The 54,280-nt window shown below is 62.1% G+C and carries 49 protein-coding genes and 1 pseudogene (1 of these 50 only partly in view); 13 read left to right on the top strand and 37 right to left on the bottom strand.

Features of this window, described 5'->3' with window-relative positions; all coding sequences use genetic code 11:
* The 3 genes and pseudogenes from AB4Y40_RS09590 to AB4Y40_RS09580 form a co-directional block, all read right to left on the bottom strand.
* A pseudogene (locus tag AB4Y40_RS09590) lies at positions 1–355 on the bottom strand (NAD(P)(+) transhydrogenase (Re/Si-specific) subunit alpha); the annotation flags it as partial.
* Between the two features lie 185 nt (positions 356–540).
* The gene (locus AB4Y40_RS09585; protein ID WP_368687471.1) at positions 541–1,782 is read right to left on the bottom strand and encodes a CaiB/BaiF CoA transferase family protein; all 1,242 of its coding nucleotides are present in this window, start codon (positions 1,780–1,782) and stop codon (positions 541–543) included.
* 48 nt (positions 1,783–1,830) lie between these two features.
* Positions 1,831–2,625, bottom strand: a complete 795-nt coding sequence (locus tag AB4Y40_RS09580) for a crotonase/enoyl-CoA hydratase family protein (protein WP_368687470.1) — start codon at positions 2,623–2,625, stop codon at positions 1,831–1,833.
* 220 nt (positions 2,626–2,845) lie between these two features.
* Between AB4Y40_RS09580 and AB4Y40_RS09575 the strand changes: the two genes are divergently transcribed.
* From AB4Y40_RS09575 to AB4Y40_RS09555, 5 genes are all read left to right on the top strand, one after another.
* The gene (locus tag AB4Y40_RS09575) at positions 2,846–3,622 is read left to right on the top strand and encodes an enoyl-CoA hydratase (protein ID WP_368687469.1); all 777 of its coding nucleotides are present in this window, start codon (positions 2,846–2,848) and stop codon (positions 3,620–3,622) included.
* A 107-nt stretch (positions 3,623–3,729) separates the two neighbouring features.
* Positions 3,730–4,716, top strand: a complete 987-nt coding sequence (locus AB4Y40_RS09570; protein WP_368687468.1) for an NAD(P)H-dependent flavin oxidoreductase — start codon at positions 3,730–3,732, stop codon at positions 4,714–4,716.
* Positions 4,713–5,906: a CaiB/BaiF CoA transferase family protein gene (locus AB4Y40_RS09565; RefSeq protein WP_368687467.1), complete on the top strand. Its 1,194-nt coding sequence runs from the start codon at positions 4,713–4,715 to the stop codon at positions 5,904–5,906. The genes AB4Y40_RS09570 and AB4Y40_RS09565 overlap by 4 nt, the downstream gene beginning before the upstream one ends.
* A 13-nt stretch (positions 5,907–5,919) precedes the next feature.
* A complete protein-coding gene (locus AB4Y40_RS09560; RefSeq protein ID WP_368687487.1) occupies positions 5,920–7,212 on the top strand; it encodes an acetyl-CoA hydrolase/transferase family protein in 1,293 nt (430 codons plus the stop codon).
* 50 nt (positions 7,213–7,262) lie between these two features.
* Entirely contained in the window at positions 7,263–8,459 is a 1,197-nt protein-coding gene (locus AB4Y40_RS09555; RefSeq protein ID WP_368687466.1) for an acetyl-CoA C-acetyltransferase, read from the top strand.
* Between the two features lie 49 nt (positions 8,460–8,508).
* On the opposite strand, the gene AB4Y40_RS09550 is transcribed toward AB4Y40_RS09555, so the two are convergent.
* Both AB4Y40_RS09550 and AB4Y40_RS09545 read right to left on the bottom strand, forming a co-directional pair.
* On the bottom strand, positions 8,509–8,679 hold the full coding sequence (locus AB4Y40_RS09550; RefSeq protein ID WP_008917747.1) for a rubredoxin: 171 nt from the start codon (positions 8,677–8,679) through the stop codon (positions 8,509–8,511).
* 32 nt (positions 8,680–8,711) lie between these two features.
* The gene (locus AB4Y40_RS09545) at positions 8,712–9,914 is read right to left on the bottom strand and encodes a cytochrome P450 (RefSeq protein ID WP_368687465.1); all 1,203 of its coding nucleotides are present in this window, start codon (positions 9,912–9,914) and stop codon (positions 8,712–8,714) included.
* 154 nt (positions 9,915–10,068) lie between these two features.
* Between AB4Y40_RS09545 and AB4Y40_RS09540 the strand changes: the two genes are divergently transcribed.
* Positions 10,069–10,974, top strand: a complete 906-nt coding sequence (locus AB4Y40_RS09540) for an SDR family NAD(P)-dependent oxidoreductase (protein ID WP_368687464.1) — start codon at positions 10,069–10,071, stop codon at positions 10,972–10,974.
* A 63-nt stretch (positions 10,975–11,037) separates the two neighbouring features.
* On the opposite strand, the gene AB4Y40_RS09535 is transcribed toward AB4Y40_RS09540, so the two are convergent.
* The 6 genes from AB4Y40_RS09535 to AB4Y40_RS09510 all read right to left on the bottom strand — a co-directional run bounded on the left by AB4Y40_RS09535 (position 11,038) and on the right by AB4Y40_RS09510 (position 17,724).
* Positions 11,038–11,868, bottom strand: coding sequence for a CoA ester lyase (locus AB4Y40_RS09535; protein WP_368687463.1), 831 nt, complete (start codon positions 11,866–11,868; stop codon positions 11,038–11,040).
* 64 nt (positions 11,869–11,932) lie between these two features.
* Complete coding sequence (locus AB4Y40_RS09530) at positions 11,933–12,790, bottom strand: MaoC family dehydratase N-terminal domain-containing protein (RefSeq protein WP_368687462.1); 858 nt, start codon at positions 12,788–12,790, stop codon at positions 11,933–11,935.
* An 8-nt stretch (positions 12,791–12,798) separates the two neighbouring features.
* Complete coding sequence (locus AB4Y40_RS09525; protein WP_368687461.1) at positions 12,799–13,965, bottom strand: serine hydrolase domain-containing protein; 1,167 nt, start codon at positions 13,963–13,965, stop codon at positions 12,799–12,801.
* A 38-nt stretch (positions 13,966–14,003) separates the two neighbouring features.
* Positions 14,004–14,774, bottom strand: a complete 771-nt coding sequence (locus AB4Y40_RS09520; protein ID WP_368687460.1) for an enoyl-CoA hydratase/isomerase family protein — start codon at positions 14,772–14,774, stop codon at positions 14,004–14,006.
* Positions 14,771–16,372, bottom strand: coding sequence for a GMC family oxidoreductase (locus tag AB4Y40_RS09515; RefSeq protein ID WP_368687459.1), 1,602 nt, complete (start codon positions 16,370–16,372; stop codon positions 14,771–14,773). The genes AB4Y40_RS09520 and AB4Y40_RS09515 overlap by 4 nt, the downstream gene beginning before the upstream one ends.
* Positions 16,373–16,479: 107 nt before the next feature.
* On the bottom strand, positions 16,480–17,724 hold the full coding sequence (locus AB4Y40_RS09510) for a cytochrome P450 (protein ID WP_368687458.1): 1,245 nt from the start codon (positions 17,722–17,724) through the stop codon (positions 16,480–16,482).
* Between the two features lie 163 nt (positions 17,725–17,887).
* On the opposite strand from AB4Y40_RS09510, the gene AB4Y40_RS09505 reads away from it, so the two are divergent.
* The 4 genes from AB4Y40_RS09505 (at position 17,888) to AB4Y40_RS09490 (ending at position 21,115) form a co-directional block, all read left to right on the top strand.
* Positions 17,888–18,637 (top strand): TetR/AcrR family transcriptional regulator, encoded by a 750-nt coding sequence (locus AB4Y40_RS09505; RefSeq protein WP_368687457.1) that lies wholly within the window; start codon positions 17,888–17,890, stop codon positions 18,635–18,637.
* Positions 18,638–18,728: 91 nt separating this feature from the next.
* On the top strand, positions 18,729–19,991 hold the full coding sequence (locus tag AB4Y40_RS09500) for an NAD(P)/FAD-dependent oxidoreductase (RefSeq protein WP_368687486.1): 1,263 nt from the start codon (positions 18,729–18,731) through the stop codon (positions 19,989–19,991).
* A gap of 21 nt (positions 19,992–20,012) precedes the next feature.
* Positions 20,013–20,333: a 2Fe-2S iron-sulfur cluster-binding protein gene (locus tag AB4Y40_RS09495; RefSeq protein ID WP_069268796.1), complete on the top strand. Its 321-nt coding sequence runs from the start codon at positions 20,013–20,015 to the stop codon at positions 20,331–20,333.
* A 5-nt stretch (positions 20,334–20,338) separates the two neighbouring features.
* A complete protein-coding gene (locus AB4Y40_RS09490) occupies positions 20,339–21,115 on the top strand; it encodes an SDR family NAD(P)-dependent oxidoreductase (protein WP_368687456.1) in 777 nt (258 codons plus the stop codon).
* A 50-nt stretch (positions 21,116–21,165) separates the two neighbouring features.
* On the opposite strand, the gene AB4Y40_RS09485 is transcribed toward AB4Y40_RS09490, so the two are convergent.
* The 15 genes from AB4Y40_RS09485 to AB4Y40_RS09415 all read right to left on the bottom strand — a co-directional run bounded on the left by AB4Y40_RS09485 (position 21,166) and on the right by AB4Y40_RS09415 (position 36,390).
* Positions 21,166–21,744, bottom strand: a complete 579-nt coding sequence (locus AB4Y40_RS09485; RefSeq protein ID WP_368687455.1) for a nuclear transport factor 2 family protein — start codon at positions 21,742–21,744, stop codon at positions 21,166–21,168.
* Positions 21,741–22,574, bottom strand: coding sequence for an SDR family oxidoreductase (locus AB4Y40_RS09480; protein ID WP_368687454.1), 834 nt, complete (start codon positions 22,572–22,574; stop codon positions 21,741–21,743). The genes AB4Y40_RS09485 and AB4Y40_RS09480 overlap by 4 nt, the downstream gene beginning before the upstream one ends.
* A gap of 17 nt (positions 22,575–22,591) precedes the next feature.
* Entirely contained in the window at positions 22,592–23,734 is a 1,143-nt protein-coding gene (locus tag AB4Y40_RS09475; RefSeq protein ID WP_368687453.1) for an acyl-CoA dehydrogenase family protein, read from the bottom strand.
* A gap of 2 nt (positions 23,735–23,736) precedes the next feature.
* Positions 23,737–24,939, bottom strand: coding sequence for an acyl-CoA dehydrogenase family protein (locus AB4Y40_RS09470; protein ID WP_368687452.1), 1,203 nt, complete (start codon positions 24,937–24,939; stop codon positions 23,737–23,739).
* A gap of 77 nt (positions 24,940–25,016) precedes the next feature.
* Positions 25,017–25,796, bottom strand: a complete 780-nt coding sequence (locus AB4Y40_RS09465) for an enoyl-CoA hydratase/isomerase family protein (protein ID WP_368687451.1) — start codon at positions 25,794–25,796, stop codon at positions 25,017–25,019.
* A gap of 31 nt (positions 25,797–25,827) precedes the next feature.
* Positions 25,828–26,721, bottom strand: coding sequence for a crotonase/enoyl-CoA hydratase family protein (locus tag AB4Y40_RS09460; protein WP_368687450.1), 894 nt, complete (start codon positions 26,719–26,721; stop codon positions 25,828–25,830).
* Positions 26,722–26,758: 37 nt separating this feature from the next.
* Entirely contained in the window at positions 26,759–28,288 is a 1,530-nt protein-coding gene (locus AB4Y40_RS09455) for a class I adenylate-forming enzyme family protein (protein ID WP_069268802.1), read from the bottom strand.
* Positions 28,289–28,321: 33 nt separating this feature from the next.
* Positions 28,322–29,143, bottom strand: a complete 822-nt coding sequence (locus AB4Y40_RS09450; protein WP_368687449.1) for a 2-oxo acid dehydrogenase subunit E2 — start codon at positions 29,141–29,143, stop codon at positions 28,322–28,324.
* 50 nt (positions 29,144–29,193) lie between these two features.
* The gene (locus AB4Y40_RS09445; protein WP_069268804.1) at positions 29,194–29,424 is read right to left on the bottom strand and encodes a biotin/lipoyl-containing protein; all 231 of its coding nucleotides are present in this window, start codon (positions 29,422–29,424) and stop codon (positions 29,194–29,196) included.
* A gap of 43 nt (positions 29,425–29,467) precedes the next feature.
* Positions 29,468–30,460 carry an alpha-ketoacid dehydrogenase subunit beta gene (locus AB4Y40_RS09440; RefSeq protein WP_342947379.1) on the bottom strand — a complete coding sequence of 331 codons (993 nt, stop codon included), beginning with the start codon at positions 30,458–30,460 and terminating at the stop codon, positions 29,468–29,470.
* Positions 30,457–31,443 (bottom strand): thiamine pyrophosphate-dependent dehydrogenase E1 component subunit alpha, encoded by a 987-nt coding sequence (locus tag AB4Y40_RS09435; protein WP_342947378.1) that lies wholly within the window; start codon positions 31,441–31,443, stop codon positions 30,457–30,459. Before AB4Y40_RS09435 ends, AB4Y40_RS09440 begins: the two co-directional genes overlap by 4 nt.
* A 16-nt stretch (positions 31,444–31,459) precedes the next feature.
* Positions 31,460–33,169, bottom strand: coding sequence for an FAD-binding protein (locus AB4Y40_RS09430; RefSeq protein ID WP_368687448.1), 1,710 nt, complete (start codon positions 33,167–33,169; stop codon positions 31,460–31,462).
* Positions 33,169–34,527: an SRPBCC family protein gene (locus AB4Y40_RS09425; RefSeq protein ID WP_069268808.1), complete on the bottom strand. Its 1,359-nt coding sequence runs from the start codon at positions 34,525–34,527 to the stop codon at positions 33,169–33,171. The genes AB4Y40_RS09430 and AB4Y40_RS09425 overlap by 1 nt, the downstream gene beginning before the upstream one ends.
* Before the next feature lie 178 nt (positions 34,528–34,705).
* A complete protein-coding gene (locus AB4Y40_RS09420; RefSeq protein WP_368687447.1) occupies positions 34,706–35,638 on the bottom strand; it encodes an electron transfer flavoprotein subunit alpha/FixB family protein in 933 nt (310 codons plus the stop codon).
* A 2-nt stretch (positions 35,639–35,640) separates the two neighbouring features.
* Positions 35,641–36,390, bottom strand: a complete 750-nt coding sequence (locus tag AB4Y40_RS09415; RefSeq protein ID WP_069268810.1) for an electron transfer flavoprotein subunit beta/FixA family protein — start codon at positions 36,388–36,390, stop codon at positions 35,641–35,643.
* A 137-nt stretch (positions 36,391–36,527) separates the two neighbouring features.
* Here AB4Y40_RS09415 and AB4Y40_RS09410 point away from each other — a divergent pair, with 137 nt between their 5' ends.
* Both AB4Y40_RS09410 and AB4Y40_RS09405 read left to right on the top strand, forming a co-directional pair.
* Complete coding sequence (locus AB4Y40_RS09410) at positions 36,528–37,553, top strand: NAD(P)-dependent alcohol dehydrogenase (protein ID WP_368687446.1); 1,026 nt, start codon at positions 36,528–36,530, stop codon at positions 37,551–37,553.
* Positions 37,554–37,570: 17 nt separating this feature from the next.
* Positions 37,571–38,353, top strand: a complete 783-nt coding sequence (locus tag AB4Y40_RS09405) for an SDR family oxidoreductase (protein WP_342947375.1) — start codon at positions 37,571–37,573, stop codon at positions 38,351–38,353.
* A 127-nt stretch (positions 38,354–38,480) separates the two neighbouring features.
* Here the strand turns inward: AB4Y40_RS09405 and AB4Y40_RS09400 are convergent, their stop codons facing one another.
* The 5 genes from AB4Y40_RS09400 to AB4Y40_RS09380 all read right to left on the bottom strand — a co-directional run bounded on the left by AB4Y40_RS09400 (position 38,481) and on the right by AB4Y40_RS09380 (position 46,728).
* Positions 38,481–40,964 (bottom strand): RND family transporter, encoded by a 2,484-nt coding sequence (locus AB4Y40_RS09400; RefSeq protein WP_368685191.1) that lies wholly within the window; start codon positions 40,962–40,964, stop codon positions 38,481–38,483.
* Positions 40,965–40,976: 12 nt separating this feature from the next.
* On the bottom strand, positions 40,977–42,041 hold the full coding sequence (locus AB4Y40_RS09395; RefSeq protein WP_368687445.1) for a WD40/YVTN/BNR-like repeat-containing protein: 1,065 nt from the start codon (positions 42,039–42,041) through the stop codon (positions 40,977–40,979).
* Positions 42,042–42,166: 125 nt separating this feature from the next.
* Entirely contained in the window at positions 42,167–43,528 is a 1,362-nt protein-coding gene (locus tag AB4Y40_RS09390; RefSeq protein ID WP_176732938.1) for a DUF1329 domain-containing protein, read from the bottom strand.
* Between the two features lie 144 nt (positions 43,529–43,672).
* Positions 43,673–45,022 (bottom strand): DUF1329 domain-containing protein, encoded by a 1,350-nt coding sequence (locus tag AB4Y40_RS09385; protein ID WP_069266532.1) that lies wholly within the window; start codon positions 45,020–45,022, stop codon positions 43,673–43,675.
* A 14-nt stretch (positions 45,023–45,036) separates the two neighbouring features.
* Entirely contained in the window at positions 45,037–46,728 is a 1,692-nt protein-coding gene (locus tag AB4Y40_RS09380; RefSeq protein WP_368610278.1) for a DUF1302 domain-containing protein, read from the bottom strand.
* 1,379 nt (positions 46,729–48,107) lie between these two features.
* On the opposite strand from AB4Y40_RS09380, the gene AB4Y40_RS09375 reads away from it, so the two are divergent.
* The gene (locus AB4Y40_RS09375) at positions 48,108–48,767 is read left to right on the top strand and encodes a TetR/AcrR family transcriptional regulator (RefSeq protein ID WP_069266531.1); all 660 of its coding nucleotides are present in this window, start codon (positions 48,108–48,110) and stop codon (positions 48,765–48,767) included.
* Between the two features lie 68 nt (positions 48,768–48,835).
* Here the strand turns inward: AB4Y40_RS09375 and AB4Y40_RS09370 are convergent, their stop codons facing one another.
* The 6 genes from AB4Y40_RS09370 to AB4Y40_RS09345 all read right to left on the bottom strand — a co-directional run.
* Complete coding sequence (locus AB4Y40_RS09370) at positions 48,836–50,065, bottom strand: cytochrome P450 (protein WP_368687444.1); 1,230 nt, start codon at positions 50,063–50,065, stop codon at positions 48,836–48,838.
* Between the two features lie 75 nt (positions 50,066–50,140).
* Entirely contained in the window at positions 50,141–51,274 is a 1,134-nt protein-coding gene (locus tag AB4Y40_RS09365; RefSeq protein WP_368687443.1) for an acyl-CoA dehydrogenase family protein, read from the bottom strand.
* A 9-nt stretch (positions 51,275–51,283) separates the two neighbouring features.
* Positions 51,284–52,492 (bottom strand): acyl-CoA dehydrogenase family protein, encoded by a 1,209-nt coding sequence (locus tag AB4Y40_RS09360; RefSeq protein WP_368687442.1) that lies wholly within the window; start codon positions 52,490–52,492, stop codon positions 51,284–51,286.
* Between the two features lie 54 nt (positions 52,493–52,546).
* Entirely contained in the window at positions 52,547–53,416 is an 870-nt protein-coding gene (locus AB4Y40_RS09355; protein WP_368602282.1) for a MaoC/PaaZ C-terminal domain-containing protein, read from the bottom strand.
* A 19-nt stretch (positions 53,417–53,435) separates the two neighbouring features.
* Positions 53,436–54,242, bottom strand: coding sequence for an enoyl-CoA hydratase (locus tag AB4Y40_RS09350; protein WP_368687441.1), 807 nt, complete (start codon positions 54,240–54,242; stop codon positions 53,436–53,438).
* Between the two features lie 18 nt (positions 54,243–54,260).
* Positions 54,261–54,280: the 3' portion of an acyl-CoA dehydrogenase family protein gene (locus tag AB4Y40_RS09345; protein ID WP_368687440.1), read on the bottom strand. 1,147 nt of this gene lie beyond the right edge of the window; 20 of the gene's 1,167 nt are visible here — the last part of the coding sequence; its start codon lies off the right edge, out of view; it ends in the stop codon at positions 54,261–54,263.

Here is a 54,280-nt window from a genome sequence, read left to right as displayed (position 1 = left end):
GCGGCGCGGCTTCGAGCGCGAACGCCGTCACGCCAGCCTCGGCGAGTTTCGCGGCGTTCTCCGCATTAAAGGGATCGAGCATGCCGACCAGCACTGCGCCGCGCTTCATGAACGGCAATTCGCTGACGGTGGGCGACTGGACCTTGAGCACGAGGTCCGCGCCGAAGGCCGTGGCCGCATCGGCGACCTGCGCGCCCACGGTCGTGTAGGCCTCGTCGGGATAGCTCGCGCCGACGCCGGCGCCCGCCTGGATCGTGACCGTGTGGCCCTGGGCGACGTATTTCCTGACTGTCTCCGGCGTCGCGGCCACGCGGGTTTCGTTCGCCCGGGTTTCTGCGGGTATTCCAATGTGCATCAAAGAACCCCTGATTGCAAAAGCGTGATACGAAACAAACCAGTTGGCTGCCGAGGGTGTTCGAGCAACCCCGCAACCATCCTCGAATGTCTCGCTACGACAGAGACATTCGTTGTCCTGATTGATATGGATAGTCCGCAAAAGAGCGCAGCCCCGAAGGGCTGCTCTTCGCAAAATCCTGCTTTCTAAAGTACCTTCTTTTCGCGCAAGGTATCGATATCGGATTGCGACATACCCAGCACATCACGCAGCACGGCGTCCGTGTGCTGCCCGAGCATCGGCGGCGCTCCGTACGAATCGATAGGCGTGCCCGACATCTTCACCGGATTGGCAACCATACGGACCGCCTCGTCGGTGAGCGGATGCGCGACTTCAACACACATCGCACGCGCCTGCACATGGGGATCGGCGAACACTTGTTCCAGATTGTTGATCGGCCCCGCCGGCACCCCAGCCGCGTCGAGAGCCGCCAGCAGTTCATCGCTTTGCCATTTGGCGATAAGCGGTTCGAACACTTCGCCAAGCGCGCGGCGATTCTTCACTCGCAGTGCAATCTCGCTGAATCGTGGGTCGCTGGCGAGTTCGGGATGCCCGAGGACCTGGCACATCCGCGCGTATTGTTCGTTGTTGCCAGCAACGATCATGATGTCGCGATCGGCACAGCGGAACATGCGCGACGGCATGCCGCCGTTTCCCTCCGTACCGCGCCGGATCGGAACCTGCCCCGAAACGAGGTACTGGCTCGCATAGTGCGATGTGGCGGCGATCATCGCGTCCAGCAGCGCCAGGTCGATGTACTGCCCCTCCCCACTGCCGCCTTGCGCCGCGTCGCGATGATAGAGCGCGGCGATGATCGCGGACGCCGCGTACTGTCCACAAAGGATGTCCGCGAGACTGGGCCCGGTTTTCATCGGTCCGCCGCCTGGCACGTCGTCGCCGTTGCCCGTGACGCTCATCAGACCGCCCATCGCCTGGAAAATCGAGTCATATCCGGGGCGGGGACTGTACGGCCCGGTTTGTCCGAACCCCGTTATCGAGCAGTAGATCAAGCGGGGATTGACGAGCTTGAGGCTCTCATAGTCGAGCCCGTAGCGTTTCAGGTCGCCAACCTTATAGTTCTCGAGCAGCACGTCGCAATGCGCAGCCAGCGAGCGGATCAGCGTCTGCCCGTCGGGCGTCGAAATATCGCACGTGATCGACTTCTTGCCGCGGTTCGCGCTAATAAAGAACGTCGATTCGCGCGTGACCTTGCCCTCCCGATCCATGAGAAACGGAGGGCCGAACTGCCGCGAATCGTCCCCTTTGCCCGGACGCTCGACCTTGATGACCTCCGCGCCGAGATCCGCCAGCATCTGCGCCCCCCAGGGCCCCGCGAGAATACGGCTCAGGTCGAGTACGCGAACCCCCGTCAACGCGCCTTTTGTCATATCAAACTGTCCCCTTGAATTCACACCGGCCGCGCCGCAAGCCATGCATCAGCGTCCGACGAACTTCGCCGTACGTTTTTCGATGAAGGACTGAACGCCTTCCTTTGCATCTTCCGTGTTGTAGAGAAACTGCTGCGTCGACTGAATCGTCGCGTAGGCATCCTGCCAGCCTTGCCCCAGTGAAACACGCGCGTTCTGAATCGTGGCCTGCACGGCGAGCGGCGCCTGCGAGGCGATTCGCTCTGCGATAGCAAGCGCGCGGTCGAACTCCTGGCCCGCCGGCACGACGTCCTGAACGAAGTTCATGTGGCGCGCCTCCTCGGCAGTAAACTCGTCGCCGGTGAGCAGCACCTTCATCGCGTTGCCCCAGCCGGCACGCTGGACCATGCGGAACGTCGCACCACAACCTGCCATGATCCCCCGCTTCACTTCAAGTTGGGAGAAACGGCAGTTATCGGCGGCCACGGCCACTTCCGACGCGAGCATCAATTCGACCGCGACCGTAAAGCAGATCCCCTTGAGAGCGATGACGACCGGCTTGGTGCGCAGCGGCGCGCGCAAGTTGAACGGATCGACCTCGCCCTCCGGAAGCAAGGGTTTGCCCTCACGGCGCAGCGGCGCGATCTTCGGCATGTCGAGCCCCGCCGTAAAGTGGTCGCCTTCGGCATAGACCAGACCGCAGAACAAATCGCTACTGTTCTCGAGCTGCGTGTAAGCGGCGGCTAGTTCCTTGAACATCTTCGGGGTAAAGCCGTTGCGCTTTTCCGGCCGGTCGATCCCTATCAAAAGCAGGTTCCCGCGTTGTTCAACGCGAATCTGTCCGTCCTCGTGACGAGTCGTCATGCACTGTCTCCTCGCGGTGTTTTCCGTTAGCAAATCTGACCATGGGCTCAATTGACAAAGCCGGGTCACACATTCAGAATCATAAACGTCGTTCACAAATTTGGCAACGCGCGGCACGACCCGGCGCAGTCTGAACGGGGTGCCACAGCCAACACAACCGAGGCCGGGCAGATACCGATGCTGGCTTAAGTGTTCACCCTGATTCCCGCAAGGAAAGACCATGGCCTACGAGACGATCATCGTCGAAATTCACGGCAAGACCGGCTTGATCAAGCTGAACCGTCCGCATGCCTATAACGCGCTGAACAACCAGTTGATGGACGAGCTGACGGCCGCACTCGACGGCCTCGAGGCCGATCCTGCCATCGGCGCGATCGTGCTCACCGGCAGCGAAAAAGCATTCGCCGCCGGAGCCGACATCAAGATGATGGGCGAATGGACGTACATGGACGTCTACAAGAACCAGTTCATCACTTCGAACTGGGAGCGCACCTCGCGTTGCCGTAAACCGGTCATCGCCGCCGTCGCCGGTCTCGCGTTGGGCGGAGGCTGCGAGCTGGCCATGATGTGCGATTTCATTCTGGCCGCCGACAACGCGCGTTTCGCCCTTCCCGAAATCACGCTCGCAACCATTCCCGGCGCCGGCGGCACGCAGCGCCTCACGCGCGTGCTCGGCAAATCGAAGGCGATGGAGATGATCCTCACCGGCCGCAAGATGGACGCTGTCGAAGCCGAACGATGCGGGCTCGTGAGCCGCATCGTTCCCGTCGATACGCTCGTCGGCGAAGCGCTGAAAACAGCCGACGAAATCGCGCGATTCTCGCAACCGGTCGTGGCGATGGCGAAAGAGTGCGTCAACCGTGCTTACGAATCGAGCCTCGCCGAAGGCATCCTGTTCGAGCGGCGCATGGCTTATTCGACCTTCGCCACCGAAGACCGCAAGGAAGGCATGGCAGCCTTCGCCGAAAAACGCAAGCCGCAGTTCCGCGATTGTTGAATCGCTGAAAAAGCCACTTCTGCCGTGGCTAACCGAGCACGCCAGGCCGCGCGCATCCAGCGCCCTCCTCTGGCACCCACACTCCCTCCCCAGACTACAGGCACGTGATGAAACCCTACGTCAACCGTATTACTGAACTACTCGGCATTCAATACCCCATCATTCAAGGCGGCATGCGCTGGGTGGCGCGGGCTGAACTGGCAGCGGCCGTAGGTAACGCGGGCGGTCTTGGGTTCATCTCCGCGCATACGCATGCAAGCGCCGACGCGCTCGCGCGTGAAATCGACAAAGTGCGTTCGCTCACGGACAAGCCGTTCGGTGTGAATCTGACCGTACTCGGCGCGAATGCCGGTCTCGACTATGACGCGTATGTGCGCACCATCGTTTCGCAGGGTGTCAAGGTCGTGGAAACGGCAGGTAGCAATCCCGCGAAATACATCGCCGAATTCAAGGCGCAGGGCGTCAAGGTCGTCCACAAGTGCGTCACGGTCCGCCACGCGGTAAAGGCCGAATCGCTCGGCGCAGACGCCATCAGCATCGACGGGTTCGAATGCGCGGGGCACCCCGGTGAAGACGATATCCCGGGACTGATCCTGATTCCCGCCGCCGCCGACAAGCTGAAGGTGCCGATTCTCGCCTCCGGTGGTTTCGCCGATGGGCGCGGTCTGATGGCGGCTCTGGCGCTCGGTGCGGACGGCATCAATATGGGCACGCGCTTCATGCTCACGCAAGAATCGCAGGTCCACCCGGCGATCAAGCAACGTCTGCTGGAAGCGACGGAGCGCGATACGGTGGTGGTCGGCCGCTCGCTCGGCGATGCAAGCCGTGTGATCAAGAATAGCGTGAGCCTCGCCGCGCTCGAACTCGAGCGCAGCGGGCACGTGACGCATGCCGACCTCTACGCGCTGACCGGAGCCAAGCGTTGGATGGACGCATTCGGCACGGGAGAAGTCGAAGGCGGCGCGTTCCCCGCCGGGATCGTGACCGGTCTCATCCACGACCTGCCGACTTGTGCGGAACTGATCGAACGCATCGTGAAGGAGGCTGCCGCGATCGCGCAACGCCAGCTCGGCTTCGGAGCCGCTCTCGCATGAAACTCACCGGTCTTCGCGTCGTGGACCTGTCCCAGTTCATGCCGGGTCCGTTCCTCGCCGCCAATCTCGCGGAACACGGGGCGCAGGTCATCAAGATCGAGCCGGTCACCGGCGACCCCACACGCGGTGCACCGGGCACGGATGGCGCGTTCTTCGCCGCAATCAACCGCGGCAAGCGCAGCATCGCCCTCGACTTGAAGCATCCCGATGGACGCGAGGCGGCGCTCAAGCTGATGAACGAGGCTGACGTGGTGATCGAGTCGTCGCGGCCGGGGGTGGCCGCCCGCCTTGGCATCGACTACGACACGGTGAGCCGGACGAACCCGCGACTCGTTTATTGCGCAATGACCGCATTTGGTCAGAACGGCCCGCTCTCTCAACTGCCCGCTCATGATCCGGTGATTCAATCGCTTGCGGGAACGCTGCCGCGCGACTGCCGCGGGGTGCCGGTTACCACAGGGCCATCACTCGCCGCGCTGGCCGGTTCGTTGACGGCGTTGTCCGCTGTGTTGATGGCCCTCCTGCGCGCGCGGGAGACGGGCCGCGGCGACTATATCGACATCTCGCTCTTCGATGCGGCGCTCACTGCACAGCCTTATCTCAGTGGCCACTTGCTCAACACGCCGGACGTTTCATCTCAGGAAACGCCAGACGACATTGGGCTCGCACTGCTCAGCAGCTATGAGACTGCCGATTCGAAGTGGCTCTGCCTCGGCGGCCGGGAGCGCAGCTTTGCCACCAACCTGCTTACGCCACTCGGCCGCCCGGATCTGGTCGGTGACGCCATCGGTCCGGCTGGTGAAGGTCAAACGCGGGTGCGCGCATTCCTGACGCGTACCTTTCTGAGCCGCACGCTCGATGAATGGCTCGACTGGTTCGAGGGCCGAAACATCAGCGTCGCGCCGGTGCTCTCGCTCGCCGAAGCGCTCGACCATCCACATGCGCATGAGCGCGCGATGATTCAAAGCGATCCGTCCGGACGCAAACACGTTGCAAGCCCGATGCACTTCCGTATGGAGCCTGCGGCGCCGCCGCTCGCCGTTCCGCGCCTTGGTCAGCATACGGAAGCCGTACTGCGCAGCATCGGATACAGCGAAGAGCGGATCGCGGAAGTCATCGCATCGGGCGCCGTGCGTGGGCAGTACGACGACATCTATGCCGTTGCGCAAACGACTCAAACTACGCACTGACGCGAACAACATCATGCCTTTACTGCTAGAGGCGGACTCCGTCGACTTCGCATCCATCGTTCGTCCCGGAGATACCGTCGCGTGGGGTCAATCGAATGCGGAGCCCCTCCCGCTCACGAGAAAGTTGCTAGAGCAACGGCACGGCATCGGCGCGTTTCGGATTTTTCTGGGCGCTAGTCGTTTCGACACGTGCCGGCCGGAGCACGCTGACTGCATCGATTTCGTTTCGTACTGCGGCACAGGCGCCAACCGCGCTTTGGCCAAGGCTGGCGCACTCGATATTCTTCCGTGCCACTACTCGCAGTTTCCCCAGATGATGGAGTCGGGCCAGTTTCCCATCGACGTCTTGCTGCTGCAGCTGTCGCCGCCCGATTCACTGGGTCGCTACAGCCTCTCCATTGCGCACGAGTATCTGATTCCGGCACTGAAGCACGCGCGCGTCGTCGTCGCAGAGGTGAATGAGCAGGCGCCCTGGACGTACGGCGAGCGCTACCTTCGCGACGATGAGATCGACTTCATCCTGCCGACGTCGCGCGCTCTACCCGAAAGTTCGCCCAGCGCAGCAAGCGCAACGGAACTGGCGATTGCGCGGTACACGGCAAGTTTGATCGATGACGGCGCCACGATTCAACTTGGTCTCGGCGCGATTCCAGAGGCGATCCTTGCCTGCCTCTCCGATCGTCGAAACCTCGGCATTCATTCCGGCACGATTGGGGACAAAGTCGCCGATCTAATGCTAAGCGGCGTCATCAACAATGCGCGCAAATCCATCGACATAGGCAAGACCATCGCCGGCGTGATGATGGGTGGCCGCCGCATTCACGAGTTCGCGCACCGCAACGACGCCATCGAGTTTCGTTCGACCCGCTACACGCACGACCCGCATGTGCTCGCGAGCATCGATCGCTTCGTCGCCATCAACTCGGCGGTCGAAGTTGATCTGAGCGGACAGATCAACGCCGAAATTGCGGGGGGCGTGTACGTGGGCGCGGTGGGCGGCGCGCTCGACTTCCTGCGCGGCGCGCGACGCTCTCATGGCGGCGTTCCCGTCATCGCACTGCCCTCCACGGCTGGCAAGGGCGCCACCCGCATTGTCGCGTCGTTGACCGGACCGGTTAGCACGCCGCGCAGCGACGCCGGGATCGTGGTGACGGAATACGGCGTAGCCGATCTGCGCGGACTGACGCTGCGGCAACGGCGCGAGCGCATGCTTGCGATCGCCCATCCGGACCATCGTGGCGCGATCGACCAGATGGCCGGCGCCCCGCCTTCCAATCGTTCCGGAAGTGCGACGCTCGTCGCCTGATTGCCATCGGGCCCGAATCAGAAACTCGAAACCCTGCAAGGAACTGTCCCATGAAACGCGCAGCAATTGTGTCCCCCGTACGCACGCCCGTCGGCACCTTTGGCGGTAGCCTGCGCGGTGTCTCCGTCGAAGAACTCGGCGCACTCGTTGCGAACGAAACGATCCGGCGAGCGAGACTCGATCCCGCTCGCATCGACGATGTCGTGTTCGCACAATCGTACGCGAGCAGCGAAACGCCCTGCGTGGGCCGCTGGATCGCGCTGCAGGCGGGCCTGCCCGTGGCAGTGCCGGGCATGCAACTGGACCGTCGCTGCGGCGGCGGCCTGCAGGCCCTCGCCACCGCGGCGATGATGGTGCAAACCGGCGCCGCCGACGTGGTGCTGGCCGGCGGCGTGGAAAGCATGAGCAACATCGAGTACTACAGCACGGACATGCGCTGGGGCGCCCGTTCGGGCTCCGTTCAGTTTCACGACCGTCTCGCACGCGGCCGCGAGCGCTCGCAGCCCGAATCTCGCTTCGGCTATATCTCCGGCATGATCGAGACAGCGGAAAATCTCGCCACCGACTATGGCATCAGCCGCGAGGCCGCCGACGAATTCGCGTTACGCAGCCACCAGCGCGCGGCGGCGGCGTGGGAGTCGGGCCGCATGGCCGAGGAAGTCGTTGCGGTCAGCGTGCCCCAAAAGAAGGGCGAGCCGCTCCGTTTCTCCAGGGACGAAGGATTCCGGGCGGACGCCAGCATGGAAAGTCTCGGCAAGCTTCGCGCTTTGATGCCGGGCGGCACGGTGACCGCCGGCAACTCCAGCCAGCAGAATGACGCCGCCGCCGCTTGCCTCGTGGTTGCGGAAGACCGTATCGAAGCGCTCGGGCTCGAACCCATCGCCTGGCTGACCGGCTGGGCCGCCGCCGGCTGCGAGCCGTCACGCATGGGCATCGGCCCCGTGCCTGCGGTCCAGAAGCTCATGGCGCGCACGGGTCTCTCGCTCGATCAGATGGATCTCGTCGAAGTGAACGAAGCGTTCGCATGCCAGGTGCTGGCAGTCCTCAAAGGCTGGAACTGGCACGATACCGACCGGCTCAACGTGAACGGCTCCGGCATATCGCTCGGCCATCCGATTGGCGCAACGGGCGTGCGGATCATGACGACGCTCCTGCACGAACTGACGCGTCGAAAGGGACGATATGCGCTCGAGACCATGTGCATCGGCGGCGGCCAGGGTATCGCCGCCGTCTTCGAGCGCGTTTGACACTGGGCGACGCAGCGCACGGCCTGGCGCCGTGCGCGTGCCCTAACCCTCAGGCCTCCACCTCGACCATCACGAAGTCGGCCTTGGTCGCGCCGCACTCGGGGCATGCCCAGTCATCCGGGATGTCTTCCCAGCGGGTGCCGGGCGCGATGCCCTCCGCCGGAAGTCCCGCCGCTTCGTCGTAGTAAAACCCGCAAAAAATGCATTGCCACTTTTTCATGATCGTCTATGAGTCGTTGAGGTGGGGTTATTTCAGGGCGCTACGTCCCAGGCGAGCGGCAGATAAAGCATGCCGTTGACCGAGCCCGAGCCGCATCGTGGCTTGTCGCCCTCGCGAATGCGGAAATCGGGAATGCGTTTGAGCCATTCCTGCAGGAACACCTTGATCTCCGTGCGCGCGAGAAACGATCCCGGACAGCGATGCGGTCCGTTGCCGAAAGCCGCGTGCATCACCGGCTTGCGCGTGAGGTCGACGGCAAGCGGGTTGCTGAACTTGCGGTCGTCGAGGCCGAACAGAGAGTTCGGCAACTGGATCTGGTCACCCTTCCTGAACTGGATGCCTTTGTATTCCATGTCCTCGGTAATGAGCCGCGCGGTATTCGCCACGCCAAAGCGCCGGATCAATTCGTCGACCGACGACACCATCAGTTCCGGATTCTCGATGAGTTGCTGCCGGTGCGCCGGATTCTCGGCGAGGAAACGTGCGATGAAACCCATCATCGAGGCGACGGTATCCAGGCCACCGAACAGCACGACGATAAACATCCCGAACATGCGCTCGGGGCTGATCGGCTTGCCATCGACCTGTGCGTTGACAATCAGGCTGACCAGATCGCCGCCCGCCTGGGCCTTGCGCTTTTCCACCCAGGTGGCGATATAGCCGCCAAGGCGATGCTGGGATTCGATGCGTTCGTCGAGATTGCCGCGTACGGCCCACTCCGCCCATTCGAGCAGTTGCTCGCGATCGCTCAACGGAAGGTCTGCGAGACGCAGAAAAATCACGATCGGCAGGATCTTCGAGAACTCCGAGACGAACTCGCATTCGCCTCGCGGAGCGATCTTTTCGATCAACTCGATTGCGAGGCTGCGCACGTCGCTCTCGAGCGACGCGATTGCCTGCGGAAGAAAAGCGGGCGTGATCAGGTTGCGGTACGCAGTGTGCTCAGGCGGGTCGAGTTCGAGCGGCACGAGCCGCGACTCGTTGAGCGGCGGAATGTTGACGCTTTGATGCGAGAAGCGCGTATGGTCCTTCTGCATCGCCTCGATATCTTCACCTCGCGTGGCGATCCAGTGGCCTCCATAGTAAGGGGACCATACGATGTCGGGCCCCGCGTGCAGCGACTTCCATGCCAGATGAACATCGTCTTGTGCGTCAGGCGGGTTCATATAGTCGAAATCGACCACAAGGTCTCGCGGAACATGGTCCGGCACGGTCCAGCCTTTCGTATGATTCATCTTGCGTCTCCTTTCATTTCGTCGTCTTCGAATGGATGAATCGCCACACTCTGCGTCAATGCGTCTGCGTTCATATTATGCAACGTCGTTCAGTTTTGCTATTATACCGAGGCGAGCATTTCTACATCAACGCCTGTATCGAACGGAGACAAGAGTGAGCGATTTCGTCAAGGACAAGGTGGTAGTGGTAACGGGTGCGGGTGCCGGCATCGGGCGCGACTTCGCGCTGCAATTCGCGGCGAACGGCGCCAAGGTCGTCGTCAACGACCTCGGTCGCAACGCCGAAACCGGCGAATTCGCCGCACAGCGCGTTGTCGCGGAAATCAAGGAGGCCGGCGGACAAGCGGTTGCCTCGATGGACAGTGTCGCCGAATGGGATTCGGCGCAGAAGATCGTGCAGGCCGCGCTGGACACGTTCGGCCGCATCGACTGTGTGGTGAACAACGCCGGCATCGTGCGTGACCGCATGTTCTTCAACATGAGCCTCGACGAGTGGAAGGCCGTGGTCGACGTCCACCTGAACGGGTCGTTTTTCGTGGCGCGTGCGGCGGCTCCGCATTTCAAGGCGCAAAACGGCGGCAGCTTCGTTCATATGACCTCCACGTCGGGTCTGATCGGCAATATCGGGCAAGCCAACTACTCGGCCGCCAAGATGGGTGTCGTCGGTCTGTCCAAGTCGATCGCCCTCGACATGGCCAAATTCAACGTGCGTTCGAATTGCATCGCACCGTGGGCGTGGACCGCGATGACGGCCTCGATTCCCTCGGAAACGCCGGAGCAAAAGGCACGCGTCGAGATTCTCAAGCGCATGGAATCGCGCAAGATCGCGCCACTCGCCGTGTACCTCGCTTCCGACCAGGCCGCCAAGGTTTCGGGCCAGATCTTCGGTGTGCGCGCCAACGAAATCTACTTCTTCAACCAGATCCGCATGATCCGCTCACTGCATCGCGACGGCGGCTGGACGCCCGAAGCGATTGCCGAACAGGTCATGCCGGCGTTCGAGTCGAGCTTCTTCCCGAACGTGCCTTCCATGGCGCTCACGCCGTGGGATCCGGTGTAAGCACAGTTGGACCACGCCCGCGCCACATCTTTCGGTGGCGGCGCGGGCGCCCCGCAATTCCCCTTACCCTTCTACCGAACCACGCACGCTTTCGGTCTTTTCGGACAAGCTGACGATGCGTCTTGCCTTGAGCAAGACCGGCAAGTCCACCATCCGTCCATCCACGGACACTGCCCCGCCTTCAGCGCGCTCATATGCCTCGACAATTTTCCGCGCCTTGGTGATTTCATCTGCGCTTGGGCTGAACGCAGCGTTGACCGCTGCAACCTGGCGCGGGTGAATACACAGCTTGCCGCCGAAACCCAGCGATCTTGCCTTCGACGCGTCATGCGCGAGTTGCCGTTCGTCATCGATCGCCACGGTTACGCCATCCACCGGAGACTGAATTCCGGCTACACGCGAGGCCAGCACGATGCGCGAACGCGCGTGCAGCAACGCGTCCCATGAACCATCGCAATCGAGATCGAGTTCGAAGTCCACCGAGCCGAAAATGAGCCGCTCGACACCGGGCATGCGCGCCACTTCCAACGCGTTCCAGACGCCCTCGGCGGATTCGATGATCGGCCATATCGGCTTCTGCGTTGCCACGGCGACAGCGGTCAGCGCTGCCGCGTTCTCCGCCTTGGGCAGCACGATGCCATCGATACCGTCGAGCACTGCAAGCGAGAGGTCATCCTCGAACCACTGAGTGCCAGCGCCATTGATGCGCAACAGCACGCGAACAGGCGCAGCCACAAATGTTCGCGCGGCATCGGCAACATGTGCGCGCGCGGACGCTTTATCCACGTCCGCGACGGCGTCTTCGAGGTCCACGATCACTGCATCGGCGCCTGCCGCGAGCGCCTTGGCGAATCGCTCGGGTTTGCTCCCAGGCACAAAAAGAAACGAACGCATAAAACTCCAGTTCAGAGACCGGTCCGCGGAAGTTAAAACACGTTGGCGGACCGGATTCAACACATCAGGCGAGCACGGCCGATGCTTCCATGCGCAACGACCCATCGCTACCCGAAATCCACAAGATCACCTTGCCGGGGTCCGATTCGTCCCGCTTCCCGCAGACATAGAAAGGTAACGTGTCCACCACCGGCTTGATCGCGCGGAACGAAAACGATCGCACGCGCACGCCCGGCAGCTCGGATCTCAGCGAGTCCATAAGTAGCGTGGCGAGCAGAGGGCCGTGCACGACGAGCCCCTCATATCCCTCTTCGCCGGTCGCGTATGGCCGATCGTAGTGGATACGATGACCATTCAAGGTAAGCGCCGAATAGCGAAACAGCAGCACGGGATCGGGAACGACCTCGCGCGCCCACTGAGCGCTCGCGGGCGCGGCCTGTGGCGCAGCCGGCTTTTCGCTCGCAGCCGGATGGTCTCGATAAACGATATCCTGGCGTTCGACGATCGCGAGTCCGGCAACGTCGCTGACCTCGTGCTTGACCTTGACGAACACGAGATCGCCGGTACGTCCCTGCTTGTGTGCAACGCTCTCGATGCGAGAAAGCCGCGTAATCGCGCTGCCCGCCTTCAGCGGCCGCAGAAACTCGAGTTGACTGCCCGCCCACATACGCCGCGGTAAGTCGACAGGCGGGAGGAAACCTCCACGCTTTGGATGACCGTCCGATCCGACCATCGACTGACGATGAACCGGCAGAAAATAAAGCCAGTGCCACAACGGCGGCAAGTCATCGCCCGCCGCAGCAGACGGTTCGTCACGGTCGAGCATGGCGCCGAGCGCCGCCATCGGCGTGAGCGTGACCTGGTCCTGCACTTCCTCGGTGCGTCCGGTCCATTGCTGCAAATACGTGATATCCATGACCATTGCGGTGATCACTCCAGATCCAGCGCTTCACGAATCGCAACGGCGATCGGGAGCAGCGGATCTTCTTCCGGCGTGGTCGGATTGAACAGCTTGTTGTGGCAGATTGCCACCGCGAGTTCCGTGTCCGGGTCCGCCCAGCCGATCGAATTGCCCTGCCCCGGATGACACAATGCGCGCGGCGAACGCGCCGCCGTCACCGGCGGATGATTGCCGCCGAACCAGAAGCCGCCGATCGTGATCGGAATCGGAAAGCCGAACATTACGGGGTCCGGCTCTTCGCTGTTGGCGCGCGGCGTATTCAGCGTGGCCACGAGTTCCTTCGAAAGGATCCTCACGCCGTCCAGCTCACCACCGCACGCAAGCATCGCCCAAAAACGCGCTTCACTACGCGCATTGAAGATCCCGCCCACGCCCGCCACCTCGGCGCGCCGTACGTCCGGGCGCTCGAACACCTGCGGCGTCAATGCGACCTGCTGCGGCATCGAGCGCAGGAACAGAGGCGGCAGGTATTCCGCGGGAACCGGCACCATTGCGTCGGTAAGACGAGCGACGCGTGGCTCGACCTCATCAGGAATGCCAATCCAGAGATCGTGTATACCGAGCGGCTTCGCAATCTCCTCCTGAACGAAACGGCCCAGCGAGCGCTTCTTCGGATCGGCGCGTCGGACCAGTTCGCCAACGATCCAGCCGAAGGTCATCGAAAGATAAAGCGTCTTCGTGCCCGGCTCGGCGAGCGGCTCCAGGTTCGCGATGGCGCGCGTCATCCATTGCCAGTCGCACATCAGTTCCGGCGTCACGCCGTCCGGCATCTGCGGCACGCAGGCGCGGTGAGTCAGCACATCGCGTACCGTCGTCTTGTCTTTCCCGTGCGCACCGTACTCCGGCCAATAGCGCGTGACCGGCGCGTCGTATTCGATGAGTCCGCGGTCCGCCAGAATGTGCAGCGCGGTTGCCGCGACGGCCTTCGTCACCGAATAGACGTTGAAGAGCGTATCGCCGTCAACCAACCGGCCGGTGGACGGATCGGCCACGCCGCTCCATGCGTCGATCACGAGCTTGCCATTCAGATAGGCCGCCACCTGCACGCCGATCTCGCCGCCTTCCCGCGTCGCACGGTCGAGCGCTTGTTGAACAAGCGCGTTTCGCTCGGATAATGTTTGCACTGTCAGGTCCATATCGTGTCTCCCATTCGTGAACATGTCGCTTTGACGGGCTAGGTCTTGCCAGACTGCGCAGCAATACCGGCAAGCCCTTCAAGCGCGAGTCCGTAGCCCAGTTCGTCGACCATGCGACGCTTGAATGGCTGAGCAAAGACCGCGCGGGTATAGCGCAGGGTTTCGATCGGCTTCGCCGCGAGGCCGCGGGCGATCTCCCAGGCGCGCTCGAGCAGCGCTTCCTGGGCGAGGACTTCGCCGACCACGCCAAGCTCCCACGCGCGTTGCGCCGTCATGCGCTCGCCGGTGAGCAGAAAGTGGCGTGCGCGGTTATGGCCGACCAACATCGGCCAGACGATCTGCACGCCATCCGCCGGCACGACGCCGTGAACGAAGTGCGCCTGATCCGAGATTTCGGCGTGACTGGACGCGAGCACGATATCGGAGAGCACGAGTAACTCGGCGTGAATGTGCGCCGGGCCGTTGATTGCGCCGATCACGGGAACCGGAATGTCCAGCAGTTGCATGAGCAAGTCCTGCCCCTCGCGCTGCAGGCGCGGCCAGATTTGCGCAAGCGGTTCCGCCGGCAGCTCGGCGTAGTTCATGGCGTCGCAGAAAGCATTGCCGGTGCCCGTCAGGATCACTACGCGATTTTCGAGGTCGCGTGCGATCTGATAGAACGCCTCGCCCAGCTGACTGTGAATGCTGCCGTCGAGCGCGCCCCACTTGAGGGGGCCGCCATCCGTGTGCAGGCGCACCTGTAGAACGCCATCGCGCCGCTCGAATTCGATGTTCGCAAAGCGCTTGCCATAGTCCTCGAGACAGCTCATCGTGCGTCCTCGAGGATCAGGCCGGCGGCGCGCCATGCCATCGCCATCATGGGGCCGTTGGTGTTACCGGAAATCATCGTGGGCGTCACGGAGAGATCCATCACGCGCAGGCCTTCAACGCCCCGCACGCGCAAGCGCGAATCGAGCACGGCAAGCGGATCGGAGCCCATCTTGCAGGTGCCGCAAGCGTGGTAGCCGGACTGTCCCTCGCGCCGGTAGAGGTCGAGAATTTCGGCGTCGGTCTGAACGGCGGAACCTGGACGCGTCTCTCCTTCCAGCAGGCTAGCGAGCGGATCGGCGGCCAGCACGTTTCGCATGAGGCGGAATGCGTTGACGGCCATCCGCTGGTCGTACGAATCGGCGAGGTAGTTCGCAACGACTTCGGGCGGCACGCGCGGGTCCGCCGACTGGATCCTCACGTGTCCCTCACTGCGCGGACGCAGTGGATAGCTGAAAAGCTGCATGCCAGGAAACGTCTCGAACGCATAGCTGGCCGCGCCGAAATCCATCGAGTACGGCGCCATCATCAACTGAACGTCGGGGCGCTTCGCGTCGGGAGCAGTCTTGACGAAACCGCCCACCTGATAGGAGCCGAGCGACATCACGCCACGGCGGAACAGGAAATACTGCATCGCGTTGCGCCAAAGGCGCAGGCCGCTGAACTGCCGGTTCTGCGAATCGCACCACTCCTGCAAACGCGCCTGCACCATATACAGATAGTGCTCGCGCATGTTGAGCCCGACGCCCGGGCTTGCTGCCACGACCGGAATGCCAAGCGACTGCAGATGGCCGGGATCGCCAATGCCCGACAACTGCAAAAGCCGCGGTGACTCGATCGCTCCAGCCGACAGCACGACTTCGCGGCGTGCAAGGTAAACGATCTGCTGCCCCGCGCTTTCGCATTGCACGCCAGTTGCGCGCGTACCGTCAAACACGATTCGGGCGGCCTGCGTCGCGGTAACGACCGTGAGGTTCTTGCGCGAGCGAGCAGGTTTCAGAAAGGCTTCGGCCGAGCTCTGCCGCTGTCCCTTGCGTATCGTATAGATCAGATAGGCCACGCCCTCGTGGTCGAGCCGGTTGATGTCCTCCACGCGCCGAATGCCAAGCGACCGGCACGCCTCGAGAACAGCGTCGCCAATACGGTTGCGCTGTGCATATGGCGAGACTTTCAGTGGGCCGCCCGAACCCCGCAGTTCGTCGGCGCCCAGCGCGTGATCTTCGATCTGCCTGAAGCACGGTGCCAGGTTCTGCCAACTCCAGCCCTCCACGCCCAGTTCGCCCCATCCGTCGTAGTCGTCAGGATGTCCACGCATGTACACCATGCCGTTGATGCTGCTCGAACCTCCGAGCATCTTGCCGCGAAGCCAGATTTCATTGCGGTGCCCGTTGCCGTCGTCGGGCTGCACCGGGATGAACCAGGCGTGCGCCGGATCGCCCAGCAGCTTCCCGAAACCCTTGGGCATCCGGATCAGGGGACTGCGATCCTCGGGTCCTGCTTCAACGAGCAGCACCGTGTGGCGCCCGCTTTGCGAAAGACGGTTGGCGAGCACGCAACCCGCCGCGCCCGCGCCAACCACGACATAGTCAAACTCCGTCATCAATGCGTTCTCCGCCGTCGGTGCGCGCCGGGCAACTCTATGCGCGAGTTGTCCGGCGGCACTTGCCTTGTTGGTCGGCCTCGTGCAAAGCCCGTGAGGCCGGCTGATTAGCCGAAGACGACGGGAATCGAATGCGGAACGCGCATCATGATGCCGTTGATCTGCGGAGCCTGGGCGTCCGGATCGAGACGAAGATTGGGCAGGCGGTCGAGGATCGCGTTGAGCGCGCGCGTCATCTCCACGCGCGCGAGGTGTTGACCAATGCACACGTGAGGTCCATATGCAAACGCGAAATGCCGGTGAGCTGGTTTGCGATAGATGTCGAACTTGTCCGGATCGGGGAAGCGGCTGGGATCACGATTGGCGCTGCCTGCCAGCACGTCGAGAAATGCGCCTGCGGGAATCTCGATGCCACCGAGCGTGACGTCACGCGTCGCCAAGCGCGACTGCATCAACACGGGGCCGTCCCAGCGCAGCGCCTCTTCGATAGCCTGCGCGCCCAGAGTACGATCCTGGCGCACCGCTTCGAGCTGCGCGGGATCGCGCAGCAGCGCGAGCAGCAGCACGCTGGTTGCGCGATAGGTGGTGTCGCCGCCCGCATTTACGAGCTGGCGCAGGAACGAAATGACGACTTCGTCCGGAAGCAATTCGCCATCGACTTCCGCAGTGGCCAGCGCACTGACGAGATCGTCGCCCGGATTGCTGCGGCGCGCCTCGACGAGTTGCGCGAAATAAGCACCCAGCTTCGTCGACGCTTCCACGCCGTGCGCCACGTCGATCGACACCAGCGTTTGCGCGATCGCCAGCTTGTGGAAGATCTTCACGTCTTCCGGCGGCAATGCGAGCTGACGGTAGATGATATTGAACGGATAGTGAAGCGTGAACTCGTTGACGAGATCCGCATGCCCGCGATCCACGAACTTCGACATCAGTTCGTTTACCACGGGATCGACCAGTGTGTCGCCCCATGCCGCCACGGTGTGCGGCAAGAACGCTTTCTGAAAAATGCGGCGGTAGCGCGGGTGCTCGGGCGCGTCCATCGTCGAAATGCTGCGTCCGAAGCTGATGCCGATATTGCGCTCGTACGACTTGTTCGAGAACGTAGCCGGATCGCCCAGCACCTGCGAGACCTCGTCGTATCCGAATACGCAGTAGTGCGCGACGTCGGACATCGTCAGGTCCGCCGCACCGCCCATCAGCACACGATAGTCCCCTTCCTGAACCGTGCCTTTTTCGCGCAGTTCGGCAATGCGCGGATACGGGTTGGCATCGGCTCCGTAAGCGAGCGAATCCTCGAAAAAGGGGTTGAACGTCGGATCGTCGAAGTCTTCAAGTCGCAGCGCGCCAGCCATGGTTCCAGTCTCCATTAGTCGTTCGATAGCCGGTACCGGCATTGCCGAAAGTACCTATAGTTGAACTATGTTCGATTTTGCACGATTGTGCAAGAACGATTTATCATTCGGTTGAAGGGGCCTTCGGCGCTTGCCGGTTGCGCCCGAAATGAAAGGAAAACCTATGTCGTCGAGGAATACCCAGACCGCCAGCAGGCCGGCAGCCGATAACAAGGAGCCGCGCGCTTCGGCTCGCAGCACCACGCCCGAGCGCATTCTCGATACGGCCGAAAGGCTGTTCGCGATGCACGGTTACTTCGGTACGTCGATTCGCGACATCATGCAGAGCTGCGGCATGGAGCTGAGCCTCGCGCGCTACCACTTCGGCAGCAAGGACGCCCTGTTCCAGCAGTCGATAGGCCGCCGCGCAGCCGCGATCAGCCAGCAGGTGATCGATTCGCTGGAAGCGGCGCTCGCGCCATTGCATCGCGAGCGGCCCGATGTGGAAGCCATCGTGACCGCGCTTTCCGCGCCGGCCTTCGCGCATCTGAAGAGCGGCGACCCGGGGTGGCAAAACTACCTGCGCCTGCTGACCCAGATCGGCTGCCTGCTGGAGCGGCCCGATCTCACGGCGCCGTTCTACGACCAATACGCGCCAGCGGCGGCCCGTTACCGCGACGCCTTCGCGAAGGCGCTGCCTGGCGCCACGCGGGAAACCGTCGAACTCGTGCAGCATTTCGTCGAGTCCGTGTTTCATCTGGTGCTCAACGAGCTGTACGCGAAAGAAGCCCGATCCGGAACGCGCGCGCTTACGGCACCACATATCGAGCGCATGCGCACCTATTTGATCCGCTTCGCGGTTGGCGGCATCGAGGCGATGGTCAACTCCGCGCGGGAGCAACGGGGGTGCGTGAGCGGGGTTGATGAGCATTGACAGCCGCGCCGACCGTCGTTCACAATTTGGAACAGCATTCATAATAACTGAGGTCGCAGCGAGTGCGGCCGTGCGAGACGGAGTTCGCCTTATGACAGCTGTAGACGCAGAAAACACCGCGCTGATCGTCGGGGCGGGTCACGCTGCGGGAGAATGCGCGACCGCGATCCGCGAACAGGGTTGGACGGGACGCATCGTGATGGTGGGAGAAGAACCGCATTTGCCGTACCAGCGGCCACCGCTTTCGAAGGCATTCCTTTCGGGCGAATCGACCGCCGAGCAGCTCTACCTTAAGCCGCTTTCGACCTACGACAAGGCACGCGTCGAGTTCATTCCGAATACGCGCGCGGAGCGCATCGACCGTGATGCGAAACGGGTCGCACTCTCCAATGGCAGCGAGATCAGCTACGCGAAGCTCGTTCTGGCCACCGGCGGCCGCGCGCGGCGACTCGCGTTGCCGGGTATCGAAGCCATCGAGAAGCTGCAGAACTTTCACTACCTTCGCACGCTCGATCACGTCGCGCGCATTCGTAACCAGTTTCATGCGGGCTCGCGCCTCGTGATCATCGGCGGCGGCTATGTCGGCCTCGAAGTGGCTGCAGTGGCCGTGAAGCGCGGCTTGCACGTCACCGTGCTCGAGGCATTGCCGCGTGTGCTCGCGCGCGTCACCGCGCCCGAGCTTTCCACGTTCTACGAGAAAGTGCACCGCGAGGCCGGGGTCGACATCCGCACGAATGCGATCGTGAGCGGATTCGAACTCGACGCGTCCGGCGACGCGGTCGCCGCAGTCGGCTGCGCGGACGGCACGCGTGTCGCGGCGGATCTCGTCATCGTCGGCGTGGGACTGGAGCCGGCCACCGAACTCGCGCAGGCCGCGGGTCTCGCCGTCGACAACGGCATTGTGGTGGACGAGCATACGCGTACCTCCGATCCGGATATTTTCGCGGTCGGCGATTGCACCAATCATCCCAATCCGTCGCTCGGCCGCCGGCTGCGCCTGGAGTCGGTGCCGAACGCACTCGAGCAGGCCCGCACCGCCGCGGCATCGCTGTGCGGCAAGGAGCGCGTCTATAACAGCGTGCCGTGGTTCTGGTCCGATCAATACGATCTGAAGCTAAAGATGGTCGGGCTGTCCCAAGGCTACGACGAACTCGTCTTGCGCGGAAGTCCCGAGAGCCGCTCGTTTTCGGCGTTTTATCTCAAGGATGGCGCGATGCTCGCAGCCGACACGGTGAGCCGTGCGCCCGAATTCATGCTGGCAAAGCGGTTCGTCGCCGAGAAAATTTCGGTTCGTGCGGCCGATCTCGCCGACGAGTCGATCCCGTTGAAAAGTCTGCTCCCACAGTCCAACTAATTTTTCAGAGGTCCAGAAGCCATGCCGCTCATTCGATTCATCCAGCCGGACGGCAGCGAAGCCAGCGTAAGCGCCAACGTTGGCGACTCGGTCATGCAAACTGCCGTGAACAACCAGGTCCCGGGCATTCTCGGAGATTGTGGCGGCAGCTGCAGCTGCGCGACCTGTCACGCCTACGTCGACGAAGCCTGGCGCGGCCACATGCCAGCGGCCGAGTCCTACGAAGTCGACATGCTCACCTGTGCGATGGACGTGCGCGAAAACAGCCGTCTGACGTGCCAGATCTTCATGACGCCGGAACTGGACGGCCTGGTGGTGCGCCTGCCCGGCTCGGCGGCCTGAGCGTCATGACCACGACTGCCCCACGCACGACGCTAATCACCGGCGCGGCTTCCGGCATGGGCGCCGCCCTCGCCCGGCATGTGTCCGCACTCGGCGAACGGGTGATTGGCGTCGATCTGAACAATGCCGATGTGTGTTCTGACCTCTCCGACCCGACGGGACGTGCAGCGCTCGTCGCGCGCGTGCAGGAGATTGCGCCATCAATCGACGCGGTGGTCGCGTGCGCCGGCGTATCTCCCCCCGTGGCCGGCGACACGCTGGTGTCGGTCAATTACTTCGGCGTTGCGGACCTGCTGCCGCGCCTGTTGCCGCTCCTGCAGCGCGGAAAACAGCCCCGCGTTGTGGTGATCTCTTCACTGGCCTCGCTTCATCCCGTCGATACGCGGCTCGTCGAGTTGTGCCTCGACGGCGACGAAACCGCCGCGCGGGAACAGGCCGCGAAAATCGGCGCGCAATGCTATGCGTCGTCCAAACGCGCGCTGACCCAATGGATACGGCGCACGGCCGTGCTGCCCGGCTGGGCGGACCAAGGGGTGTTGCTAAACGGGATCGCGCCGGGCATTGTGAAAACGCCGATGGTCGCGCCCCTGCTGGAAACCGCCGAGGGCCGCGAGGCACTTGCAGCGGGTGTGCCCACCGCCGTGCGGGACTATGCGAGCGCTGAGCAGATCGTTCCGCTCCTTGCGTTCCTCGCCGGTCCGGCCAACGCCTACATGGTGGGCCAGGTACCCTTCGCGGACGGTGGCGCCGACGTGCTCTTGCGCGGGGAAGCGGCGCTTTGATGCACATGCCCGCGCTAGCGCCGAAGGCGCAAACACGATTACGGCGGCGCTTACGGCGCCTTCGTCAACACGTTGATGGCGTGCTGTTCGCTCTTGCTCCAGAACGCCGCCCACGTCGGAAAGCCCTGCGGGAGACGCGGCTGGTAACGGTCGCCCTCGTATTTGCCAGGCCAGTTCTGGAAGCGCGGCGCGCCGGGACGTGCGAGCCAGTCCGTCGAATACCAGTGCTGCTCTTCGCGGCGCTCGAAATACCACTGCCCGTCGCGCCGCACATAGTGATCGAAGTAACAGATCGCCATCACCACCCACGAGCCGTCGTCCTCGTGCTCCGCGCGGCAATATACGGTACCCGTCGCATGGTCAGCGTCGATGAAATCGACTGCGTGGCCGCAGATCTGGTGGATGCTGCGATAAAAGCCGCGCAGGATATGTTCGGACCCGTAGAACGTTTTCAGTGCAGCGCGCCCCACGCCCCAGCGGCCGCAATTGACGTCCTCGGCGAACAGTTGCACAAGGCTGTCCAGATCGCGCGAATCGACCGCGAGTGCGTATCGCGCCGGCAACTGCTGAATGGCGAGTTGCGCCTCGATGCGTTCGACACGCGCAAGAATGCTGGGGTCCGTCGTCATGCTGCCCCCTTCGCGACGTTGGCCGCCGCGGCCGAGCGTGCGCGGATTTCATCGGCATAGTACGGCTGGTGTGAAAGCAGTCCACCGTCGACGTTGAATACCTGGCCCGTGACGAACGCCGCTTCGTCCGAAGCGAGATACACGACCGCGTGCGCAATGTCCTCGGGCTGTCCAAGGCGAGGCGTGAGATGGTGGCTCAGCATCATTTCCCCGAGTTCGCCCGCGTAGTACGCCTGAGTCACCGGCGTGACGATCAGCCCTGGAGCAATCGCGTTGCACCGTATGCCCTCCTTGCCGTGCTGCGCGGCAATGTAGCGCGTCAAATTCTCGATGCCGGCCTTGCAGACGCCATAGGCGCTGTACCCCAGCGCGCCCGCCTGAGCGGAGCCCGAAGAGGTGTTGATGATCGAACCGCCGCCGCGCGAGCGCATGAGCGGCAGCGCGCGCCGCGAAGCCAGCATCGTGCCGCGAAGATTGATGCGCATCGTGTCGTCCCACACCGCGACGTCGACCGCCTCGACCGCCGCATCGACCGTACTGGAAAGCGACGTGGCGGCGGCGTTGTTGTGCAGGATATCGAGGCCGCCCCAGGTTTCGAGCGTGAGATCGAACAACGCCTCGATCGAGCTTTCGTCGCCGATATCGACACGCGCCGCAACTGCCTGGCCGCCCGACTCCTTGATACGGCGAACCTGCTCCTGCGCGCCTTCGAGATTCAGATCCGCCACGACCAGCAAGGCGCCTTCCTGCGCGAGCCTTACGGCGCAGGCAGCGCCGATACCCGATGCGGCCCCGGTCACAATCGCAATCTTGTCTTTCACGCGTTGCACGATCTGCTCCTCCCCGCTCAAGCCGTTGCCGGTATGCGGTTGCTTGCCGCAACGCGGTCGAGATGAAAGTCGATATCGCCGAACATCTTTTCCATCATCACCATCTTGCGGAAGTAGTGGCCAACCGGATATTCCTCGGTCAGCCCCATGCCGCCGTGCAACTGGATACCCTGCGCGCAAACGAAGCGATTGGCACGCGCGGCAACCGCCTTGGCCGCCGAGATGGCGCGGCTGCGTTCGGACGCCGGCCGGTCGATATGCGCGATCCCGCAGTACAACATCGAGCGCGCTTCCTGCGTGGCGACGAACATCTCCGCCATGCGGTGCTGCAATGCCTGGAACTTGCCGATGGGCTGGCCGAACTGAGAGCGTCCCTTGATGTACTCCGAAGTGATGGCCATCACCGCCTCCATCATGCCGAGGCTCTCGGCCACGCTCGCAAGGGCGGCGAGTTCCGTTGCCTGCGTGAGCACCTCCAGCGCGCGCTCCGGTCCGACGATCAGCGCATCGTCGCCGACCTCGACGTCGCGCAGGTCGATATCCGCCGCACGGGAGCTGTCGAGCAAGCGATACGACCGGCACGTGACGCCCGCAGCACGACGGTCGACAAGAAACACAGCAACGCCTTGCGATGCGCTTTCCACTCGCGCGGTCACGAGCAGTTGATCTGCCGACTCACCGGCCACCACCAGCGTCTTCGCGCCGCTGATGAGATACCCCGAGGAGGTTTTGCGAGCATGGGTTCGCGCATGGCAAGCCACCTTGTAGCGGCTGCCAGCTTCACTATCCGCGAGCGAAAGCAGCAGCTTGCCTTCGATGACGGCGGGCAGCAGCGTCTCGCGCAGAGGCCGCGCATCCCCTCGCTCGATGATCGTGGCGCAAAGCAGCGCGGTTTGCACGACGGGCTCGAGCGCCATGCCGCGGCCGAGCGCCTCCATCAGGATCGCCATTTCGACAAACGAGCACCCCAGTCCGCCGACATCCTCCGGCATGGTCAGTCCGAGCCAGCCAAGCTCGGCATATACGCGCCAATGCTCGCGGCTGAAGCCCTCTTGCTGCGCCGCGATGTGCGTGCGTGCCTCGAATCCATACTCCTGATGGACGTAGCGTTCCGCGCCATCCTTCAGCATCAATTGTTCTTCGGAGAAGTTGAAGTCCATGGCTACAGTCCGAATGCGAGTTTCGCAATGATGTTCTTCTGCACTTCGCGCGCACCGCCGTAAATGGTGGATGCGCGCGCGATGAGATAGCCCGACGTGCGGCCGCCCACGTAATCGGGCCAGTTTTCGTCGACCGCAGGATCGGCGTGCGCGACGCTGTGGTCGTCGAAGCGCATCACGCGGGGACCCAGCGCGTCCATCTGGAGCTGCGTCACGCGCTGCTGCATTTCCGACCCGCTGATCTTCAGTGCGGACACCACGGCGTCGAGGTTGCGCTCGCTCTTCTCTTCGGCGAGGATGCGCAGCACCGACCACTCGAGCGCCATGAGATCCGTTTCGATCTCCGCAACCTTGCGCGCGAACCCGGGCGTATCGATCAGCCGCACGCCGTCGACCATCTCCTGAGCGGCGATGTCCTTCGCGCGTTGCAACTCACGTTTGTTGAAGTACAGGAACGCGCTCGTCGTGCGCTCCTTCTCCAGAAGGTACTTCGCATAGGTCCAACCCATGCCCGCCTCACCCACGAGATGCGCCTTCGGCACACGGACGTTCTCGAGGAACACCTCGTTCAGTCCCCTGCCGCCTTCGATCGACACGATCGGACGCACGGTAATGCCCGGCGTGTCCATCTTGACGAGCAGGAACGAGATGCCTCGCTGCGGCTTGACCGTCGTATCGGTCTTGACGAGAAAGAATCCCCAGTCGGCAATGGTGGCGTCGCTCGTCCAGATCTTCTGGCCGTTGATGACGTACTCGTCGCCGTCGAGTACCGCCGTGGTTCTCAATCCGGCGAGGTCGGAGCCCGCGTTCGGTTCCGAGAAGCCTTGGCACCAGAATTCATCGCCGGACAGGAGCGGCTTCAGGAAGCGCTCCTTTTGCCAGGCCGAGCCGAAGGCGATGATGACGGGCGCGACCATATGCGTGGACTGCCAGCTGTAGTCCATGGCATCGGCGTTGTACAGCTCTTCCATGAAGATATGCTTGCGAAACCCGCTCCAGTCGGTGCCGCCATGCTCGACCGGCAAATGGGGCGCGCCCCAGCCACGCTCGTACAGAATGCCCTGCCACTTGCGAATGTCGTCGCGCGCAGGCGGATGCACGCCAACGCGCCACCGGCGTGAAATATCGGCGGGTGCATGCTCCTTGAAGAACTGCATCACTTCCTGGCGAAACGCTTCGTCTTCCTTGCTATAAGCAAAATTCATGTTTCCCGACTCCTGAATCTTTTACGCACCCGTATATCAGACTGGCCGGGCTCGCCCTGCTCGTGGAGGAGCCCCATTTAGCGGCCACGGAAGGCAGGCGCTCGTTTTTCTCTCGCGGCCAGCCGGCCCTCCGCTGCGTCTTCTGAATTCACCGCGAGCGCTACAGCATTCAGCTCCTGGGCCAGAAACTCTTCCATGCTTGCGGCGTTCAGCCGGAACAATTGCTTCGTCAGGCCGAGCGAAAAGGTCGGGCCGGCCGCCAGTTCGCCGGCCAGCTTCGCGGCTGCCGCGTCGAGTTCGCCGTCCTCGACGAAGTGGCTGGCAAGGCCCATATCGAGCGCTTCCTGGCCTGTCAGCCGGCGATTCAGGTACATGATTTCCTTAGCGCGAAACTCGCCGCAATGACGCGCAAGCAGATGCACCATGCCGCCTTCGGGCAGCGTGGCGCGCATCAGGAACGCGGGAATGAACTGCGCCGTGTCGGAAACGACCAGCTGGTCCGCGCAGAGCGCGAAGCTCCACGCGATACCCACCGCAACGCCCCGCACAGCCGCGACCATCGGCTTGTTCAGGTTGTACAGCCTGAGCGCGATCTTCTGATAGACGGCCATCGAAGCACGAGCATGGGCAACGCTCATCTGCGGCGGCGCGGCGCCGCTGCCTTTGATATCGGCGCCCGCGCAGAAAGCGCGGCCTGCACCGGTGAGAATGACTGCACGAATCTCCGGGTCCTGCTCGATGCGATCGAGGTGGCCGAGAATCAGCTCGAGCATTTCCGGCGTCAGCGCATTGAGCTTCTCGGGGCGGTTCAGGCACAGCGTCGCAACTGCGCCGTTCAATGTGAGTTCAACGTCCATGATGTTCGGATCTTCGTTCGAATTCGGTTCGTCAACTGCCACGAGCGTGCAGGCGGATCATCCCGTCGCCGAAAGGCTCGTCGCGGCGCTTGAGCGCTTCCTTCAGCCCAACCGCGTCCATATCTGCCTTGAACTGCGCGCGGCGCGGTCCCTGGCTCTGGTGAGCCCGCGAGTCGTTCTCCACGGCGAGCCGCTGAAGCGTGCGCGAACCGGCCAGTTCCAACCCGATGTTGACGATGCGCTTGTTGGCCGCCAGCAGATCGGCGTCGACGAAAGACAGACGGCGCGCCAGTTCGCCCACCTCCGCCTCGAGTTGCTCCGCCGGCACCGCGTCCATGACGAGGCCGATTTTCGCCGCGTCTCTTCCTGACAGCGAATCTCCGGAAAGCAGCAGACGTTTCGCCCACTGAGGGCCGACGTGATAGAACCACATGTGCGCAGGGGGCGAACCGTTGGCGCGCGTGGCGGGAAAACCGATTCTCGCGTTGTCGGCGGCGATCACCATGTCGCATGCGAGCGCGAGATCCGTTCCGCCTGCAAGACAGTTGCCGTGAACCTGCGCGATGATCGGCTTGTGGATCTCGGCCATCAGATTGACCGTCTCTGCCTGCCGCTCCATCGACCAGCAGTCGTCGTCGAAACTGCGGATCGTGCCACGATACTCACCCGGATCGATGGCTTCCGCCGCCCGGTCCGTATACGTCGTCACGAGGTCGTATCCCGCGCAGAAGTCACGGCCCGCCCCCGAAAGCACGATCACGTTGACCGACTTCAAATCGTCGGCTTCCAGCAACGCCGCCTTGAGTTCCTGCAGCAGCGGATTGTTGATGGCATTGCGCTTGTCCGGGCGATTCAGCGTGATGCGTGCAACGCGCTCCGAGACTTCGAACTGTACGCACTCCGTACTTTTTAGCCATTTTGCCATGATCGGTTCTCTCTGAATGAAGCGATTGCCGGTTCAACTACGCAAACTGCTTGCGCAGAATCACCTTGCTGATCTTGCCTGTCGGCAACCTCGGTAGCTCGTCGACGAACGCAATGGCTTTCGGGCACTTGTAGCTCGCGATCAGGTCGCGACAAAATTCGATCAGCTCGGCTTCGCTGGCTTGTTCGCCCCGACGCAGAACGACGATCGCCTTGACGCATTCGCCCCACTTCTCATGCGGAACCCCGATCACGGCCACGTCGACGACGGCGGGATGCTGCACCAGTGCGTCCTCGACTTCACGGCTGTAAATGTTCTCCCCGCCCGAAATGATCATGTCCTTCTTGCGGTCGACGAGGAAGATGTAGCCGTCCTTGTCCTGATAGCCCATGTCGCCGGATCGATACCAGCCGTCTCGCAGCGCTTCCACCGTCGCGACGCTGTTATTCCAGTAGCCGCTCAATTGCGTCTGCGAGCGCAGCCATACCTCGCCCGTCCGGCCTTGCGGCAAGTCGTTGCCGTGGTCGTCGACGATGCGTAGTTCGATGCCGGGACACGGGCGCCCGACCGATGCGAGGCGCCGAACCTGTTCCGGCGAGCCGTGCGGCTTGACCTCGTGAGAAGGCAACCAGCATGCGTTGCTCTCGGTCATGCCGTATTGGACCGAAAACACGGGGCCGAGCACCCGAATGCCACGCGAAAGCAGCGGCGCAGGCACGGGTGCCGCCGCGGTGACGATGTTCTCGATGCTCGATACGTCGTAGCTCGACAGTTCCGGCACGTCGAGCACCGCCTGAAGCATGGCGGCCACCATGAACGTGAAGGTGATACGCTCCTCGGCGATCGTTTCCAGCATCTGCTTCGGCTCGAAGCCGCGATGCACGACCGTCGTGCCGCCCATCCAGGCCACAGAATTGACGAAGCCAATGCCGCCGACATGGAACGCCGGCGTGGTTTGCAGCACGCGCGTGTTGCCGGAAAACTCCGTGACGAGCGCGCAACTTTCCGCGGTGACGCACATGGCGTGGTGCGTGCGAACGACGCCCTTGGGACGCCCCGTGGTGCCGCTGGTGTACATCAGGTAAGCGTAGTCTTCCGGGTTCGATCGGATCGGCGGCCCTTCCAGCGGGCCCTCGTCCATCACCGCTTCGAATGAAACGGCCCACTGCGGCGTGTCGCCGATGCAGATGTACTGCTCGATTTCCGGCAATTGCGAACGCAGCTCATCCACGACATCCGCGTACTGCGCCTCGAAGACAAGCGCCTTGGGGGCCGCATCCTTGAGGATATAAAGAATCTCCGCTGGCGCCAGCCGGAAGTTGACGGTTGCCAGAATGAAGCCTGCCCACTCGCATGCGCGGTAACTCTCGTAGTACTCCGCACAATTCATCGCGAGGATCGCAACCCGATCCTGACGCCGCAGGCCGCGCTCATAGAGCGCCCCAGAGAAGCGGCGCGCGCGCTCGGCCAACTGAGCGTGCGTCAAACGGCGCTCAGCGTACACGAGCGCCGTGTGGTCGGCATGCAAGCGAGCGTTTCGCTCAATCATCTCGCCAAGGGTTCTCATTTCAGTCCCGTCGTTGTTTGTCACTTCGTTCTTTTAGCCTGCGAGCGCCTGCGGATCGGCCAGCACGGTCCCGATGAATGCGGCGAAGCGCGCCGCATCGGCTCCGTTGATCACGCGATGGTCGTAGCTCAGCGAGAGGGGTAACATCTTGCGCCAGCTAATACCGCCACCGCCGTCTTCTGCGGGTGCGGCCGCCAGCCGTGTTTTGGTCACGCCGAGAATCGCCACCTCCGGCGCATTGACGATAGGCGTGAAGCCGGTGCCCCCAAAGCCGCCGAGCGAGCTGATCGAAAAGCAACCGCCAGACATCTCCGCCATCGAAAGGCCCTTTTCGCGCGCCTTCAGGGAAATCGCCGCGAGTTCGGTTGCGAGTTCCTCGACGCTCTTCTTGTCGCAGTCACGCAGCACCGGCACGAGCAGTCCAAAGCGGGTGTCGACCGCGACCCCAATGTGGAAATACTTCTTGAGGACGATGTTCTTGCCATCCCCGTCGAGCGAAGCGTTGAATTGCGGAAACTCCTGCAAAGCGCGCACCACCGCCTTGATGAGAAACACGAGCGGTGTGAGCTTCACTGCCGCATTCGCCTCGTTGCGCGCCTTGCGCCAGGTTTCGAGCGATGTGATATCCGCGTCGTCGTGGTGCGTCACATGCGGAATCGTGAGCCAGTTGCGCGACAGGAAGGCCCCCGTGAGTTTCTGGATGCGCGAGACCGGCTTGATCTCCACCTCGCCGAATTCGGCGAAGTCGACCTGCGGCCAGGGCGGCAAATTGGCACCAAATGCAGGCGTTACGGGTTCGCCGGGTCCGGCATTCGCATTGGCCTGCGACCGGTTAGCAACGGATTCGACACTCATCGCGGATGCCTCTTCAAACGACCTTTGGGTACTTGACGGCGTGAAGCCGATCAGACGATTTCCGCCAGCAGCGTGCCGACGGGATACACCTCGCCAACCTGTGCGACGATGCGCAGCTTGCCCGACGCCGGCGATTCGACTTCCTGAATCGACTTGTCGCTCTCCAGCGCGTAGAGAATCTGGCCTTCGTTGACGGTCGCGCCGTCTTCGGCCAGCCATTCGGCCAGCGTGCCTTCGTTCATCGAAAAGCCCAGTTTGGGAAGCAGAACTTGTGTGGTCATGACGTTGCTCTATTGATGATGAAAATCCTTGGGTGCGCCGCTGTTATTTCAACGTGGCGCGAACCGCCGCTTCGATATCGGCCACGCCCGGAACGAAGGCGTCCTCAAGCGGCTTGGAGAACGGCACAGGGCAGAATTGTGCGCCCACGCGCTGCACCGGCGCCTTGAGTTCACGGAAAAGGGCTTCGTAAATGCGCGAAGCGATTTCCGCGCCCACGCCGAACGGCCTGACCGCCTCGTGTACGACGACGGCACGTCCCGTTTTGGCAACCGACGTCAATATCGTTTCCGTATCCAACGGAGAGACAGTGCGCAAATCGATCACTTCACACGCGATGCCATCTTTCGCGAGCGCCTCCGCGGCAACCATGACCTCTTGCATGCGGCGGCTGTAGCTGATCACCGTCACGTCGGTGCCTGCGCGCACCACGTTTGCCTTGCCAAGCGCAATCGCCACGCCGCGCTCCGGCGCATTGCCCGGATTCCAGTAGGACGGCATGTTCTCGATGAACAGGCACGGGTCGTCGTCGCGGATGCAGGACAGCATCAGGCCATAGGCATCGGCCGGGTTGGAAGGCGCGACGACCTTGATGCCCGCAACGTGCGCGAACCATGCCTCCAGGTAATCGGCATGCTGTCCGCCCGTGCCGAACCCCGCGCCCGTCATGGTGCGAATGACGAGCGGCACGTTGGTCTGTCCGCCCGACATGAAGCGCAACTTCGCGGCGTGATTGACGATCATGTCCATCGCGACCGTCGTGAAGTTCATCAGCATGATTTCCGCAACGGGACGCATGCCGACCATCGACGCGCCGATCGCGGCGCCGATGATGGCCTGCTCCGAGATCGGCGTCGAACGCACGCGCGACGTGCCGTATTTCGAAGACAGTCCCTTCGTTACGCCGACAATGCCGCCCTCCTGGCCATCGGCCACGTCTTCACCCAGCACGATCACATTGGCGTCGGCCGCCATTGCGTCGTCGAGCGCGTAGTTGACGGCCTGGATAGTGTTGATGTTCGTGGGTGCCTGGCTCATGCGATCACCTCGTCCTTGAAGATGTCACGGCGAAGCTCCGCAACGTCGGGATATTCGCTCGACAACGTGAATTCGACAGCAGCATCGATCTGCGCCTCGTGATCGGATTCCATCGCGGCCAGTTGCTCTTCGGTTGCGTGCTTCGCTTCGATGAGCCACTGCCGGAAGAGCGGCACGGGATCCCTGGCCACCCAGGCGGCCTTTTCGTGCTTGTCCATGTACGCGTCCGGGTCGCCGAACACGTGCCCCTGAAAGCGGAAGGTATTCGCTTCGATGAGCGTCGGGCCGCCGCCGTTGCGAGCGCGTTCGACCGCCTCGTGTGCCGCCCTGTGCATCGCGATCGGATCGTTGCCGTTGACCGTGACGCCGGGCATCTGATACGCGACGGCACGCTGCGCGATATTCGCCACAGACGTGCCGTAAGCGTATTTCGTGTGCTCGGCGTAGCCGTTGTTCTGGCACACGAAGATCACCGGCAACTTCCAGACGGAAGCCATATTCAGCGACTCATGGAAAGCACCGATATTCGACGCGCCGTCGCCGAAATAAGCCACGGCCACCCGCGGCTCGCCACGAATCTGCGCGGCCAGCGCGAGGCCGTTTGCAATGGGCATGGAACTGCCCACGATGCCCGTCGTCACCATGACGCCGGATGCGGGATGGGTAACGTGCATCGGGCCGCCCTTGCCCTTGCAAGTGCCGGTCACGCGGCCGCCCAGTTCGGCCCACAATTCCTTGAGCGGCACACCCTTGGCGATCATGTCGTGAACACCGCGGTAGATCGTGCAGATGTAGTCGTCGTCGGTGAGGCACACCGACATCGCGGAGGGAATCACCTCCTGGCCGCGCGGCGAGTAGTACGGCATGACCAGCTTGCCGGACTTGATGACGGCACGAAAGCGCTCATCGTTCTGCTTGATGAGTGCCATGCGCCGGTAAATGTCGACCAGGACTTCACTGCTGGGCGGCTGATAGGCGTTCATTCGTATCTCTCCTGTCTCACCAGATTTTTGGCGCGCCGCTTGCATGGAGCGCCGCGATATAACCAAATACGAACGACGCGCCGATACTGCTGCCGGCACCGGGGTAGCAGCGGCCGACCACGGATGCCGTGCAGTTGCCGGTGGCGTACAGGCCGGGAATCTGCGAGCCGTCTTCCCTGAGCACGCGAGCGTATTCGTCGGTCACGAGGCCGCCCGCCGTACCTACGTCGCCGGGGTACATGCGCACGGCGTAGAAGGGGCCCTCTTCGATCGGCCCGAGGTTCGGGTTCGGCTTGATAGTCGGGTCGCCATGACAGCGATCGAATGCGCGCGAACCACGCCCGTAGTCTTCGTCGACGCCCGTTTCGCAGAAGCCGTTGAAGCGCTCGATCGTTTTGAGCAGACCAGCGCGGTCGATATGGCATTTCGCGGCCAGTTCTTCGAGCGTATCGGCCTTGATCATGTAGCCGCTGTCGAGCCACTTCTCAGGAATCTGCCCCGGCATGGCGGTGCCCCACGGGTAATACTTGCGCTGCCGGCTGTCCATGACGACCCACGCGGGCACGGCCTTGCCGGTCTCCTTGTGGCGCTGGTACATGCGCTGGCCGATTTCCATGTAGGCGCCCGCTTCGTCGCAGAAGCGGGCGCCATCCTGATCAACCATGAGGGAAAACGGCAGCGAGAGGTCGAGGTGATGCATAAACGGCAGCGGTGAACCGTCCGGCGCGCGCGCGCCCTCGGGCAGTTCTTCGTTGGGGCCGAGCGACGTCACGACCCACCACGCCTCCTCCATGCAGTCCACGGCGCCGCCGAGCGCGATGGCGGCTTGCAGGATTTCGCCGGTATCGCCCGGATTCGCGTTCGTCCAAGCCGCCGATGAAGGCTGCGGCTGGTATTTGCGGCGCATTTCCGCGTTGTGCGAAAAGCCGCCGGTGTTGAGCAGCACGCCTTCGCGAGCCTGGATGCGCATTTCGCGGCCGCTGCGGACCGCAACGATGCCGGTCACGCGCCCGTCCTCGACAATGAGTTCGCGCACTGGCGTGTCGGTCCAGATCGGCACGTTCGCACGCAACGCCATCTGCAGCATGCGCCCCTGAATTGCCGCGCCGTTGGCAACCAGCTCTTTGCCCGTGATCTTCTGATACAGCATGCGGCCGCCAAGCTGCATCGCCTTGCGCTTGCCGCCCCACGTGCGCTTCATCAGAAAGAGTTGCGGATATTCGTCCGAATTGGCCGGCATCGAAGGGCCCTTGTAGCGCGACAGACGCGGCGCCCATTCGCCCAGCTCCTTCACGTCGAACAGCTTTGCCAGCAGCGAACGGCCACGCGGCTCGCCACCGGGCAGCGTGTCGTAGTAGTCGGACCAGCCGTCCGCGTACACGAACTGCATACCCTGCTGTTCGAGGAACTCGGCCATCTTCGGCCCCGTGCGCAGATACGCCTCGCGTCGCGCCTCCGATGTGCCCGGGCCTTGATAGGTAACCGCCGCGTCGAAGTACTGACGCGCGCGTTCATACGAATCGCTCACGCCGTGGCGCTTCATCACGTGATTGTTAGGCAGCCACCAGACCCCTCCCGAATAACCGGTCGAGCCGCCGACCCTCGGCAGCTTCTCGATGATGAGCGCATCCTTGCCCACCGACTTGCAGGCAAGCGCAGCGCACATCGAACCGCCACCGCTGCCGACCACCACGAAATCGTAGCTAGCGTCCCAGGTCCCCGACATCACTCCTCCTGCGCGATGAATTCGCGCAGCGCGCGATGGAAGTTCGACACCGACGTTTCCTGCAGCGGATTCGTGCGCGAACCCTTGAACCCGCGCGACTTCATGCCCTGCTGCACGTTGGTCATGTTCTGGAAGTCCTGCCACAGGATCAGGCCGAAGTTTTCCTGCGCGTTCTCTTTCCAGTCGTCCACGCCGTAATAGAACTCACGCTTCAACGGCGGCTCCGCACCCGGCGCGAAGCGCTGAAGCGACCAGATGTCGTAGATGCACGAATCGGGGTTGTCGCCGTCCGGCCGCGCACGATAGAACAGCGCGCCATCGGGGTACGGGAGAAACACGAGATTCGGAAACACGTGCCAGTCCGCACCCGCGCGACCGAGCTGCTCGAACGTAATCTCGGGCCAGCCCGCACCTTCTGCGATGGCCGCTTCGCGCTGGAACTCCATCGCCTTCCCCAAGACTTCGAACTGGTTGCCCGACGGCGACATTTCGTGCATCAAACGCTTCGCGGCTTCATAGTCGCGAGCCGTGTTGATCGCCTTGAGCGTTTCTTCCATGACGCGGAAGAAGTTCACGAGACCCTGGCGCACGTCTTCAGGCATGGGCTTGCCAGTGCGCGGCGACGGCGCGCCGATCATGCGCGTGGCCGTCGAGTACCCGAACATGCCGTGGCGGCCGTAGGCGAAGCTGCGCGTTACGTCGTCGCCGGCAACGTCGAGCAACTGCGGATGCGTTGCGGCAACGTGATAGCCTTCGTTGAACGCTTCGAGTGCGACCTTCCAGTTGCACGGCAGGCGAATCGACTTGTACCAGCGGTAGCGCATCTTCTCGAACTCGAAGCAGTTCGTGATCTCCGGCACCGGATCGAGGAATCTTGCGAGCGGTTCGGCGTTCGGATCCATGTTGATGAAAACGAAACCGCCCCACGTGTCCACCAGAACGTCGGTGAGACGCAGATCGCCATCGGCCATTTCCGGGCAGCCTTCCCAGTCTTGCCGGTCGAGCACGCGCGCCACGCTGCCGTCCAGATTCCACTGCCAGCCGTGATAGGCGCAGTGAAACTTCGCGGCCTTGCCGCAACCGTTGGTCAAGCGGCGCCCGCGATGCTGGCAGACGTTGAAAAAGGCCTTGATTTCTTCAGCCGACTTGCGCACGACGATGATCGACTCGCCCGCCACATCGAAAGTCACGTAGTCGCCGACGTTGGGAATCTCCTCCAGGCGGCAGGCGACCTGCCACACGCGCGGCCACAGGCGCTCGTTCTCCCGCTCGAGAAACTGCTTCGACAGGTAACTGTCCTTCGGGACGAAATCGAGTCTGACCGTGTGCGCACCCGAATCGGGACCTCTGTTACCCATGGATATCTCCTTGATGTGGCCGGCGTAGGCGCCGGTTCCGGCTTTTTATGTCGCGGCCGCTCGTTTTGCAGCCCGGTCGGTAACCAATATGCAACTATCGGTGCAATTTTCGTGAACGGCGTTCAGATGCTAGGCCTGCGCCCGGATTGCTGTCAATCCGGACGAACGTCAATCGAACTCAATCGAGCGCCGCGGTCAGTGCGGGTACCGCTTCGAACAGATCGGCGGTGAGACCGTAATCGGCCACCTGAAAAATCGGGGCTTCGCTGTCCTTGTTGATTGCGACGATGACTTTCGAGTCCTTCATGCCCGCAAGGTGCTGAATAGCGCCGGAGATGCCGACAGCGACATACAACTGGGGCGCGACGATCTTGCCGGTCTGCCCGACTTGATAGTCGTTCGGCACGAAACCGGCATCGACGGCCGCGCGCGAAGCGCCGACGGCCGCACCAAGCTTGTCCGCGAGCGCATCGAGCAGCTTGAAGTTATCGCCGTTCTGCATGCCGCGACCGCCCGAAACGACGATATTCGCCGCGGAAAGCTCCGGGCGGCTCGACTTCGTGAGTTCCTGACCGACAAAACGAGCCCTATCGAAGGCCTGTGCCGTGGCAATCGCGCGCGCGGGCGCGGTGCCCGAACCGGTGGCCGCCGCATCGAAAGCGGTCGGGCGGATCGTGAGGACTTTGATGGCATCGGACGATTGCACCGTTGCGAGTGCATTGCCCGCGTAGATCGGACGCACGAATACATCGGGCGCCCTGATGGCGACGACATCGGAAATCTGCGCGCTGTCGAGCAACGCCGCCACGCGGGGCATGAAGTTCTTGCCCACGGCCGTCGAAGCGGCAATCACATGCGTATAGCCGCTGGCAAGTGAAACAACGAGAAAGGCGAGATTTTCCGGCAGCGCGTGCGCGTACTCGGGTGCGTCCGCCACCAGCACCTCGGCGACGCCGGCAATGCTGGCCGCTTGCTCCACCACGGCCGCGGCGCCGTGGCCCGCCACCAGCACATGAATGTCGCCGCCCGCTGCGCCCGCCGCCGTGACGGCGTTGAGCGTGGCGCGCTGCAGGGTTGCGTTGTCGTGTTCGGCGATTACGAGAATAGTCATGATCAGATCACCTTCGCTTCGTTGCGAAGCTTTTCAATCAGCGCTGCAACATCCGGAACCATTACGCCGCCTTTACGCGCCGGCGGCTCAGTCACTTCGAGAACCTTCAAACGAGGCGCGACGTCAACGTTCAGCGCCTCGGGACTCAGCGTCTCCAGAGGTTTCTTCTTCGCCTTCATGATGTTGGGGAGCGTCACATAGCGCGGGCTATTCAGGCGCAGATCGGTCGTGACCACCGCTGGCAGATCGAGCGCGACACGTTCAAGACCACCGTCGATCTCACGTGTAACGAGCAGTTGCCGCTCGTCTACTTCCGTCTTGAACGCGAATGTCGCTTGCGGCCAGCCGAGCAATGCGGCGAGCTTTTGACCGGTTTGACCAGCGTCGTTGTCGATGGCCTGCTTGCCGAGCAACACCAGCTGCGGGTTTTCCCGCGACGCAACGGCGCTCAGCAGTTTGGCGACTGCGAGAGGCTGCAGGTCGGCATCGCTTTCGACGAGCACTGCGCGATCCGCCCCCATGGCGAGCGCCGTGCGCAACACCTCCTGCGATTGCGCAGTTCCCGCCGATACCACGACGACTTCACTCGCAATACCCGCTTCCTTGAGGCGCACCGCCTCCTCCACCGCGATCTCGTCGAACGGGTTCATGGCCATTTTCACGTTGGCCAGATCGACGCCCGAACCATCGGCTTTCACCCGCGGTTTCACGTTGTAGTCGATCACGCGCTTCACCGCGACCAGTATCTTCAATTTGACGCTCCGAACGCTTTGTTGAACAATGTTCTATATTCTGAACTCATCTTTTTGCGGCTGTCAACGAGAAGAATGAACAAGGCGTCATTCGGCAACGAATTTGGCGCTCTCGTTCACCACCATGGAGACAACGAATGAAGCTCTATCGATGCGAACGTTTTGAGGGAATCTCAGGCCTGGCGCTACGCGAGGAACCCGATCCACCGCCGCCTGGCGCGCATGAGGTGCTGGTGCAGGTCAACGCAAGTTCACTGAATTTTCGCGAGCTGTTGCTGATGAACGGCGCATTTCGCGACTGGATGGCGCCCAACTTCATTCCCGCCTCGGACGGCGCCGGCGTCGTGCTTGCAGTCGGTTCTGGCGTTCGGCGTTTCAAGCCCGGCGACCGGGTGATGGCGAATTTCGCGGAAAACTGGCATGGCGGCGCCCGCCCGCAACACGCGGATATGCTGGGCCGCGGCGCGATAGTCGAAGGCATGCTGCGCGACAAGGCGGTGCTGAACGAGGAGGAACTGGTTGGCGTTCCGGATCATCTCTCCGACGAGGAGGCTGCAACGCTGCCTTGCGCCGCCGTCACCGCATGGAACGCGTTGTGCGGGCATGCGCCCCTTCTGCCGGGCCAGAGCGTCCTCGTGCAAGGTACCGGCGGCGTATCGATTTTCGCGCTGCAGCTTGCGCGTCTGTTCGGCGCTCGCGTGATTGCCACCTCGTCGAGCGATGCGAAGCTCAAACGCCTCGCGCAATTAGGCGCCGACGCCACCATCAACTACCGCGAAACGCCGCAATGGGACGACGCCGTGTTGCGCTTGACCGATGGACTGGGCGTCGACGTCGTCGTCGAGGTGGGAGGCGCGCAAACCTTCGGCAAGTCCGTTGCCGCCACACGGGATGGCGGCCGAATCAGCGTCGTGGGGCTGCTAACCGGCGCGCCCTCTCCGGGCGAGGGATTCTTCACGCGCGGCCTGTCGATCGCGCCGATCCGCGTCGGTTCCCGTCAGGATTTCGAAGCGATGAATCGCGCGATCGGGCTGCACAAACTGCGGCCCGTAATCGACTCGGTTTATGACTTTGCACATGTACCGGATGCGCTGCGGCACCTCGAAAGCCAGCAGCATTTCGGCAAGATCGTCATTCGCCACCCGCAAGCAGCCACTGCATGATCGATGGGAGTCAGACTATGAAACTGTTTTCACTGGAAGGGCAGATTGCGCTCGTCACCGGAGCGTCACGCGGGCTCGGCTTCGCCATGGCAAGTGCGTTGGCGTCGGCGGGTGCGACCGTCATTCTTTGCGCGCGATCGCGCGAGAGTCTGGAAACTGCCGCGGAATCGATCAGGAAGACGGGCGGCAGCGTCGACGTGGAACCGTTCGATCTCACGGATCAAGACGCGATCAGAAGCGGCGTACGCAACGTCCTTGCGCGTCATGGACGCATCGACGTCCTGCTCAACAATGCCGGCATTTGCGAATGGAGCGATTTTCTTCAGTCGAACGTTGAAATGTGGCAAAGGACGATGGATACCAACGTCACGGCCGCGTATCTGCTCGCGCAGGAAGTCGCTCGTCCCATGATCGAACGCGGGCACGGACGCATCATCAACGTGGGTTCCTACGTTTCGGTGCTCGGCCGGGAGAAGCTCCAGGCATACGTGGCCAGCAAGCACGCGGTCGCCGGGCTCACGAAATCGCTCGGCGCGGAGTTGGGCCGCCACGGCATTCGTTGCAACGGTATCTGTCCCGGCTATTTCCTCACCGATATGGCCGAGCCCGTTACATCGAATCCGCAAATGAAGGAGATCGTCCGCTCGCATATCTCGGTTGGACGCTGGGGGAACCCGGAAGAACTCGGCGGCGTAGCCGTGTTTCTCGCCTCCGAGGCCAGCTCCTACATGAATGGCCAGATGCTGATGGTGGACGGCGGCGTCTCGGAGATCCTGAGCTTCTCGATGTCCGTGGTGTAGGCCTGCCCAGCACCGTCCGCCCCGACGTTTCCTGACTTGCACGCAATTCGGCCGCCATCTTCGCAGATGGCGGCCCGCCACATTCTTTCTGCGGGCAGTGCCGCGTAACGCGGCACATGCGACACGGTCACGACCGCAGGGTCACCTCGCCACTGCGGGCTTCGACCTGCGACGAACCCTTCGCCGCGGCTTTCGCCACTGCCTTGCGGGTGATCCCTTGCAACAGGAAATGCGACAGCGCCGGGATCAGGATCAGCGCACCGATCATGTTCCACAGGAACATGAACGTAAGCAGGATGCCCATATCGGCCTGAAACTTGATCGGCGAGAATGCCCACGTCACCACCCCCGCGGCCAGTGTCACACCCACCAGCGCCACCACCTTGCCCGTGAACTGAACTGCGTGGCGGTAGGCCACCTTCAGCGGCTGCCCTGTGCGCTGGTACGCGAGCTGCACGCTCAGCAGGTACAGCGCGTAGTCCACCCCGATCCCGACCCCCAGCGCAATCACCGGCAGCGTCGCCACCTTCACGCCAATACCCAGCTTGACCATGAGCGCCTCGCACAGCACCGACGTAATGCCGAGCGGAACGACCGCCACCACCACCGCGCGCCAGCTGCGGAACGTGATGAAGCACAGCAGGATCACCGCCGCGTACACCATGAACAGCATCGTGCGGTTCGCCTTCGCAACGACCACGTTCGTCACCGCGTCAATACCCGCCGAGCCCGCCGCCATCAGGAACTGGTGGTCCGCGTCACTGTGCGCCTTCGCGAACTCCTCGGCCACCTCCATCACCCGCGAGAGCGTTGCCGCCTTGTGGTCCGTCAGATACGCAATGACCGGCGCCGTACCGCACGTCTGGCTGATCAGGTCCGGATGGTCCAGCAGGATCTGCCAGACCGTCTTGTTGATGATCGACGGCACACGATCGATCGTGTACCACTTCGGATAGCCCTCGTAGAAGCCCGAGGTCATCCAGCGCGTCAGGCCACCCACCGAGGTCGTCGTCTGCACGCCCGGAACGCCGCGCAGTGCGGTCTCGAGGCGGTCCGCCTCCAGCACGAGCGGGAAGTTGTTCGCGTCGCAGGTGCCGTGCGACGACTTGCCGACCACCACGAACAGATCGCTCGACAGCCCGAAGTGCGCGTTGATGTACGCGTTGTCGAGGTTGTAGCGCGAGTTCGGGCGCAGCTCCGGTGCGCCGCTATCCAGGTCGCCGATCTGCAGGTGCTGGCTGATCGACCAGCCGACTGCCGTGAGCGCCGCCGCGCACACGATCGCGCCCACCGCCCAGCGGCGCTCGGTGAACCGGTCCAGCAGGTTCCAGAGCGCACCCGCGGACGAGGTGCCGCGTTCGTCGTTCTGCTCGCCACGCACGCTGCGACGTGCCGCCGACGGACTCACACCCACATACGAGAGCAGCACCGGCAGGAGCAGCAGATTCGTGAAGACAAGCACGCCCACGCCCACGCTCGCCGTGAAGGCCAGGTCCTTGATCACCGGAATGTCGATCACCATCAGCACGGCGAAGCCGACGACGTCCGCGAGCAGTGCCGTGAGTCCGGCCAGGAAGAGCCGCCGGAACGTATAGCGCGCAGCCACGTAGCGGTGCGTGCCGCGCCCGATGTCCTGCGTGATGCCGTTCATCTTCTGCGCGCCATGCGACACGCCGATCGCGAACACGAGGAACGGCACCAGCACCGAATACGGATCAAGCACGTAGCCGAGCGTGCTGATGATGCCCAGCTGCCAGACCACGGCGATGAGCGAGCAGGCCACCACCAGCAGCGTGCTGCGATAGCAGCGGGTGTACAGAAAGATCACGGTGAGCGCAATCGCCGCGGCGATACCAAAGTACATCGCCACCTGCTTCAGACCCGCGATCAGGTCTCCGATCAGCCTGGCGAAGCCCACCACGTGCACGCGCACCTCGCCCCGGCCTTCGGTCTTGATGACCTCGTCGATCTGGCGCGAGAGCTTTGCGTAGTCAAGCGCCTTGCCCGTATCGGCGTAGTGGTCCAGCAGCGGCAGCTGGATCATGCTCGAATGCAGGTCGTTGGATACGAGGCTGCCAACGATATTGGCGCGCGCCACGTTCGTACGCAGCTGTGTAATCGCCTGAGTCGAACTGTCGAAGCCGTCCGGCATGACGGGACCGCCCGCGAAGCCCTTCTCGGTCACCACATTCCAGCGCACGATCGGCATCCACAGCGATTTCACACCCGGGCGATCAACGCCTGGAATCAGGAACAGGGCATCGTTGATGCGACGCAGTGCCGCCAGGTACTTCGGATCGTAGATGTCGCCGGAAGGATTCTCGACGACGATACGCAGCGAGTTGCCGAGTCCCTTCAGGTCCGCCTTGTTGGCAAGATAGTTCTTGATGTACGGATGCGAGAGCGGAATCATCTTCTCGAAACTCGCATTGACATCGAGCCGCGTCGCCTGAAACCCGAGCACCGCGGTGATGATCGCGCAGATGATCATCAGCCAGGGACGCCGGTTGAAGATCAGCCGCTCGAGCGCATTGCCAGAACGCGAATCGAACTGGGCAAGATCCGCCACGACGGGCATTTTGTCGAATTGGGCATTGTTGCCGCCAGCCATGTCTGCTCCCCCTTATTGCGACTTCGCCAATGTGACGCGCGTCAGGCCTGCTGCGCCGGCCAGCACCGCGGTGTCGTCGCGCAGCGCCATGGCGAAGACCCCGCCCGGCTGGCTCGCGCCCAGTGTGTGGAACGTTGCGCCCTGATCGGTGCTCTCGAGCAGTTCGCCGGCCTGCGTGGCCAGCAGCAGACGACCATTCGGGAGCTCGGCTGAGGCGAGGATGCTCGCGCCGGTTGGCAGCGTGATTTTGCTCCAGGTGGCGCCGCCATCGGTGGAGCGGTAAGCGTTGCCGAGCAGGCCGTACGCGACCATCGCGTTGCCAGCCGCGGCGAGTCCGAAGAGGCTGCCCTTCGACGGCGAGGACATCGCAACGAAGCGCTGCCTGTCGGGGTCGAGTTTGAGCAGCAGCCCCTGCTCGCCCACGATATAGAGCGTCCCGTTAATACGCCGCATCGCATGCAGGTTCAGGGCGTCCGGGTTGTCGACGCGGTCAAACCATGGAACCCAGTTCTTGCCGCCGTCTTCGGTATGGAAAATGATGTTGAACGAACCGATGACCCAGCCCGAGCGCTCGTCGTCGAACCAGACGTCGAGGAAAGGACGTCCGCCCTGGTCGGCCACGAAGCGCTGGGCCTCCTCGCGCGAGGCCTTCAAGTCCGGCGAATCGCCCCGCTGCTGCGCGTAATAGTCGGTCATCAGCTTCGCGGCCTGCTCGCCGTCAAGCTGGCGCGTCCAGGTATTGCCGCCATCGGCCGTATGGAGCACTTCCCCATCGTGTCCGACCGCCCAGCCCAGCGTCGAGGACTTGAAGGTCACCGCAACAAGATCGGCGCTCACTGGCACGTTCACCTGGCGCCAGTGCGCCGCGTCGTCGTCCGAGACGAGAATGACGCCGCGTGGCCCCACCGCGACCAGTCGCTGGCCGGCCTGGGCAACGGCCATCACGGGTTCGTGTGCAGCGCGTGGGTTGGTGATTGCCGGCGAGTGCATCGGGTCGGCAAACCCCGCATAAACCGCACTGCTCGCGAGGCCTGCTGCCGCCACCAGGGCGAGCCAACGAAACATGGTATTGCGCATTGCGTCTCCTTCACAGTTACTGCCGATCGACTCCGCGAGCTGTCCTGGGCTTTATGTAATTTTGGCGTGCAGTGCCGGGTCGAACCGGCACTGCAAGTTTGCTGCGCTTACTGCTTTACCGCCTGCTACCGGATACCGCTTGACTGCATGTGCTCCGGCGTAAAGAAGTCATGCGAAAAGCTGCTATTGAAGAAGACGCCCGGCGATTCGGCCGGATGGCTTCCGAAGATATACACACCGCTATTGAAGTCGTAGAACCAGTTGCCCAGCGAATACGGCACTTTGTAATCGTAGGCAGGCACCGTGGTCTGGAAACCCCCACGATAGAGCTTGCCCGACTGGTCGTACGCGTCCATCATTCCGCCGCCGCCGTCCTCGTCGAAGTACATCGTCTTCTTGCTGTAGATGTGGCGCGAGCCCGGCTTGAGCGTCAATTCCACAACCCACACCCGGTGCAGTTCCCAACGCACATCGTCGGGATTCACGAAATGCGGCGTCAGGATCTTGCTCGCAGGCGTCTCGTACTGTTGCTTGTAGTCGTTGTACGGGATGTACATCTCCTTCTTGCCGATCAGCTTCGCATTCCAGCGATCGATCTTCCCGTAGAACAACTGAATGTCGTCCATCGTGATCGCGCCCGAGTAGCCGGGGTTCGGAGTGTCATAGGCCAGGTCTGGCGCGACTCGTACGCGACGCTGACCGGGGTTGTACTCCCACGATTGCTGGTCGTGATCCGCAGTGTCCGTGAAGAACCAGTAAAGCGTGGTATCACCAATCATTCGCGCCGGCGCTACGAAATCATTGTTGATGTACTGCCAGACGGCAGTGCCACCCTTCTTCTTGAATGCATCTTCCTGCTTGAGGTCGAAATACGGGTAATAAATCGAACTCTTGAATTGCGCCGCGAGGATCGGCGTGCCGCTGGTGTCGACGAGCCACGTCTTTACGTTGTTGCGCTGCGCCGTACCGACGTAGCGCAGTTCCCAGTCCCACATCGCTTCCTGCCCATTGCTGGGCACAGGAAACGGTTTTCCGCCGAATGCATCTGCCACGAACAGACCGTTCTTTTCGAGCTTCGCACTCTGCGCATTCTTTTCCGAGTTCGCCAGATACCAGTCCGGGTACGAGACGGAACGGTGCGTCGGGTAAACATCCATGCGGTACGTCGGGTAGCGCTTGAACAGCTCGAGCGAACTGGCACTCAATTTGTCGGCGTATTGCTGGTAGTTTTGCGCCGTTATCTGCATCGTCGGCTTCTCACCGGCAAACGGATCCGCCCACTTTCCCGAGTCGGGCTTAAAACCCGCCGGCGCCTGCGTAATTCCGCCCGTGTACGCAGGAATCGTCCCGTCCTTGCTGCCGGCAATTTGCGCGCCGAATGGCGTCATCCCGTTCTCGAGCGCGCCAGCCATCGGCGCCATGCAAACAGCCGCCGCAAATGCGAGCGCCTTCATCAACATCAGGTGCTTCTTCAAAGCCTTCACCATCCCTTTCCTGATTAACTCAGAACCAAAAGCAACAACGCTACTTTCGATACCCAACACCCATGTAGAACTTCGTTGCCGAAGCGTCCTGCCCGGCGGGGCCACGCAGGACGCTACTAATTACCTCACTCCTGCATCGGCAGGCAATTAGCGCACACCCGCAGACTGCATGCGTTCCGGCGTGTAGTAGTCGGACGGGAAGCTCACGTTAAAGAGAATCCCCGGCGTCTCGGCAGGGTGACTGCCGAAGATGTAAATGCCGCTATTGAAGTCGTAAAACCAGTTGCCGAGCGAATACGGAACCTTGTAGTCGTAGGCGGGCACCGTCGTCTCGAATCCACCACGATAGAGCTTGCCCGACTGGTCGTAGGCGTCCATCATCCCGCCACCGCCATCTTCATCCAGGTAGAGCATCTTGCGGCCGTAGACGTGGCGCGCACCCGACTTGAGCTTCAGGTCAACGACCCACACACGGTGAAGCTCCCAGCGTACGTGATCCGGATTGACGAAATGCGGTGTGAGGATCTTGCTCGCCGGCGTTTCATACTGCTGCTTGTAGTCGTTGTACGGGATGTACATCTCCTTCTTGCCCACGAGCTTGGCGTCCCAGCGATCGATCCGTCCATAGAACAACTGGATGTCATCCATCGTGATTGCCCCCGAATACCCGGGGTTCGGCGTATCGTAGGCCAGATCCGGCGCCACCCGCACACGACGCTGCCCCGGGTTGTATTCCCAGGACTGCTGATCATGATCCGCCGTATCCATGAAGTACCAGAAGAGGGTCGTATCGCCAATCAAGCGCGCCGGTGCCGCGTAGTCGTTGTACACGTAATACCAGTTTGCGAGGCCCGCTTTTTTCCGGAATTCATCCTCCTTCTTGATATCGAAGTACGGGTAATAGAGCGAGCTCTTGAATTGCGCCGCAAGGATCGGCGTACCACTCGAGTCCACCAACCACGTTTTCACGTTATTGCGTTGGAGCGTACCGACGTAACGCAACTCCCAGTCCCACAACGCTTCCTGCCCATTCTTCGGCACCGGAAACGGCTTTCCGCCAAATGCTCCAGATAGGTAAAGGCCGTTCTTTTCAAGCTTCGCGGTTTGAGCGTTCTTGGTGGAGTTCTCCAAATACCAGTCGGGATACGAAACGCTGCGGTGAGTCGGATAGACATCCATCCTGTAAGTCGGATAGCGCTTGAATAATTCGATTTCCGACGCACTTAATTTGTCCGCGTATTGCTCGTAGTTTTGTGCCGTGATCTGGAGAATGGGTTTTTCACCGGGAAACGGATCCGCCCATTTTCCTGAGTCCGGTTTGAATGCGGCCGGAGCCTGCGTGATGCCCCCGGTATAGGCAGGAATTGTCCCGTCCTTGTTTCCTGCGATCTCGGCGCCAAACGGCGTCAATCCGCTATCGGCGGCTAGCGTGTATGGCGAAGCCCAGATTGCCGCAAGAACCGCAAGCGCCTTAAGAAGCTTTGGGAATCTTTTCACAGCTGTCTCCATTATCAAAACGTCGTCTGATACGTGATGCCGAGCCACGACTTGTCGCTGTACGGCGCGCCGAGAGCGGTTGCGGCGCCCGCCGTCGAGTACCCCTTCTTGTTCATGTAATAGGTGTAGGTGATGTCCACCTCGTGCTTGTTGTAGATTGTGAAGTCGAGCCCGACCACGAACGTATTCTGGCCTTGTGCCTCGGCGGCCGGCGAGATAACGGACGAGTAGCCCTTCAGGTTCAGATTGACGAACAGCGGCATCGTCAGGTCGACCCCAGGGAATACCTGATACCACTGCGGGCTCGCACCGATCCCGAGACCGGCCCAGAAGCGCGTCGAGCAGTTATTGAATGCAGAATTGCCCGATGCCGAACACTGGCCGGTGGTGTCATAGCTGGAATTCGCAAAATTTCCCGCATTCGACTGCACGCTCAACAACTGATTGAACGAGAATTCCGCCTGCAGGAACATGTTGTCCCACAACGGCGACTTGCCGAACGACTGCGTAACGTTCAAAAGACCATGCAGCGTACGGCCGGTCGGCGCGTCGTTGACCGTCGTCGTGTTGACTGCATTGAGCGGCATGTTCCAGCGGTATGAGACTTCCCCAGCCACGGCGGCATTGCCGATAGCACTATTGAAGCCCAGACCGATCAGGTTGACGTCGTTGCCGTATTTCGCCGTGACGCCCGGCAGATTGGTGCCCGGGAAGAGTTGCGGCCCAGCGCCCGGCACGAGCACGGCCGCCCAAGGCATCTTCATGGCGAAGTGGCGATACGTCAGTTCGTAGGTGGTTGCCAGCGAATCAACACGCCACTTGCCGTCAAGACCGATATCACCGATCTGACCTTTGGTCGGCGGTACACGCGGAATCGCGAACGTGCCCAGTCCGGGGATCGTCGTGTAACTGGCCACCGGCGGCCCATAGAGAATCGGATCCGCACCGCCGAAATAGGTGCCGCCTTCTGGCAGGCGATCGTGGTTCCACTCGAAGGTGTATTGCGCCCCGAGGGTGATCGTATCCGTAATGTTCGTCGTCACGTCAGCCTGAGCCGTCGGCAACACGATTTCCTTCAGCGATGCGCTCGGGCTCTGCGTCAGCTTCATCAGGTCCAGCGGCGCCTGGCCAATCGCCACCGAGTTGGCGCCGCCCAGCGTAGCAAACGCCGACTGCCCCCAGGTTACCGCCGTACGGCCTAGCTTGACGTTGACAGAATGCCCGCCGAGGTCAAAGGTGTTGAACACGAAGGCATCACGCAACTCGGCGCTCGGTCCCTGGTAATACTTCTTGATGTAGCTTGTGTACTCGTTGTTGGGATAGTTCGGCGGAAATGCAGGATTGCTCGTGTTGTGATTCTTGAACGTCGGGTCGTACCACGCATCCATACTGATGCGGAAGCCCGACGTCTCCTTGTACTTGAAATCGAACTCGCTATAGAGGTTCAGCATCGCCTGGATCGTGCTGAACCTCGGCGTCGACAGATCACCTTCGTCGTAGGTCGGACTGTTCGTGTAGAAGTGATCCGGGTTCTGAAGCCGAATGTCGTAATCCGCACGCACCGTGTTATCCCATTCCATGTCGATGTCCGGGTTCGGCACATCGAAGTGAAATGCATTGGCGTTCGCGCTCCACAACCCGCAAGCCGCCGCGATACAGGTTGCATGCACGCCAAGGCTGATCGCACTTGGCTTCAGGCTCTTCATTTTCATGCGTCTCCTCTTTTCTTTGTCGAACTGCCGCAGAAAAGGCCAAGGCCGTTGGACTGCCGCAGACTTTTAGCTATGAAGCGAAACCGGCCTCCCTACCTCGTCAGCATCGCGTCTCGGGGTCCCCCAAGCGCATCACCAGAATGCGAATGCTGTTCGCAAAGATAAACGCTCGAAACCTGACTGTCAACGCTCGCTCACCCCTATGCGGTACATTTTCTCGAACGCCGTTCACAAACCTGGGTAAACGAGGGTTCGATTTTTGTCATCGGCTTAACTCGGTACATGCATGCCTCGGCCAAGTGGCGCCGACTGCATACGGCGCGCGCGCGTTGTGCCCACGCGTGTTGGCAGCGCTCGCATTTGCGGGGCATTCGCCTCGCCTGTGCGGGTTGGCGATGCGATCTATGGGAGCTTTCGCTGCAACAACCCGGCGGCGGTTCATCAATCGACATGCAGGCCGGACGCGGCCAGGTACCGCCGACCCAAAGCGGTACGCGGTACCGGTCATGGCAGAAGCGGCGTTTAGTCTGTCGATTCAATGGTGAACGGAGGAAGAATTGCACGAGCGACCGAAGCGCTTACGGGACCAGGCCGTCTTCCTTGGCAGTCCTTCCATATATGCCGGCTGTCGGCCGAGACTTTCGCGATCCGCTACCCCGTTCCTGCGCGAGAGTGCATTGCTGGTTTTCGGGGAGCAGGAGGGAACACGCGCCAGGCCCCATCGTCATGCCGAAAGAAGAATATCGAAAGCCCCCCCTCCGAGGCGGATGACCGTGCGAGCACACACCTCGTCTGGCTCGAATTCGCGAAGTTATATCGGGTCACGTGCACCGGGGTGGTCGCAGAGGGCGCGAACCATTTTTCGATGAGCGCACGCAAAGAACTTTCTCCAAGTTTCATGCCCTGCTCCTTCAACCGCTCTGTGCGCGCCTCTGACGATCACACTCACGAGTGCAAATGGAGGCACTCACCAGTCAGCCCAGACACCCGGTTCCTCGTGCTCCGGTTGCCGTCGCGAAAGGATCCGTGTGATTGGACACAAATGTGTCTACTGACTAAATATTAGTAGTCAGTAGACCCATTATCAAGATTCAACCGTACCAGGGGAAATGCCGGTATGGACAAGTCCACCCTATTTTCTAGTAGCATGCGTGATGCTACGGGGCGAGAGCCGCATGTGATCTGGAATCAATTAGTCGTCGGACTACCGTTTATTCGTCGCCTGACTAGCAGTATCATCAGATCAAACTCGCCGCCGTCCGTGTCGAATCGGAAGACGTACCTACCGGGGGCGGGAACAGTTGCCAGTCTTGTTCGTCTCGCCCTTACAACGCGCGCGAGAGGGACAGGAAACGCCAAGGAGAGCACAACAGATGAAAGACCTGACCATCTCATCGGCAGACCTCGACAAGCCGGCAGCAGACGCGCCTCGGCGGCGAGGGAACAGATCTACACGTGTGCCAGCCATCATTGAAGTGGCGATCGAAGTCTTCGCATCGGAAGGCAACGCTGGATTCACGCAACGCCGCATCGCCAGCGACGCAGGCATCCGGCTGAGGACGCTGCAGCACTATTTCAGCACCCGCGAAGAACTATTGCGGGCCACGATAGAGGCATTCACGAATCGCTATTTCGAACACTATCAGGCGATCACGCAGGACAAACACCGGCCACCGGAGGCCCGGCTGGACATGATCGTCGAAGAGGCATTCTCTGTGCTGACGGCACCCGGCGGCAATCGCGTTAGCGCCTTTGTGCTGGAAACCTGGAGCCTGGCTGAACACGAACCGTATCTCCATGCCCTGATGGCCAAATCCACTGCGGATTTCCAGGTTCTTCTCGCGGAACTGATCGCGGAAATCAACCCAACCTTGGCGTCGGCGGAATGTACTCTGCGTGGCGCCCTGCTTCTTTCCCATCTGCAAGGTCTGGTCGTCTTTCTTCGCCGGTCGGGGACGAATACACCCGAGCGGGATTCATTCCGTCACGCCATGAAGGTCGTCTGGCGTGCGCTGAGCAAAGCGTCTCCATGAATCTGAAGTTCAGGTGCGCGCAGCACGGGTAGCGGTCTGCGCGCACCGCCTTCTGCAGATGTGGACGCTCAGCCGGCGACTTTCCACACAAGAGGCAAGTGGTACAGCGTGCCGTTCACCCCTCCGTGGACACCCGCCTTCTCACCCGGCTTGATCTGGAAGTCAGGAATACGCTTGAGCCATTCCTGGAGGAAAACCTTCAGTTCCACGCGCGCAAGGAACGAGCCGGGACAACGATGCGCACCATTGCCGAACGTCGAATGAATCGGCGTGGGCCGGGTAAAATCGACGGTAAGCGGATCGTCGAATTTTCTCTCGTCGAGGCCATGCAGCGTGGTCGGCATGATGATCATGTCTCCCTCTTTGAGCCGCACGCCCTTATATTCGAAATCGTGAGTGATCCGCCGACCCTGGTTGACCACCGGGAAACGCCGTAATAGCTCGTCAACGGCCTTTTGGGTCAGTTCGGGATTGTCGATGAGCTGCTTGCGGTGCGCGGGACTGCCGGCCAGAAAACTGGCGATGAATCCCATTGCGGACGCAACGGTATCGAGGCCGCCGATCAGCACGAGTCCGCACAGACCGCGAACCTCCTCGTCGGTCAAGGCTCGCCCGTCGATTTTCGAATTCACGATCTTGCTGATGAGATCGTCGCCCGGATTCGCGCGCCGTTCGGCGATCTTCACGCCCAGGTACTGGAAGATTGCGCCTAGCGCACCGAGCTTCTCCCTGGCGTCCACCGGGCGCACCATCTTGTCGGCGAGACTCAGGAGGTACTCGCGATCCTCGGCGGGCAGCGCCACCATGTTCATGAAAATGCCGATCGGCAGATGCTGCGCGAACCCAGAGACGAATTCCACTTCGCCCTTCGGGTAAAAGTCTTCGATCAACTCGATCGCCATTTCGCGCGCTTTTTCTTCGAGCTTGCTGATCGCCTGCGGCATGAACGCGGGCGCGATCAACGCACGATACGCCGTATGCTGCGGAGGATCGAAGAAGATCGGCGGCAACGGCTGATGCTCGACCAGCGGCACGGTGAGCTGCTTAGACGAGAAGTTCTCGTAGTCTTTCAGGATGTGATAGATGTCGTCGCCGCGCGTGGCGATCCAGTGCCCGCCGTTGCGAGGCGTCCAGAAAATGTCGGGAATCCCTTCGGCGTGCAGCTTCTTGAGCGCGAGATGGTAGTCGTCTTCTGCGCCGGGCGGGTGATAGATATCGATATCGAATACCCGTTCCGGAGAAACGTGCGCGGGTACCGGCGCCAGCTCCGGAGTCACGCCATGGCCAGTTGCTGACATAAGGTTGTCTCCTTTCTTCGAATTGACCGCTCTACGCGGTCGAATGAATCGTCCGTGTTGCCGTGCGAGCCGCGGTTACAGGAACGCGCCATATAGCTCGATATGGTGCTCGGTGTTTCCCCACGTCATGTCGATGCAGGTGAGGCGCTTTACATACCAACCCACCGCCAGCTCGTCCGTCATGCCCATCCCACCGTGAAGCTGTACTGCCTGCTGCGCGACGAAGCGCGCGCTGCGCCCGATCAGCGCTTTCGCGGCGGTCACAGCGCGATGAGCAGCAACGTCATCGTCTTCGCCGAGCTTGGCGGCCGCAAAATAGACGATCGATTTCGCCTGTTCCACCGCAGTCAAGATATCGGCAGCGCGATGTTGCAGCGCCTGGAACTTGCCGATCGGCGAACCAAACTGCTTGCGCGTGCGCAGATACTCGAAAGTCAGTTCACTCAGCCTCGACATCGCGCCCACGGCTTCGGCGCACAGCGCGAATATGCCTTGATCGACGGTCCATTCGAGCAACGGGTAACCCTGATCGATCGCGCCGATCACCGCCTTTTGGTCGACTCGCACCTCGTTCAGCACCACTTCCGCGACACGCTGGCCATCCAGTGCGGGAAACCCCTTGACGCTCACACCGTGCGCATGCGCGTCGACAGCGAAGAGCGTGATACCGTGCTTGTCCGCCTGCTCGCCTGCCGTACGTGCCGAAACGAGCAGAATGTCCGCGCAGGCGCCATGCAGCACGACGCCCTTGCGGCCGTTAAGGATGAACCCGTCGCGCGTTGTTTCGGCCCTCGTCGCTACGTTCCACAAATCGAATCGCGCGCCGGGTTCGAGCGTCGCGAGCGCGGTCTTCAGGCTGCCGTCGGCGATGCCGGCCAGCAGCTCCGCCTTGCGCGCCTCGTGTCCCGCGCGCCCGATGAGCTTCGCGCCAATCACGGCCGACGAAACGAACGGCTCCAGCACGAGTCCCCGGCCAAAGGCCTCCATCACGAGCATGGTCTCGACCGGGCCCGTGCCAAGGCCGCCGTGGTCTTGCGGCACGTTCAGCGCGAGCACGCCCATTTCGGCGAGCGTGGACCAATGCGCATCCGACCAGCCCTGCGGCGTGGCGGCGAGACGGCGCCTCGCCTCGAAGTCATATTCCTTTTCGACGAAGCGACCGACCACGTCGGCCAGCATCTGTTCCTCTTCAACCAGCGTGAAGTCCATGGCGTGTCCTCAGATGCCGAGCGCCTGCTTGGCGATGATGTTCTTCTGCACTTCGGTCGAACCGCCGTAGATCGAAATCTTGCGCCAGTCCAGATAGTGCGCGGCCAGAGCGTTGAGCAATTCGCCGTTCGCGGTTTCGCCCTGCCAGTCCGCCTCCAGCGCTTCGCTGACGAAAGGCACTGCATAGGGGCCTGCGCATTCCATGATCAGCTCGGTGAGCTCCTGCTGAATCTCCGACCCGCGGATCTTCAGCACCGAAGCTTCCGGTCCAATGGGGCGGCCCGCAGTTTCGGCGGAGACCACGCGCAAGAGCGACCATTCGTGAGCGATCAAATCGATTTCGACCTTGGCGATGCGATCGCGAAAGCGCACGTCCTCGATGAGCGGTTTGCCGTGCTTGCGCTCGGTGCTCGCAATCTCCTTGAGACGCCGCATGAAACGCTTGCAGTTGCCAAGTCCGGCGATATTCGTGCGCTCATGTCCGAGCAGATACTTCGCGATCGACCAGCCGCGATGCTCCTCTCCGACGAGATTACTCACCGGCACTTCCACATTGTCGAAGAACACTTCGTTGACGTCGTGACCGCCGTCCAGCGTGCGGATCGGTCTGACCGTGATACCGGGCGTCGACATATCGATCAGCAAGAACGAGATGCCTTCCTGCGGCCGGCCGCTTCCGTCCGTGCGAACGAGACAGAAAATCCAGTTCGCCCATTGCGCGAACGAGGTCCAGATCTTCTGGCCGTTGACGACATAGAACGATTGACCGTCACGCTCGATACGCTCTGCACGCGTCTTGAGCGAGGCCAGATCGGAGCCCGCGCCCGGCTCGGAATAGCCCTGGCACCACCAATCCTCCATCGAGATGATGCGCGGCAGGAACCGCTCGCGCTGCGCCTCAGTGCCGAACTTCTGGATCACGGGTCCAACCATCGAAAGGCCAAACGGCATCTGGCGCGGCGCTCCAGCGGTAAAACATTCCTCGTCGAAGATGTTGCGCTGCGCGGCATTCCAGGCGGCGCCGCCGAATAGCGCGGGCCATGCGGGTGCGCCCCAACCCTTCCCGGCCAGAATGCGTTGCCAGCGCACGTAGTCTTCGCGCGGCACATGGCGAAAGTTCAGCACGCGATCACGAATGTCGTCAGGCAAATGCGTCGCTACGAATTCCCGCACCGTGGCGCGAAACGCCTTCTCGGCGGGGCTTTCTCTCAGGTCCATCGTCAGGCTCCAGTCGCTGCCCGGCAAGTCGCGTTGGCACTGCCAGGCGCGGTTTCAGGCAATTTCCACGATGCCGTTGTTCAGCACCACCACATCGCGCGCGTCAACACGCGCGCGCAAATGCAGGCGGGTGTCGCTATCCCTCCAGAACTGGAAACGCACTTCTTCGCCCGGATAAACCGGCGAAGTCAGACGCAGGGCGAGCCGCTTCAGACGGGTGGCATCGTTGCCGGCGAAGGTGCGAATCGCGGCGTAGCCCGCCATGCCATAGGTCGCGAGGCCGTGCAGAATGGGGCGGCTGAAACCCGCCTTCGAAGCCACTTCAGGATCCGCGTGCAGCGGGTTGGCATCGCCCGAAAGGCGATAGATCAACGCGGCATGGGCGCCGGTGGAGAAGACGTATTCCGCATCCGGTGCGCGCTCCGGCACCGGCGGAAGCGCTTCGGGCGGCACGTCGCTGACCCCCGACTCCGCGCTAAACCCGCCGTCGCCACGCAGAAACGACACCTGGCGGACTTCGGCGAGTTGTTCGCCGCTCGAAACGTCGATGATGTCACGCATGAGCTCGACGATCGCGCCCTTTCCCGCGCCTTTATCGGAGATGCGGCTCACGCGCGTCTTGCTGACGATGGTCGCGGCAACCGGCATCGGCCGCACGAAACGGACGTCCTGCTCACCGTGCACGAGCTTCAGGTAGTCGATGCCCGTACGCGGATCGCGCATCCACGATTTCGGCCACGCGAACGCGGCCGCGCAAGTCGGCATTGCCTGCAGGTCCCTTTCATAGACGTAGCGCAGCTGGTCTGCGTCCAATGGGTCTCCGCCGAGGCCAAGGCCCAGCGAATACAGCATGACGTCGCGTTCGCTGTACGTCTGCGTAACATCTTCGATAGGCCAGTTCTTGACGACTTCGTAGTTCAGCATGAGGGTGTCCTGTAGGTGCTCAGTAGTCCGTGAAGTTGGGCTTGCGCTTCCCGAGGAAGCTCGCCATGCCTTCCTTGTAGTCGTCGCACTGGTTGGCGATCGGCATATCCAGACCGGCCGACATGATCGCCTCGTGGGGCGTCTGGAAAGGCACCTCCCAGACCTGTTCCTTCATGATGCGCATGGAGCGCGGCGAGCAGTAATCCGCCATTTCGCGCGCGTAGGCATAAGTCTCTTCGACCAGTTTCTCCGCCGGGATCGCACGATTCACGAGTCCCATGCGCTCGGCTTCGCGCCCTTTGATCTTGCGGCCCGAGAGCAGCAGGTCGAGCGCATGCGCCTGGCCCACGTGGCGCGCGAGGATCCACGCCATGCCGTATTCGGCGGTCAGACCGCGCCGCGCGAATGCCGTGGTGATGGTGGCGTCTTCCGAAGCAAACCGGATGTCGCAAAAGAGCGCGTGAATCAGGCCAATACCGACGGTCGCGCCATTGAGCATGGCGATCACCGGCTTCGGAATGGCCGGGTAATACGAACAACGCGTCTGCCAGTCCGCGCGCTTGCGCATGTCGAACGGACGCGGCAGCTTGGTCATGAGTGCGGCGGGGTCACCACCGAAGCTGTGAATATCGCCGCCCGCGCAAAACGCCTTCCCCGCGCCGGTGAATACGATGACACGCACACCGCGGTCCGCGCCCGCGGCCTGCATTGCCTCGTACACGTCCGTCGCCACCTGGTCGTTCCAGGTGTTCATGTGTTCAGGACGGTTGAGCGTGATCGTCGCGATACGGTCCTTGACGTCGTACAGAATGGTCTCGAAGCGCATGAGATCCCCTCTCGATGATCAGAATGAACGCGGCAGGT

Source organism: Paraburkholderia sp. EG287B, from assembly GCF_040965595.1.
Classification (GTDB): Bacteria; Pseudomonadota; Gammaproteobacteria; order Burkholderiales; family Burkholderiaceae; genus Paraburkholderia.
This window is presented reverse-complemented; position numbering and strand designations above follow the sequence as displayed.

Bases quoted from the DNA above. Each gene is read 5' to 3' on its own strand.
- AB4Y40_RS09585 (WP_368687471.1), bottom strand. From the start codon at position 1,782: ATGACAAAAGGCGCGTTGACGGGGGTTCGCGTACTCGACCTGAGCCGT.
- AB4Y40_RS09555 (WP_368687466.1), top strand. From the start codon at position 7,263: ATGAAACGCGCAGCAATTGTGTCCCCCGTACGCACGCCCGTCGGCACC.
- AB4Y40_RS09465 (WP_368687451.1), bottom strand. From the start codon at position 25,796: ATGGACGTTGAACTCACATTGAACGGCGCAGTTGCGACGCTGTGCCTG.
- AB4Y40_RS09435 (WP_342947378.1), bottom strand. From the start codon at position 31,443: ATGAACGCCTATCAGCCGCCCAGCAGTGAAGTCCTGGTCGACATTTAC.
- AB4Y40_RS09375 (WP_069266531.1), top strand. From the start codon at position 48,108: ATGAAAGACCTGACCATCTCATCGGCAGACCTCGACAAGCCGGCAGCA.
- AB4Y40_RS09380 (WP_368610278.1), bottom strand. From the start codon at position 46,728: ATGAAGAGCCTGAAGCCAAGTGCGATCAGCCTTGGCGTGCATGCAACC.
- AB4Y40_RS09450 (WP_368687449.1), bottom strand. From the start codon at position 29,143: ATGAGTGTCGAATCCGTTGCTAACCGGTCGCAGGCCAATGCGAATGCC.
- AB4Y40_RS09575 (WP_368687469.1), top strand. From the start codon at position 2,846: ATGGCCTACGAGACGATCATCGTCGAAATTCACGGCAAGACCGGCTTG.
- AB4Y40_RS09550 (WP_008917747.1), bottom strand. From the start codon at position 8,679: ATGAAAAAGTGGCAATGCATTTTTTGCGGGTTTTACTACGACGAAGCG.
- AB4Y40_RS09560 (WP_368687487.1), top strand. From the start codon at position 5,920: ATGCCTTTACTGCTAGAGGCGGACTCCGTCGACTTCGCATCCATCGTT.
- AB4Y40_RS09400 (WP_368685191.1), bottom strand. From the start codon at position 40,964: ATGGCTGGCGGCAACAATGCCCAATTCGACAAAATGCCCGTCGTGGCG.
- AB4Y40_RS09485 (WP_368687455.1), bottom strand. From the start codon at position 21,744: ATGACGACGGACCCCAGCATTCTTGCGCGTGTCGAACGCATCGAGGCG.
- AB4Y40_RS09440 (WP_342947379.1), bottom strand. From the start codon at position 30,460: ATGAGCCAGGCACCCACGAACATCAACACTATCCAGGCCGTCAACTAC.
- AB4Y40_RS09365 (WP_368687443.1), bottom strand. From the start codon at position 51,274: ATGGACTTCACGCTGGTTGAAGAGGAACAGATGCTGGCCGACGTGGTC.
- AB4Y40_RS09410 (WP_368687446.1), top strand. From the start codon at position 36,528: ATGAAGCTCTATCGATGCGAACGTTTTGAGGGAATCTCAGGCCTGGCG.
- AB4Y40_RS09525 (WP_368687461.1), bottom strand. From the start codon at position 13,965: ATGGACCTGACAGTGCAAACATTATCCGAGCGAAACGCGCTTGTTCAA.
- AB4Y40_RS09430 (WP_368687448.1), bottom strand. From the start codon at position 33,169: ATGTCGGGGACCTGGGACGCTAGCTACGATTTCGTGGTGGTCGGCAGC.
- AB4Y40_RS09570 (WP_368687468.1), top strand. From the start codon at position 3,730: ATGAAACCCTACGTCAACCGTATTACTGAACTACTCGGCATTCAATAC.
- AB4Y40_RS09490 (WP_368687456.1), top strand. From the start codon at position 20,339: ATGACCACGACTGCCCCACGCACGACGCTAATCACCGGCGCGGCTTCC.
- AB4Y40_RS09455 (WP_069268802.1), bottom strand. From the start codon at position 28,288: ATGAGAACCCTTGGCGAGATGATTGAGCGAAACGCTCGCTTGCATGCC.
- AB4Y40_RS09535 (WP_368687463.1), bottom strand. From the start codon at position 11,868: ATGCGTTCGTTTCTTTTTGTGCCTGGGAGCAAACCCGAGCGATTCGCC.
- AB4Y40_RS09505 (WP_368687457.1), top strand. From the start codon at position 17,888: ATGTCGTCGAGGAATACCCAGACCGCCAGCAGGCCGGCAGCCGATAAC.
- AB4Y40_RS09545 (WP_368687465.1), bottom strand. From the start codon at position 9,914: ATGAATCATACGAAAGGCTGGACCGTGCCGGACCATGTTCCGCGAGAC.
- AB4Y40_RS09565 (WP_368687467.1), top strand. From the start codon at position 4,713: ATGAAACTCACCGGTCTTCGCGTCGTGGACCTGTCCCAGTTCATGCCG.
- AB4Y40_RS09355 (WP_368602282.1), bottom strand. From the start codon at position 53,416: ATGCTGAACTACGAAGTCGTCAAGAACTGGCCTATCGAAGATGTTACG.
- AB4Y40_RS09405 (WP_342947375.1), top strand. From the start codon at position 37,571: ATGAAACTGTTTTCACTGGAAGGGCAGATTGCGCTCGTCACCGGAGCG.
- AB4Y40_RS09425 (WP_069268808.1), bottom strand. From the start codon at position 34,527: ATGGGTAACAGAGGTCCCGATTCGGGTGCGCACACGGTCAGACTCGAT.
- AB4Y40_RS09390 (WP_176732938.1), bottom strand. From the start codon at position 43,528: ATGGTGAAGGCTTTGAAGAAGCACCTGATGTTGATGAAGGCGCTCGCA.
- AB4Y40_RS09370 (WP_368687444.1), bottom strand. From the start codon at position 50,065: ATGTCAGCAACTGGCCATGGCGTGACTCCGGAGCTGGCGCCGGTACCC.
- AB4Y40_RS09420 (WP_368687447.1), bottom strand. From the start codon at position 35,638: ATGACTATTCTCGTAATCGCCGAACACGACAACGCAACCCTGCAGCGC.
- AB4Y40_RS09395 (WP_368687445.1), bottom strand. From the start codon at position 42,041: ATGCGCAATACCATGTTTCGTTGGCTCGCCCTGGTGGCGGCAGCAGGC.
- AB4Y40_RS09530 (WP_368687462.1), bottom strand. From the start codon at position 12,790: ATGGTCATGGATATCACGTATTTGCAGCAATGGACCGGACGCACCGAG.
- AB4Y40_RS09470 (WP_368687452.1), bottom strand. From the start codon at position 24,939: ATGAATTTTGCTTATAGCAAGGAAGACGAAGCGTTTCGCCAGGAAGTG.
- AB4Y40_RS09445 (WP_069268804.1), bottom strand. From the start codon at position 29,424: ATGACCACACAAGTTCTGCTTCCCAAACTGGGCTTTTCGATGAACGAA.
- AB4Y40_RS09520 (WP_368687460.1), bottom strand. From the start codon at position 14,774: ATGAGCTGTCTCGAGGACTATGGCAAGCGCTTTGCGAACATCGAATTC.
- AB4Y40_RS09460 (WP_368687450.1), bottom strand. From the start codon at position 26,721: ATGGCAAAATGGCTAAAAAGTACGGAGTGCGTACAGTTCGAAGTCTCG.
- AB4Y40_RS09475 (WP_368687453.1), bottom strand. From the start codon at position 23,734: ATGGACTTCAACTTCTCCGAAGAACAATTGATGCTGAAGGATGGCGCG.
- AB4Y40_RS09515 (WP_368687459.1), bottom strand. From the start codon at position 16,372: ATGACGGAGTTTGACTATGTCGTGGTTGGCGCGGGCGCGGCGGGTTGC.
- AB4Y40_RS09510 (WP_368687458.1), bottom strand. From the start codon at position 17,724: ATGGCTGGCGCGCTGCGACTTGAAGACTTCGACGATCCGACGTTCAAC.
- AB4Y40_RS09495 (WP_069268796.1), top strand. From the start codon at position 20,013: ATGCCGCTCATTCGATTCATCCAGCCGGACGGCAGCGAAGCCAGCGTA.
- AB4Y40_RS09500 (WP_368687486.1), top strand. From the start codon at position 18,729: ATGACAGCTGTAGACGCAGAAAACACCGCGCTGATCGTCGGGGCGGGT.
- AB4Y40_RS09360 (WP_368687442.1), bottom strand. From the start codon at position 52,492: ATGGACCTGAGAGAAAGCCCCGCCGAGAAGGCGTTTCGCGCCACGGTG.
- AB4Y40_RS09580 (WP_368687470.1), bottom strand. From the start codon at position 2,625: ATGACGACTCGTCACGAGGACGGACAGATTCGCGTTGAACAACGCGGG.
- AB4Y40_RS09350 (WP_368687441.1), bottom strand. From the start codon at position 54,242: ATGCGCTTCGAGACCATTCTGTACGACGTCAAGGACCGTATCGCGACG.